Annotated in this window: 57 protein-coding genes and 1 other annotated feature (1 of these 58 only partly in view); of the genes, 22 read left to right on the top strand and 35 right to left on the bottom strand. The window is 55.3% G+C overall.

The features are described 5' to 3' along the window. Window positions 1-69 precede the first annotated feature (69 nt). From KI379_RS03865 to KI379_RS03845, 5 genes are all read left to right on the top strand, one after another. Window positions 70-540, top strand: a complete 471-nt coding sequence (locus KI379_RS03865) for a VanZ family protein (RefSeq protein WP_076170382.1) — start codon at window positions 70-72, stop codon at window positions 538-540. Window positions 541-680: 140 nt separating this feature from the next. Continuing rightward, window positions 681-2,630 carry an asparagine synthase-related protein gene (locus tag KI379_RS03860; protein ID WP_212982825.1) on the top strand — a complete coding sequence of 650 codons (1,950 nt, stop codon included), beginning with the start codon at window positions 681-683 and terminating at the stop codon, window positions 2,628-2,630. 15 nt (window positions 2,631-2,645) lie between these two features. Next, window positions 2,646-2,771 (top strand): paeninodin family lasso peptide, encoded by a 126-nt coding sequence (locus KI379_RS03855; protein ID WP_105441696.1) that lies wholly within the window; start codon window positions 2,646-2,648, stop codon window positions 2,769-2,771. 103 nt (window positions 2,772-2,874) lie between these two features. After that, the gene (locus tag KI379_RS03850; protein ID WP_212982824.1) at window positions 2,875-3,786 is read left to right on the top strand and encodes an aldolase; all 912 of its coding nucleotides are present in this window, start codon (window positions 2,875-2,877) and stop codon (window positions 3,784-3,786) included. A gap of 248 nt (window positions 3,787-4,034) precedes the next feature. After that, window positions 4,035-5,324 (top strand): phytoene desaturase family protein, encoded by a 1,290-nt coding sequence (locus KI379_RS03845; RefSeq protein WP_212982823.1) that lies wholly within the window; start codon window positions 4,035-4,037, stop codon window positions 5,322-5,324. Window positions 5,325-5,400: 76 nt separating this feature from the next. On the opposite strand, the gene KI379_RS03840 is transcribed toward KI379_RS03845, so the two are convergent. Beyond that, complete coding sequence (locus KI379_RS03840; RefSeq protein WP_212982822.1) at window positions 5,401-5,742, bottom strand: KGG domain-containing protein; 342 nt, start codon at window positions 5,740-5,742, stop codon at window positions 5,401-5,403. A gap of 143 nt (window positions 5,743-5,885) precedes the next feature. On the opposite strand from KI379_RS03840, the gene KI379_RS03835 reads away from it, so the two are divergent. After that, window positions 5,886-6,641, top strand: a complete 756-nt coding sequence (locus KI379_RS03835) for a YqjF family protein (RefSeq protein ID WP_212982821.1) — start codon at window positions 5,886-5,888, stop codon at window positions 6,639-6,641. Window positions 6,642-7,015: 374 nt separating this feature from the next. On the opposite strand, the gene ptsP is transcribed toward KI379_RS03835, so the two are convergent. The 10 genes from ptsP to KI379_RS03785 form a co-directional block, all read right to left on the bottom strand. Beyond that, window positions 7,016-8,770, bottom strand: coding sequence for a phosphoenolpyruvate--protein phosphotransferase (gene ptsP, locus KI379_RS03830; RefSeq protein ID WP_212982820.1), 1,755 nt, complete (start codon window positions 8,768-8,770; stop codon window positions 7,016-7,018). Then, a complete protein-coding gene (locus KI379_RS03825) occupies window positions 8,770-9,039 on the bottom strand; it encodes an HPr family phosphocarrier protein (RefSeq protein WP_076170389.1) in 270 nt (89 codons plus the stop codon). Before KI379_RS03825 ends, ptsP begins: the two co-directional genes overlap by 1 nt. Window positions 9,040-9,065: 26 nt before the next feature. After that, on the bottom strand, window positions 9,066-9,800 hold the full coding sequence (locus KI379_RS03820) for an SIS domain-containing protein (RefSeq protein WP_373309579.1): 735 nt from the start codon (window positions 9,798-9,800) through the stop codon (window positions 9,066-9,068). After that, window positions 9,797-10,555, bottom strand: coding sequence for a creatininase family protein (locus KI379_RS03815; RefSeq protein WP_212982818.1), 759 nt, complete (start codon window positions 10,553-10,555; stop codon window positions 9,797-9,799). The genes KI379_RS03820 and KI379_RS03815 overlap by 4 nt, the downstream gene beginning before the upstream one ends. A gap of 12 nt (window positions 10,556-10,567) precedes the next feature. Then, entirely contained in the window at window positions 10,568-11,560 is a 993-nt protein-coding gene (locus KI379_RS03810) for a phosphotriesterase family protein (RefSeq protein WP_212982817.1), read from the bottom strand. A gap of 137 nt (window positions 11,561-11,697) precedes the next feature. Further along, window positions 11,698-12,996, bottom strand: coding sequence for a PTS ascorbate transporter subunit IIC (locus KI379_RS03805; protein WP_089545874.1), 1,299 nt, complete (start codon window positions 12,994-12,996; stop codon window positions 11,698-11,700). 35 nt (window positions 12,997-13,031) lie between these two features. After that, window positions 13,032-13,295, bottom strand: coding sequence for a PTS sugar transporter subunit IIB (locus tag KI379_RS03800; protein ID WP_089545873.1), 264 nt, complete (start codon window positions 13,293-13,295; stop codon window positions 13,032-13,034). Further along, window positions 13,292-13,735, bottom strand: coding sequence for a PTS sugar transporter subunit IIA (locus KI379_RS03795; RefSeq protein WP_076170394.1), 444 nt, complete (start codon window positions 13,733-13,735; stop codon window positions 13,292-13,294). Before KI379_RS03795 ends, KI379_RS03800 begins: the two co-directional genes overlap by 4 nt. Window positions 13,736-13,759: 24 nt before the next feature. Then, the gene (locus KI379_RS03790) at window positions 13,760-15,895 is read right to left on the bottom strand and encodes a BglG family transcription antiterminator (protein WP_244879182.1); all 2,136 of its coding nucleotides are present in this window, start codon (window positions 15,893-15,895) and stop codon (window positions 13,760-13,762) included. Window positions 15,896-16,242: 347 nt separating this feature from the next. Beyond that, window positions 16,243-16,596 (bottom strand): DUF2512 family protein, encoded by a 354-nt coding sequence (locus KI379_RS03785; RefSeq protein ID WP_076170396.1) that lies wholly within the window; start codon window positions 16,594-16,596, stop codon window positions 16,243-16,245. 225 nt (window positions 16,597-16,821) lie between these two features. Here KI379_RS03785 and KI379_RS03780 point away from each other — a divergent pair, with 225 nt between their 5' ends. Together KI379_RS03780 and KI379_RS03775 are read left to right on the top strand one after the other, a co-directional pair. Further along, complete coding sequence (locus KI379_RS03780; protein WP_212982816.1) at window positions 16,822-17,403, top strand: TetR/AcrR family transcriptional regulator; 582 nt, start codon at window positions 16,822-16,824, stop codon at window positions 17,401-17,403. A gap of 35 nt (window positions 17,404-17,438) precedes the next feature. Next, entirely contained in the window at window positions 17,439-18,407 is a 969-nt protein-coding gene (locus tag KI379_RS03775) for a glycerophosphodiester phosphodiesterase family protein (RefSeq protein WP_373309578.1), read from the top strand. Between the two features lie 7 nt (window positions 18,408-18,414). Here KI379_RS03775 and KI379_RS03770 read toward each other — a convergent pair whose 3' ends face one another. After that, a complete protein-coding gene (locus tag KI379_RS03770) occupies window positions 18,415-19,194 on the bottom strand; it encodes a DeoR/GlpR family DNA-binding transcription regulator (RefSeq protein ID WP_089545869.1) in 780 nt (259 codons plus the stop codon). Window positions 19,195-19,443: 249 nt separating this feature from the next. On the opposite strand from KI379_RS03770, the gene KI379_RS03765 reads away from it, so the two are divergent. Both KI379_RS03765 and KI379_RS03760 read left to right on the top strand, forming a co-directional pair. Next, entirely contained in the window at window positions 19,444-20,406 is a 963-nt protein-coding gene (locus tag KI379_RS03765; protein ID WP_076170400.1) for a metallophosphoesterase family protein, read from the top strand. A gap of 22 nt (window positions 20,407-20,428) precedes the next feature. Beyond that, window positions 20,429-21,286 carry a DMT family transporter gene (locus KI379_RS03760; RefSeq protein WP_306433631.1) on the top strand — a complete coding sequence of 286 codons (858 nt, stop codon included), beginning with the start codon at window positions 20,429-20,431 and terminating at the stop codon, window positions 21,284-21,286. An 84-nt stretch (window positions 21,287-21,370) separates the two neighbouring features. On the opposite strand, the gene KI379_RS03755 is transcribed toward KI379_RS03760, so the two are convergent. Further along, window positions 21,371-21,814 (bottom strand): MerR family transcriptional regulator, encoded by a 444-nt coding sequence (locus tag KI379_RS03755; protein WP_240913246.1) that lies wholly within the window; start codon window positions 21,812-21,814, stop codon window positions 21,371-21,373. A 94-nt stretch (window positions 21,815-21,908) separates the two neighbouring features. On the opposite strand from KI379_RS03755, the gene KI379_RS03750 reads away from it, so the two are divergent. Continuing rightward, window positions 21,909-22,769, top strand: a complete 861-nt coding sequence (locus KI379_RS03750) for an SDR family oxidoreductase (RefSeq protein WP_212982814.1) — start codon at window positions 21,909-21,911, stop codon at window positions 22,767-22,769. A 156-nt stretch (window positions 22,770-22,925) separates the two neighbouring features. Here the strand turns inward: KI379_RS03750 and KI379_RS03745 are convergent, their stop codons facing one another. After that, window positions 22,926-24,062 (bottom strand): NADH-dependent flavin oxidoreductase, encoded by a 1,137-nt coding sequence (locus KI379_RS03745; protein ID WP_212982813.1) that lies wholly within the window; start codon window positions 24,060-24,062, stop codon window positions 22,926-22,928. Window positions 24,063-24,257: 195 nt separating this feature from the next. Here KI379_RS03745 and KI379_RS03740 point away from each other — a divergent pair, with 195 nt between their 5' ends. Next, window positions 24,258-24,728: a MerR family transcriptional regulator gene (locus KI379_RS03740; RefSeq protein ID WP_212982812.1), complete on the top strand. Its 471-nt coding sequence runs from the start codon at window positions 24,258-24,260 to the stop codon at window positions 24,726-24,728. A gap of 134 nt (window positions 24,729-24,862) precedes the next feature. On the opposite strand, the gene KI379_RS03735 is transcribed toward KI379_RS03740, so the two are convergent. Beyond that, window positions 24,863-25,984 (bottom strand): Gfo/Idh/MocA family protein, encoded by a 1,122-nt coding sequence (locus tag KI379_RS03735; RefSeq protein ID WP_212982811.1) that lies wholly within the window; start codon window positions 25,982-25,984, stop codon window positions 24,863-24,865. 119 nt (window positions 25,985-26,103) lie between these two features. Here KI379_RS03735 and KI379_RS03730 point away from each other — a divergent pair, with 119 nt between their 5' ends. Beyond that, window positions 26,104-26,949 (top strand): LysR family transcriptional regulator, encoded by an 846-nt coding sequence (locus KI379_RS03730; RefSeq protein ID WP_200631839.1) that lies wholly within the window; start codon window positions 26,104-26,106, stop codon window positions 26,947-26,949. A gap of 149 nt (window positions 26,950-27,098) precedes the next feature. Here the strand turns inward: KI379_RS03730 and KI379_RS03725 are convergent, their stop codons facing one another. Continuing rightward, window positions 27,099-28,169 (bottom strand): bifunctional 3-deoxy-7-phosphoheptulonate synthase/chorismate mutase, encoded by a 1,071-nt coding sequence (locus tag KI379_RS03725; RefSeq protein ID WP_089545861.1) that lies wholly within the window; start codon window positions 28,167-28,169, stop codon window positions 27,099-27,101. Window positions 28,170-28,751: 582 nt separating this feature from the next. Next, a complete protein-coding gene (locus tag KI379_RS03720) occupies window positions 28,752-29,624 on the bottom strand; it encodes a LysR family transcriptional regulator (protein ID WP_212982810.1) in 873 nt (290 codons plus the stop codon). A gap of 144 nt (window positions 29,625-29,768) precedes the next feature. Here KI379_RS03720 and KI379_RS03715 point away from each other — a divergent pair, with 144 nt between their 5' ends. Then, on the top strand, window positions 29,769-30,686 hold the full coding sequence (locus KI379_RS03715; protein ID WP_212982809.1) for an NADP-dependent oxidoreductase: 918 nt from the start codon (window positions 29,769-29,771) through the stop codon (window positions 30,684-30,686). Between the two features lie 122 nt (window positions 30,687-30,808). On the opposite strand, the gene KI379_RS03710 is transcribed toward KI379_RS03715, so the two are convergent. The 9 genes from KI379_RS03710 to KI379_RS03670 form a co-directional block, all read right to left on the bottom strand. Further along, complete coding sequence (locus KI379_RS03710) at window positions 30,809-32,014, bottom strand: acyltransferase (RefSeq protein ID WP_212982808.1); 1,206 nt, start codon at window positions 32,012-32,014, stop codon at window positions 30,809-30,811. Window positions 32,015-32,425: 411 nt separating this feature from the next. Then, on the bottom strand, window positions 32,426-32,887 hold the full coding sequence (locus tag KI379_RS03705) for a RidA family protein (RefSeq protein ID WP_076170412.1): 462 nt from the start codon (window positions 32,885-32,887) through the stop codon (window positions 32,426-32,428). Continuing rightward, window positions 32,887-34,098: a M20 family metallopeptidase gene (locus tag KI379_RS03700; RefSeq protein WP_212982807.1), complete on the bottom strand. Its 1,212-nt coding sequence runs from the start codon at window positions 34,096-34,098 to the stop codon at window positions 32,887-32,889. Before KI379_RS03700 ends, KI379_RS03705 begins: the two co-directional genes overlap by 1 nt. Before the next feature lie 26 nt (window positions 34,099-34,124). Next, the gene (locus KI379_RS03695) at window positions 34,125-35,216 is read right to left on the bottom strand and encodes an alanine racemase (RefSeq protein WP_212982806.1); all 1,092 of its coding nucleotides are present in this window, start codon (window positions 35,214-35,216) and stop codon (window positions 34,125-34,127) included. A gap of 348 nt (window positions 35,217-35,564) precedes the next feature. Further along, complete coding sequence (locus KI379_RS03690) at window positions 35,565-36,233, bottom strand: helix-turn-helix transcriptional regulator (RefSeq protein WP_076170415.1); 669 nt, start codon at window positions 36,231-36,233, stop codon at window positions 35,565-35,567. A gap of 269 nt (window positions 36,234-36,502) precedes the next feature. Next, on the bottom strand, window positions 36,503-36,976 hold the full coding sequence (locus tag KI379_RS03685; protein WP_212982805.1) for a YbaK/EbsC family protein: 474 nt from the start codon (window positions 36,974-36,976) through the stop codon (window positions 36,503-36,505). Between the two features lie 15 nt (window positions 36,977-36,991). Next, window positions 36,992-38,554 (bottom strand): 2-isopropylmalate synthase, encoded by a 1,563-nt coding sequence (locus KI379_RS03680; protein ID WP_076170417.1) that lies wholly within the window; start codon window positions 38,552-38,554, stop codon window positions 36,992-36,994. A 94-nt stretch (window positions 38,555-38,648) separates the two neighbouring features. After that, window positions 38,649-38,884, bottom strand: a binding site (T-box leader). Window positions 38,885-38,966: 82 nt separating this feature from the next. Beyond that, on the bottom strand, window positions 38,967-39,494 hold the full coding sequence (locus tag KI379_RS03675) for a PadR family transcriptional regulator (protein WP_212969985.1): 528 nt from the start codon (window positions 39,492-39,494) through the stop codon (window positions 38,967-38,969). 69 nt (window positions 39,495-39,563) lie between these two features. Continuing rightward, the gene (locus tag KI379_RS03670) at window positions 39,564-40,721 is read right to left on the bottom strand and encodes a YhgE/Pip domain-containing protein (protein WP_212982804.1); all 1,158 of its coding nucleotides are present in this window, start codon (window positions 40,719-40,721) and stop codon (window positions 39,564-39,566) included. 185 nt (window positions 40,722-40,906) lie between these two features. On the opposite strand from KI379_RS03670, the gene KI379_RS03665 reads away from it, so the two are divergent. Then, window positions 40,907-41,344 carry a GNAT family N-acetyltransferase gene (locus tag KI379_RS03665; protein WP_212982803.1) on the top strand — a complete coding sequence of 146 codons (438 nt, stop codon included), beginning with the start codon at window positions 40,907-40,909 and terminating at the stop codon, window positions 41,342-41,344. A gap of 74 nt (window positions 41,345-41,418) precedes the next feature. Here the strand turns inward: KI379_RS03665 and KI379_RS03660 are convergent, their stop codons facing one another. Beyond that, window positions 41,419-41,625: a zinc ribbon domain-containing protein gene (locus KI379_RS03660; protein WP_089545849.1), complete on the bottom strand. Its 207-nt coding sequence runs from the start codon at window positions 41,623-41,625 to the stop codon at window positions 41,419-41,421. Window positions 41,626-41,893: 268 nt separating this feature from the next. Here KI379_RS03660 and KI379_RS03655 point away from each other — a divergent pair, with 268 nt between their 5' ends. The 3 genes from KI379_RS03655 to KI379_RS03645 all read left to right on the top strand — a co-directional run bounded on the left by KI379_RS03655 (window position 41,894) and on the right by KI379_RS03645 (window position 44,732). Next, window positions 41,894-42,469 carry a sigma-70 family RNA polymerase sigma factor gene (locus KI379_RS03655; RefSeq protein ID WP_089545848.1) on the top strand — a complete coding sequence of 192 codons (576 nt, stop codon included), beginning with the start codon at window positions 41,894-41,896 and terminating at the stop codon, window positions 42,467-42,469. Continuing rightward, complete coding sequence (locus KI379_RS03650; RefSeq protein WP_212982802.1) at window positions 42,459-43,529, top strand: hypothetical protein; 1,071 nt, start codon at window positions 42,459-42,461, stop codon at window positions 43,527-43,529. Before KI379_RS03655 ends, KI379_RS03650 begins: the two co-directional genes overlap by 11 nt. 219 nt (window positions 43,530-43,748) lie before the next feature. Further along, window positions 43,749-44,732 (top strand): glycoside hydrolase family 43 protein, encoded by a 984-nt coding sequence (locus KI379_RS03645; protein ID WP_076170421.1) that lies wholly within the window; start codon window positions 43,749-43,751, stop codon window positions 44,730-44,732. Window positions 44,733-45,085: 353 nt separating this feature from the next. Here the strand turns inward: KI379_RS03645 and KI379_RS03640 are convergent, their stop codons facing one another. The 5 genes from KI379_RS03640 to KI379_RS03620 all read right to left on the bottom strand — a co-directional run bounded on the left by KI379_RS03640 (window position 45,086) and on the right by KI379_RS03620 (window position 49,523). Further along, entirely contained in the window at window positions 45,086-45,319 is a 234-nt protein-coding gene (locus KI379_RS03640) for a hypothetical protein (protein ID WP_076170422.1), read from the bottom strand. A 404-nt stretch (window positions 45,320-45,723) separates the two neighbouring features. Continuing rightward, complete coding sequence (locus KI379_RS03635) at window positions 45,724-46,179, bottom strand: SRPBCC domain-containing protein (protein ID WP_089545846.1); 456 nt, start codon at window positions 46,177-46,179, stop codon at window positions 45,724-45,726. A 121-nt stretch (window positions 46,180-46,300) separates the two neighbouring features. After that, window positions 46,301-47,293: a quinone oxidoreductase family protein gene (locus KI379_RS03630; protein WP_212982801.1), complete on the bottom strand. Its 993-nt coding sequence runs from the start codon at window positions 47,291-47,293 to the stop codon at window positions 46,301-46,303. A 17-nt stretch (window positions 47,294-47,310) separates the two neighbouring features. Then, window positions 47,311-48,540, bottom strand: coding sequence for an MFS transporter (locus tag KI379_RS03625; protein WP_212982800.1), 1,230 nt, complete (start codon window positions 48,538-48,540; stop codon window positions 47,311-47,313). A 131-nt stretch (window positions 48,541-48,671) separates the two neighbouring features. Next, window positions 48,672-49,523 (bottom strand): helix-turn-helix transcriptional regulator, encoded by an 852-nt coding sequence (locus KI379_RS03620; RefSeq protein WP_212982799.1) that lies wholly within the window; start codon window positions 49,521-49,523, stop codon window positions 48,672-48,674. 136 nt (window positions 49,524-49,659) lie between these two features. Between KI379_RS03620 and KI379_RS03615 the strand changes: the two genes are divergently transcribed. After that, window positions 49,660-50,571 carry an alpha/beta hydrolase gene (locus KI379_RS03615; RefSeq protein WP_212982798.1) on the top strand — a complete coding sequence of 304 codons (912 nt, stop codon included), beginning with the start codon at window positions 49,660-49,662 and terminating at the stop codon, window positions 50,569-50,571. Between the two features lie 77 nt (window positions 50,572-50,648). Next, window positions 50,649-52,577: a squalene--hopene cyclase gene (gene shc / locus KI379_RS03610; protein ID WP_212982797.1), complete on the top strand. Its 1,929-nt coding sequence runs from the start codon at window positions 50,649-50,651 to the stop codon at window positions 52,575-52,577. Between the two features lie 55 nt (window positions 52,578-52,632). Here shc and KI379_RS03605 read toward each other — a convergent pair whose 3' ends face one another. The 3 genes from KI379_RS03605 to KI379_RS03595 all read right to left on the bottom strand — a co-directional run bounded on the left by KI379_RS03605 (window position 52,633) and on the right by KI379_RS03595 (window position 55,557). Next, window positions 52,633-53,106 carry a PAS domain S-box protein gene (locus KI379_RS03605; protein WP_212982796.1) on the bottom strand — a complete coding sequence of 158 codons (474 nt, stop codon included), beginning with the start codon at window positions 53,104-53,106 and terminating at the stop codon, window positions 52,633-52,635. A gap of 1 nt (window position 53,107) precedes the next feature. Further along, window positions 53,108-53,947, bottom strand: a complete 840-nt coding sequence (locus KI379_RS03600) for an alpha/beta fold hydrolase (RefSeq protein WP_212982795.1) — start codon at window positions 53,945-53,947, stop codon at window positions 53,108-53,110. Window positions 53,948-54,108: 161 nt separating this feature from the next. Then, window positions 54,109-55,557 (bottom strand): aminotransferase-like domain-containing protein, encoded by a 1,449-nt coding sequence (locus KI379_RS03595; RefSeq protein WP_212982794.1) that lies wholly within the window; start codon window positions 55,555-55,557, stop codon window positions 54,109-54,111. 126 nt (window positions 55,558-55,683) lie between these two features. On the opposite strand from KI379_RS03595, the gene KI379_RS03590 reads away from it, so the two are divergent. Next, window positions 55,684-56,301, top strand: a complete 618-nt coding sequence (locus KI379_RS03590) for a LysE/ArgO family amino acid transporter (RefSeq protein WP_212982793.1) — start codon at window positions 55,684-55,686, stop codon at window positions 56,299-56,301. A gap of 180 nt (window positions 56,302-56,481) precedes the next feature. Then, window positions 56,482-56,511, top strand: the beginning of a protein-coding gene (locus KI379_RS03585; RefSeq protein ID WP_076170434.1) for an aldo/keto reductase. Its footprint extends 948 nt past the window's final position; 30 of the gene's 978 nt are visible here — the first part of the coding sequence; the start codon lies at window positions 56,482-56,484; the stop codon falls past the right edge of the window.

Below are 56,511 nucleotides of genomic sequence, written 5' to 3'. Positions count from 1 at the left end.
CAAACACGCCTTCTCTCACCTCAGAACGAACACATATATAATGGAAGCGCTTTAAATGAAGGAGGAATTATGCGCATTTTTCTCACCGTGACGTGGGCGGTCTGCCTGTTCGTCTTTACTTGTTCTTTCGATTTCAACGCCCTTCTCCACCATCACCAAGCGGATTTCCGGCTGAACCCCTCACCCGATTGGAGTGAGCTGCTCAAGCTTGATTTACAGTGGTCGAGCGAGGCCTGGATCAACCGAAAAATCGGGCATTTTATCGGTTTCTTTCTATTGGAACTGCTCTTGTCCAATTTGCGCGGCTCGAAGCTTGCCGTCATGACGGCGATCTTGTACGCAGCGTTAACTGAGGTTCTTCAGCTGTATTTTTTTCGAAGCGGACGGATTTACGACATCGTGAACGATACGTTCGGCATCCTCTGCGCCTACCTGTTCTGCCTTATGCTCCAGGCTTATATCAAGCGGACAAACCGTGCCAGAACGGCAGCACGGCCTCCGCGTTCAGCTCTCCCATCCGACAAAAAGCAAACCAGGTAAACTTTCCTCATCCAAATTCACTAAATTTCGCACGTTGAAAAAATATGTTGATACAATATGTATACATGTAGTATGATACAGAAGAACTAGATACATATTGTCGCAAATTGTTTGGACGGTACATAACGGAGGAAGATGTCATGAGCGCAATTGCGGGGATTTACCGGTTTAGCCAAGACCCCTTAGACGTCAGCGCCGGAGCGCCCATTATGGAGTCACTGAAACGGTATCCGGCAGACCGGAGTTCGGTATGGCAGCTGGGCCATGTGTGGTTCGGTTGTCACGCCCAGTGGATCACGCAGCAGTCTGCCCACGAATTGTTGCCCTTCTATTGCGCAGAACGCAGGCTGGCCATTACCGCCGACGCCATCATCGATAACCGGCATGAGCTGATGGATGGGCTGCAGGTCCCTCCCCGTGCAAGACAAGCCATGACGGACGGGGAAATTCTGCTGCTCGCTTACGAAAAATGGGGAGAGTCGATGCCGGAGCGTTTAGTCGGCGACTTTGCTTTTATGATCTGGGACGGGAACAAGCAGATGCTGTTCGGAGCCCGGGATTTCTCCGGCGCGCGAACGCTCTATTATCACCGGAACGGGGAACAACTGGCCTTCTGTACGGCCATTCGCCCGCTGTTATCCCTGCCGTATGTTCACCAGGAGCTGAACGAACCTTGGCTGGCCGAGTTTCTGGCCATCAGCGGGGTTTTTGAGCCGCCGGACTTATCTACAACGGTTTACCGGCATATCGAGCAGCTGCCGCCTTCGCATACGCTCACGGTCCGCAGCCGCCAGGTGTCCGTCTCCAGATACTACAGCTTGACGGAGACCTCCCCCCTGCAGCTTAAGACTTCCGAAGAATATCAGGAAGCTTTCCGCGACGTGTTTAACCGGGCCGTTACCTCAAGGCTGCAGCGGACAAGCCGGATGGTGGGGGCTCATTTAAGCGGGGGACTGGATTCCGGATCGGTTGCCGGTTTTGCGGCCAAAGCGCTGGAGCGTGATCACAGGAAACTGCATACGTTCAGCTACGTTCCCGAAGACGGCTTCGAGGATTGGACGCCCAAGCGGAGACTGGCCGACGAAAGGCCGCTCATCCGTCAGACCGTCCAGCATGCGGGCAACATCGAGGACAGCTACCTCAGCTTTAACGGCCGCAGCCCGTTTACGGATATCGACCACTGGCTGGATATTATGGAGACACCCTACAAATTTTTCGAAAATTCATTCTGGCTTAGAGGAATTTACGAACAGGCGCATGAGCGCGGGGTGGGCATTCTGCTGAATGGTGCAAGAGGAAATTACAGCATCTCCTGGGGCAACGCCTTGGACTATTATGCCAAACTGATGAAGAAAATGGCGTGGGTCCGCCTGCGCGAGGAGATTAACCAATACAGTATGAACATTGGCGTAGGACGCAAACGCATCATAGCCGAGCTCTGCAAGCAGGCTTTTCCGCTTCTGAAACGCAGGCATGCCGCCTCATCCGCCAATGAATTTCCGCAGCTGGTTAACCCGGAATTCGCCAGACAGGCCGGCGTTTACGACAAGCTGACGGACAGGCAGTTCACCGAAATCGGATCGGGCGAAGACCTTCCCTCCGACCCGGTGGAGGCGAGAAAGTATCATTTTGACAGCTATAACGTATGGAGCACGACAGGAACGAGCGTCAGTAAGCTGTCGCTGCAGTATCCCCTCTGGGCGCATGATCCGACCAACGACCTACGCGTCATCCGGTTCTGCCTGTCGGTACCGATGGAGCAGTATGTGCAGAACGGACTCGACCGCGCGTTGATCAGACGCTCTGCCCAAGGCTACCTTCCCGACAACGTCCGGCTGAATCAGCGGCTCAAGGGGATCCAGGCGGCCGACATCCTCCACCGGATGGCTCCGCACTGGGAGCAAATGATCCGGGAGCTGGACCAACTGTGCCGGGATTCCCGCATGCAGCAGGTGCTGAACATTTCTGTCGTACGCGAAGCGCTTGACGAAGCCAGAAACGGGATGCACCCAAGCCAGGCCTACAGCCCGGCCATCAAGGTGCTGATGCGAAGCTTAATCGTGTACCGCTTTCTGGAGCGAAACTTTTGAAAGGAGGTGAAATCGATGAAAAAAGAATGGACTACACCTGAACTGGAAGTATTGGAAGTCAGCATGACGATGGCTGGCCCCGGAAAAGGCAAACCGGACTCTTTCCAACCGGACCCGGATGATCCTGTCTTCTACAGCTAATTCCAATTCATAACCGAGTGATCAGGAGCAGCCCTTGGTCCCAATGATATGGGGTAAGGGCTGTTCTTATATCCACATTCTTCTGACGAAGCGGAGAAAATATATGATCAAACCAGCGATATATACAGCCTTCGGGCTTAGGATAGAAAGTGAAATCCCGCTGCCCGAGCTCCGGCCGGCCTTGCATTTCGGCCAAGATATCCAAGTGCGGATCGGCTTCGCCGACCTTGACGATGCCTGGGCACAGCGGGAAACACCCGTCAACAAATTCGCCGTAAGCGAGCAGCAGGTGATGTTCCGGATTCCGAAGCTGGCCGTGTTCAGCGCAGAGAACGGAACCGACATTTACGTCTCGCCTGAGGCAGAAGCGGACGAGGATCAGATCCGGCTGTATGTCCTCGGTACCTGCATGGGTGCTATTCTGATGCAGAGAAGGATTTTGCCACTGCACGGAAGCGCCGTCGTCATGAACGGCAAGGCTTACGCCCTGGTCGGCCACTCCGGACACGGCAAGTCTACGCTGGCATCCGCCCTGCTGCAGCAGGGATGCCAGCTGCTGACCGACGATGTCATCGCCGTTACGATGGATTCGGAGCAGCTTCCGCTTGTTGCCCCTGCCTATCCACAGCAGAAGCTTTGGCAGGACAGCCTTGACACGTTTGGCATGGACGCGGGCGGTCTCCGTCCTCTGTTCGACCGGGAAACGAAGTATGCGGTCCCCGTTCTCTCCAAGTTTGCATCCGAACCGATTCCGCTGGCCGGCGTGTTCGAATTGGTCAAAACGGACTGCGAGCAGCCCGAGATCCGGGAAATCGGGGGCTTGGAGCGCCTGCCCCTTCTTTACCGCCATACGTACCGCAGCTCTCTCCTCGCGGAGAGCGGTCTAACCCCGTGGCATTTTGAATGCACAACCCGCCTGTCGGGATCCGTGAATATGTATCAGCTGCAGCGTCCCCTGGATCAGCCTACGATCGGCAGATTGACCGAGATGGTTCTGGATGTTATTCGAGGCTGAGCAATCCAAATTCATACCGGGTATCGCCATCGCCGATTCATGACCAAGCCCTTTTTCCCTACTCCCGGGAGCAGGGCTTTTTTGTTGCTGCAGGAATGCAATCATCCCCTCTTTCAACTGATTTGCTGTACCATCCCTGCTGAGGCTCTTCAAATAAATCCTCCATGACCCCATTGACACGTTACTATAAAGTAACATATATTATATGTGACTAATTGGTAACGCATTTGAAAGGAGTGTACTTTATAATGAAACTAAATATGAACATGACTATGGAACACCCATTTTATGATATTGCTGTAATCGGCGGCGGGCTGACCGGTCTGACCGCAGCGATTTATGCAGCTCGGTCCGGGCGATCCGTCATACTGCTTGAAAAAGACAGCCGCCTAGGCGGCCTGGCCCAAACCGCCAGAATCGGTGGAGCCTTGTTTAATTACGGCCCCCGCGCCATGTACGAAGGAAGCGCTGCGCTGCGGATTTTGGAAGAGCTCGGCTGCAAACCTTCCTTGGGCAGCGGGACGAAAAATGCCATGTACGGCATTCTGGACGGGAAACTCATCCATGCCGCCCAGGAGCTAAGTCCCGAGGAGCAGACGGAATGGAGTACGCTCATGGGAAGCCTGAACCGGATCGATCCGGAACCGATCCGCTCGATCAGCATGAAAGAATGGACACTGGGGAATGTCCGTTCCGACCGCGTCCGCCAGTTCTTTTACGCCATGTGCAGACAGTGGGCCTACGATGACGACATGGAGCGGTTAAGCGCAGGCTACGTTTTGGAACAAGGACAGCTCGCCAGCCAAGGCGTCCGGTATGTGCTTGGGGGCTGGCAGACGGTCATCGACAGCCTTCAGCGGGAAGCCGTCCGGGCCGGCGTTGTCATTGCCGCAGGTGCCGAAGCTGCCCAAGTTGTGCATGAGCAGGGAACAGTCACCGGTATCCTTCTGTCCGAAGGGACCCTCCTTAGAACAGGCAGCATCATCGCCGCGGCCGGACCGCATGCGGTCAGCAAATGGCTCAAGGGTTCCGGCTTGCACAGCCGTTCGCTGGAAGTCTGGAAGGAGCAGTCTCACCCGCTGTACGTTTCCTGCCTGGACGTCGCTTTGAAACAGGTGCCCCATCCGGATCGGGCGTTTGTTCTCGGACTGGATGAGCCGTTTTATTATTCGAACCATTCGGCAGCGATCCCACTTACAGACGACGGTTCCCAGGTGATCCATGTGATGACATACCACGGCTCCAGTCCTGCCGGTGATTCCGAGCTGGTCCTGCGGCGCCTGAAGGAAAGGCTTGAGGCCATTCAGCCGGGCTGGGAGCAGGCGACCGCCGCCGTCCGTTTCTCCCCGAATCTGCTTGCCGCTCATACTTCCCGGCCTGCGCTGCGAAGTGGGGATGCTCCCGCACCGGGACCGGCCGTTCCGGAAATTCGCGGGCTGTACGTCGCCGGCGACTGGGTGGGCCGCGAAGGGCGCCTTGCCGATACCGCGATGACGAGCGCCAAGCTCGCCGGTCTGACGGCCGCAGGCATAGATTGACGCGCCATGTAATAGTAAAAAGGACCTCCCCGAAGGAAGGTCCTTTTTATTGTGGTTCATCTATCGTATCGACTGATTAAGAGTTGTCTCTTTGACGGGCCCGGGCCTCTCCGCCCTTGCGGCCGGCTTCCTCACGGCTCATTTTGCCGTCCCTGCCATCGCTATCGCTTCTCGCTTCTCCGCCTTGCCGGCCGATTTCCTGATAAAATTCGCGGTCATGCGAGTCTGATGTCGCCTCGCCGCCCTTACGGCCGATTTCCTCATAGAACTCACGGCCATGGGAATCTGCCGTCGCTTCGCCGCCTTTTCTGCCGATTTCTTGATAAAATTCCTTGTCATGCGTTTTGGCGGTTTGCTCGCCACCCATACGTCCGGCTTCTTCGACGGTCATCTTACGGTTATCTTTGTTATTTGCCATTTCGAATCACTCCTTCTAGGGTTTTGAGTGTTGCGCTTGCATTCATTACTTACCCGTGCCCCTGGATATGAAACATCGTATTTGTGCATAGATGGGTAATAACGATATGTAGCCCCTGCCCAAACCGCCGAGAGGAGAGAACCATGAAAAACCGCAGCATACTGGAGCAAACGAGCCATCGTCCGATACCTATGCCAGACGGGCCTTGGGTCATGAAGCAGGGTTGGAACGACCTGCTTTTCGCCCATTGGCCGGTAGAAGAACACAGCCTGCTTCCCCATATTCCCCCCGGCCTTGAACTTGAGCGATGGGAAGGAAGGCCGTGGATCAGCGTCGCCCCGTTTCTGCTGGATCCGCTCCGCTTGCGGGGTATGCCGCCCGTACCGGGGACCCGGAAGTTCCTGGAGCTGAACGTTAGAACGTACGTGAACTGCAGCGGCAAACCCGGCATTTGGTTTTTGACGCTGGAAGCGTCGAATCCGATTGCGGTCGCGGGGGCCCACATGCTGGCCCGCCTGCCCTACCGCTACGCCCGAATGCAAAAGAGCCACCAAGAGGGATTCATCCATTATGTCAGCGAAAGGGATCGCGGGCATGGAGAGTCCCCGGCGGTATGGAAAAGCCGGTATCGCGCGGTAAACCCGAAGGTCTATCATGCCGAGCCCGGGACCCTCGTCCATTGGCTGACTGAGCGGTATTGTCTGTATTCTGCGGGATCCGACGGTGAGCTCCGAATCGGGGAGATTCACCACCTTCCCTGGCCGCTCCAGGAGGCCGGACTGTGGATCGAGGAAAACAGCCTGACGACCTCGTTCGGCTTGGTCCACGACCCGGAGCCGGCGCTGCTGACGTATACCCCGCGGCTGGAGGTGCTGCTGTGGCCCGTGCTGAAAATATAAATGGCCCTTAACAGTGAGTACGAGAATAGGAGCCAGTAAAAACAAAGAGGCACTCGGACTGACCGCAGCATTGCGATATGAAGAATATCGCAATGCTGTAATGCGCTGTGCCGTAATGCGGAAAACCGTATTGTGCATTACAGTACAGTACATTACTTTAATGTGCATTACCATATTGCGCATTACTATATTTCATATTACTATATTTTACATTACCGTATTGTGCACTATCGTTACCACAATTACTACAATTCAGAAATTACAGCAATATCGCAATCCACCTTGGCGCAAATCCAAAAGGCAGAGAATCCTCTCAGAGAGGACGCTCTGCCTTTTCCTGCAAACTCTAGCGGTCGGATGCTTAAACATTGTGCCTATAGCGTATGCCCGATGGCGCGTCGAAACTCTTCGAGTGCCTGTCGGACCGCATGGGGCGTATCCAGCGTCAGAACGCTGTCGGCCAGCGAGCGGCAGGCTTCCCGGTCGAGAGCCGACAGTTCTTTTTTGATAACGCCCAGCCTGCCAGCCTCCATGCTCCATTCGTCCAAGCCGAGCCCCAGCAGCAGCGGAGCGGCCAGCGGATCGCCGGCCATCCCGCCGCACATGCCGGTCCATTTGCCCGCCCGATGGGAAGCTTCGATGACCTGACGGATCAGCTGCAGCACCGCCGGGTGGAAATAATCGTACAAGTATGCGACCTTATCGTTCATCCGGTCCACAGCCAGCGTGTACTGAACCAGGTCGTTCGTACCGATGCTGAAGAAATCGACCTCACAGGCAAACGCCCCTGCCATGACGGCCGCCGACGGCACCTCGACCATGATTCCCGCCTCGATCCGCTCGTCGAATGCCGCCCCGCTGCGCCTCAGTTCTTCCTTCGCCTCCTCCAGCACGCCCTTGGCTTCCCGCCACTCCTGCAGCCCGGAAATCATCGGGAACATCACCTTGACGTTGCTGAAGGCGCTGGCCCGCAGCACCGCGCGCAGCTGAACCTTCAGGAGATCCTGCCTGCCCAGGCCGATCCGGATCGCCCGATAGCCGAGGAACGGATTGTCCTCCCGCGGCAGATCCAGATACGGCAGCGCCTTATCACCGCCGATGTCCATCGTGCGGATGATCACCGGGCGGCCATCCATGGCGGCCGCCGCCTCCCGGTACGCACGGAACTGCTCCTCCTCGCCCGGCATGGCCGGGGCGTTCATGAACAGAAACTCCGTGCGGAACAGCCCCACGCCGCCGGCGCCCTGCTCGGCGGCGGCTTTCGCTTCGGCGGCCGTCCCGATGTTGGCCGCCAGCTCCACGCGCGTCCCGTCAGCGGTCACCGCCGGACGCGCGGCGTAACGGGCGAGCGCGGCGCGCTCCCGCTCGCCCTCCTCCATCCGGAGGCGGCTCTGCTCCGCCTCCGCCTCGCTGGGCCGGACGATGCAGCGTCCGGCCGCCCCGTCGACGGCGATCAGATCGCCGTCCGCGATGCCGTCGATGGCGCTGCCGGCGCCGACGACGGCGGCAATGCCGAGCGAGCGCGCCAGGATCGCCGTGTGCGACGTCGCACCGCCGGCGCGGGTGATCAGCCCCACCACCCGCTCCGGGTCCAGCTGGATCGTGTCCGACGGCGCCAAGTCGTCCGCCACGAGGATGACCCGCTCCGTGATCGCGGATAACCCGCGGTCCTCTTTTGCCGCCAACGCATCCAGCAGGCGTCCGCCAATGTCGCGGATATCCGCGGCCCGCTCCTTCATATAGTCGCTGCTCATGGCCTCGAACACGCCGGCTACCTGTTCCACGATGCCGGCAACAGCCTGCTCCGCAGGCACGCGCTTCTCCTGCACCCAGGCCTCCATCTTCGGATAGAAGGCCGGGTCATCCAGCAGCCTGCGCTGACCCGTCACGATCCCGGCCTGGTCTTCGCCGAGCGTCTCCGCTGCCTTTGCCGCCAGCTCCTCCAGCTGCCGGGCACACCGGCGCTTCGCCTCTCCCAGCCTGGAGAGCTCAGCCCGAATCGCCTCCGGGCCGCCGGGAAGCTCCGTGGGAGCCGGTGCACCGCCTGCCTCTTTCCGCCGGTAGATGAAGGCCGGCGCGATCCGTACCCCTTCCGACACGCCAATGCCTTGAAGATACAGCGTGTCCATCAGTCCTCACCGAACTTGCCGTCCACGAGCTCCGCCAAAGCGCGGACCGCTTCTTCGTCTCCCGGTCCGGCGGCTTCGATCGTTACGACCGATCCTGCTTCGAGCCCAAGCGTCATCAGCTCCAGCATGCTTTTGCCGTCGGCCCGGCGTCCATCCTCCGTTACGACCGCCACCTGCGCTTCATATTGTCCCGCCCGGTCCGAGAACTGCTGAGCCGGCCGCACATGAAAGCCCTGTTTATTCCGTATGGTCACCGTTTGTGTAATCATGTTGCTCCTCCCCTTTATGAAGCCGGTCACGCCAGCAGCGCGATCCGGCCCTTATAAGCTTCGATCAATGCCTCGTTATGCGCGTCGGCCCCGTCGATGTTGCCGCTCAAAAATACCGGCGGCGTAAGCCCCTTGTCGAACATGATCCCGATCGCCTCCGCGAATACGGCGTTCAGAATCGCCGCGCCGATCACCGTTGAACTGGGCGCAAAGGCGACCTCCATGCCTGGATACCGAAGCACCGCATCCCCTTTAACGGAGAAGTTGTCGATGACCAGATCGACGGCGTCGACCAGATGCCGGCCGCTCTCATGGCGGGATGGTTGGCTCTTGGAATACGCCAGGGAAGTTATGCCGATGGTAAAGGCGCCTTTCTGCCCGGCCATTAACGCAACATCCACCGGTACCGGATTACGCCCGGAGGTAGACAGCACGAATACCACTTCGCCTTCACGGATATCCTGCTCATCCATGAAGTCTGCCGCAAGGCCGTTCTGCCGCTCCAGCTCGGATGAGCGCACTGCGCCTTCGTGCAGCATCAGCTTCTCCACGAAGATGGGGCGGATGGGGGCAAGCCCTCCGGCCCGATAGAACACTTCTTCGGTGAGGATATGCGAATGCCCGCAGCCGAATAAATGGATGATGCCACCCTGCTCTATGCAATCCGCGACCTTGACGGCAGCACTCCGGATCTCCTCTGCCTGCTTCGTCCGTACCTTATGCAGCAGCTCGCCGATAATGTTGAAATACGCGTTCATCAGCATAATTCCTCCCCCTTCGCTTCAAAATCCAGCTTCCTTCTGGCCTGCAGCACCATGTCCGCCATCGCGTCCAGGCTGCGTTCGATGATCTTTTCCCCTTTCGCCCGGCTTGCCCGGGTGGCGTCGCCCAGCACCGCCGAAGACGTCATCTCTTCCCAAGGCGTGGGGGTGCAGTCTGCGTCGGCAGGGATATGCGGTTTCCCGTCGATCGCACGGTCCATGTCCACATGCTCTTCAGCCAAATACAGCATGTAGGACGTTTCGATTTCGTCGGCATGCATGTAGGTGCCATGAGCCGCAGGCGTTTCCCGGACTTCTGCGGTCACTTCCTTCGTTCCGGGATAGAAGAAATAGAATACCTTCAGGTCCGGCACCCGTTCATACAGCACCCTTGCGGCCTCCTTCAGGGCGACGGCATTTCCCAAATGGCCGTTGACCATGGCCAGAATGCGGAAGCCTTGGTTGTGCAGGCTTTCCCCGATATCGGCAAGGAGCCCAATCAGCGCCTCGTTAGACACATTTATGCTCCCCGGAAAATGACGCAGGCTCCACACCTGCCCGTAAGGCAGCGTCGGCAGCACGAATCCGCCGGTGCGCGCAGCCAGTTTGTCCGCGAGCCGTTCGGCAAGCAGATTGTCCGTGCCGAGGGGAAGATGCGGGCCGTGCGCTTCCACGGCGCCAACCGGCAGTATGGCCGTACGGTGCCGGCGGATCTTGTCCATGACGTCAGCCGAGTTTTCATGCTCGAATTTCATGACCCTGCCCCCTTACTTTTTGAATGTAAAGCAGCGGGCCGGGTTGGTGACAAAAAACTTCTCGATCAGCTTTTTGCCGTCAAGCCCTGCATGATCCGCCTCGTCGATGAATCGGGGCACCCATTTGGCAATGATATATTCCAGCCCCAGTCCATGATCGTAATGCTTGTAGTAGGTTTTGCGGGCGGTGTCCCCGCTGATCAGGATTTGGTCTTCGTACCCTTTGCGGACGAGATTCAGAATCAGCGCGATCCGCGTGCTTTCAGGCGCGTATTTGATCTTGCCGATGCCGTCAAAGCTAAGGAATGCGCCGGTTGCGGCGATTTGCTCGTGGTAATACGGATCCGGATTCCGGTCCATGTGTCCAAGGCTCAAATAAGACAGGTTTACGCCTTCGCTTCTCAAGAGCTCAATCTGCTCCAGCGCCATCGTGCCGACTTCCGTATGGGAGTGGACGGGAGCTTTCGTTTCGTGATGCGCCCTTGCCACGGCCCGCAGCGTCTTTTCCTCCAAAGGCGTGATCCGGTTGTAGCCCGTTCCGAACTTGACCTGGCCTGCCTTGAACGGCGTCCCTTCCAGCCCTTCCTCGACCTCGCGAATGACGAAATCGGCCAGCTCGTTGATCGTCTTCGCCTCAATCCACTGGGCGTAAGTATCATAGGGCCCGATAAGGGGCTTCAGCTCTTCCTTGATGCCCGCGTCCCACAAAAAGCTTTTGTTGAATCCGGCCGTCCCGACGATCCGGATGCCCGTCTCGCGGGCAATCTCCTCTACGGCATGAACATCCCGGCCATAGTCGACCGCCGTCGCATCCACGATCGACTGCCCGCCGTACCGTTTGAAATCCAGCACGTCCAGCTTCGACTTCTCCTTGTCGTCCAGCAGCAGATCGTCTTCGCCCCGCTCCTGCCAATAGGCCGGGCGGCATACGATATGCTCATGGGAATACGTAAAACCGAGCTCCCTTGGATCAATATCCCCGTGAAGTGTGCGAATAAAGCCCATAATCGTTCCTCCTCCATTCTTGGTGAGTGGTTGGTGTCGTTGGTAAGATCCGCTGCATACAAGACCCGCTATGGCCCAGGAAAGACGGCGCTCCGACCGCTCGCCGTCTTCCGTTTGGCCGGTTTCAAATATCCATTCTAAAAGAGCAGCTTGGCGATAAAGTGCAAAATCGGACCGATGATGAACATATCCGAGTCAGCGGCCCACATGGCCGTGTCCGGCACGGTTGAAGAGATCAGGAAGCTTACCATGACAAACTGCCCCCAGGCGACAATCGTCGATGTTACGAAGCCCCCGATTACCGCCCCGCGCACGCCGCCCGTCGAGTTGCCGAATACGCCGGCCGTCGCCCCGTGGAAGAACAGCACGATCATCGTCGGTACAAAAATGTAGGACACCGTGCTGCCGAGCACGAGCAGCCAGATGATGGCTCCGGCGAAGGCGCCGAGGAAACCGAGCACAACGGCGTTCGGCGCGTAAGGATACACGACCGGGGCATCCAGCGCCGGTTTGGCTCCGGGCACCAGTTTGGTCGCAATCCCGTTAAAGGCCGGCACGAGCTCGCCGACAAACATCCGCACCCCCATCAGCACGATAGCAATGCCGCCGGCGAACGTAAATGACTGGATAATGGAATAAATGATAAAGTTCTGGTCTCCTGCCTTGGCGATCAGGGCAGCAGCCTCGGGAGTCCCCTTGGTCGACAGAATGATCGCTCCGATCAGGAAGAGCACGCCCATGCTGAGCGCCGTAATCACGTTGGAGTCGCGAAGAAATTCGAATCCCTTCGGCACTTTGATCTTTTCGGAATCGTTCTTTTTGTTACCGAGCACCTTGCCCAGCAGCGCGGCCAGCAGGGCGACGGAGGCTGAGGTATGGCCCAGAGCGATGTTGTCATTCCCGGTAACCTTTCTCAGGAACGGCTGAACCAGGGCCGGCTGGAAAGTCCAGTACAGGCCCAGAATGACGGCGATGACGATCACGAGTTTCCATACCGGAACGCCGGTGCCTGCCGCATGGACGATGACGCCCGCAAAGATCGTCGAGGTCCAGAACATCATGTGTCCGGTCAGGTAAATGTATTTGAACCGGGTAAACCGGGCCAGCGCCACGTTGATCAGGAAGCCGACCAGCATGGCCAGCGTGACGGCGCTGCCGAATTTGGCGTTGAAGGCTTCCTGGCCCATGAAGCTGCCGAGCGAGCTGGTCTTCAGGCCGAACACTTCCTTCCACATCGGTTCGAACACGTTCAGCGCATTCACGATGACGTCCGAACCCGCTCCGATGATGAGGAAGCCGATGATCGCCTTGAACGTCCCGCTCACCAGCTGGCTGGTCGATTTTTTCTGAAGCATAAGGCCGACCAGAACGATGAAGCCGAGCAGTATGGCAGGTGTTCCAAAAATATTGGTTGCGATCCAATAAAGCACGTCCATGGATGGACACCTCCTCGGTTAGGTCAAGATAGGGCTTACAAGGCTTCCTCCAGCTTTTGCTTGATTTCGTCATTGTCGAAGTAGTTATTGACGACGATGATCCGGGCGGAATGGCCCTCCAGGCTTTGCGCCAGCTCTTGGCTAGTGATAATATAGTCGGCCGCCGTACCCGAAGCCGTGGAGACATCCGTATGCTCCACGTCGGCGCTGACGCCCATCGCACTCAGCACATTTTCCACATTCATCCGAAGAATCAGACTCGTTCCTTGTCCCAAACCGCATACGCATAATACTTTCATTGCTCATTCCCCCTAATGATTTGTTGGATAGCTTCCACATCGGCCGCCTGTTTGAACTGTTCCAGATGCGCCGGACTGCTCAGCAGCGTCGTCAGCTGGCGCAGCAGGGCGATATGCTCGCCGCTGTCGGACCCGCCAAGGGCGAATACCAGCTGCACCGGATCGTTGGCGCTGTGGCCGAAGACGACCGGTTCCTTCAGCCGGACAAAAGACACCGCGGCCTCAATCACGCCGTCCTGCGCCCGGGCGTGCGGCAGGGCAATACTCGGGGCAAGGACGAAATACGGGCCCCTCTCCCGGTAGGAATCTACCATTGCGTCGGCGTAGCGTGCTTCCGCAGCACCCGCCTCCGTCAGCAGCGCACCTGCCAGCCGGATTGCCTCCTCGGCGGATGCCGCTTCCGCATCCAGCGCAATGAGCGGAGGTTCAAGAAATTTCATGTTCATCTCTCCCGTTCGGATAGTTTAGCCGGAACTTGAAGCCGTCCCGATCTGCTTCAGAATCTGCTCCTTCGTATGCGCCTCCTTCAGCCGGTTCAGGCCGGCTGCGTCCTTCAGCATGCCCGTCAGCTCGGACAATGCCTTTAGATGCGACTCTCCGTCGATGGCCGCCAGCACCAGAACGACCTTCACCTGGTGGCGCGCTTCCCCGGAAAAAGCCACGGGCCGCTCTAATTGCAGAAGGCTCATCCCCAGCCGCTTCACGCCATCCTCTGGCCGGCCGTGCGCGATGGCGATTCCGGGCGCGACCACAATGTATGGGCCGAGGGACTCCACTTTGCCGATCATGGCGTCGATGTAGCCTTCGTCGATGTATTCTTCCGCCAGCAGCGGCTGGGCTGCCTCCCGGATCGCTTCACGCCAGCTAGTACTCTCCCGCTGCAGGCGGATCATCGGCGCGGGCAGCAGCTCGGCCAGGGAAGGCTTGGGCCGCTCGCCCAGCCATACTTTGCTCCGGCCGCCGGACAGGTAGCGGCCGAGCTCGTCGGCGAGGCCCGCTTCGTCGGTCACGTCGGCGTGCTTACGGACGATATCGAGCAGTGCCTGCACCGAGCTCGCCTGTGTCCTTTGGCCTCTGCCGCCCGCCTTGTTCACCCTGCCGAGCAGATTCTCTTTGTCCTTGTCGCTGAGGATCGAACGGACGACATAAACGGGCACTTTGCTGTCCGGCAGCGGGACTGTTGAGAAAATTAAATCGACCCGCTCCTGGAACTGCTCGTATTCCCGCAGGGAAAGCATCGCGATAATGTCCAGAGTGGAGAAAAGCCCCTCCAGCTGGGCCTTCAGCATTCTCGATGCCGAGATCCCGTTCACGCAGACGATCGCCGCCCTCCGCCGGGCCGCCGGCTCCACTTCCTCCCGGCGCAGCCATCCGCCGAAATGCATGGCCAGATAGCTGATCTCGACGTCGCTCAGCTTCCTGCCGACCAACTCCTCGAAGGCATATGCCGAGCGCCGGGTGAGCTCAAATAAATCGCCGTATTTACTGCGGATGTCCTCCAGAAGAGGATTGACCAGCTCCAAACCGTATATGATCCGATAATACGCCGGCTTCAGGTGAACCAGCAGGTCCTCCTCCACGGCTTCCCTGCCGCCAAGCCAGACGCAGGCGCTGCGCTGGAACGCATCCGTCATCTCCCGGGCCGCATCCCGCAGGCGTCCGATAATTTCATCCGAGCCTGTCAGCTGCTCCATCCGGTTCGCCCTTGCCCCAAGCAGATGCATCGTAAGGTAAGCGTTTTCTTCTTCCGGTACCGGGCTGCCAAACAAGCGGCCAAGGCCGTCCGCAATTCGGGAAGCCGCGTCATATTCGGGCGTCTGCCGCAGCACTTCCCGCTCGTCCTCATCCACGCGGATCACCCGGCCGGACTGGATCCGGCGGATAAACAGCAAAAATCGGGTAGTCAAATGAAAGAGCATCTCGTCGGTGAGCTCGACGTTCAGCATCCGCTCGCTGGCCGCGATCAGCCGGTAGATCTGACGCCGGATGCCTTCGTCCGTATTCTCCGGCATGATGTCCCGCAGCGGATCCTGCTCTCCCCAGTAGCCCGTACGGCTGACCGCCTGCTCCCAGCTGACGCTGCCGGCAAGCTGATCGCAGCAGCGGGTCAGCTCTCTCCTGATCCTCGCCTCTTCGCCGTGCACTTCGTAACCCCGCTTCCGGTCATACACCACCTCGAGGCCGGTCGTCTCCAGCTGCGCGCGGACCGCATTCAAATCCTTCAGCACCGTCCCCCGGCTGACTTGGAGCAGCTCGGTTAGTCGGTGGATAAAGACGGGACTCTCTGCCGTGAGCAGCCGGATCGCGATCCAGGCAAGCCGCTCCCGCTGGGACAAATAATACTGCTGGGCCGCAGAACTCTCTGCCCCTGCCGTGTCCGGGATCCCCCGGCGGCTGGTCTCGGGCAGCGAATAACCGGCCGTGCGCACGTACTCGACAGGGGGCAGCTCCAAAGTCTCCAGCCAGTCATTGATTTTGTTCATATCGTAATACACGGTTCTTCGGGAGATGCCGAGCCTCAGCGTCAGTTCATCCAGCGTCACGTAATCGTCCGTCTGCACCAACAGTTTCAGTATTTCGGTACTGCGTTCATCAAGCATTCCGGCATCCCTCCTGTCATTGACGAAATATGTCGTTCCTTGTGACTCGATTATACCTATGGCCCTGCTGCGAATGACAGTTCAATTCCTGGAAGTCCGGTTTGTGCAAAAATGAATGCTATCGATTTCCAGCTCTGCATTTATCGGCTTTCTTTCGGATCCGTCCAAGACGATGTGGATTTTTCGGATGACATTCTATGTAAAGAATGGCGGCGTCCTCATGTTCCTGGTCGGGCTTACCGAGCTGAAGCAGAACCGCTAAAAGAAGACCCTCTGCCTGTTGGCAGAGGGTCTTAGTCATCTATTCATCAATTAAATTTCAAACAAAGGTAAAGCAGAAAAGCTCATTAGGCCCGCTGTCTTCTGGCCGAACGGTCGTCGCTCAGCAGCCACATGTGGTAGAAGTATTCGAAAATCCCCGCCACGATGGTGATAACCAGCATATCCGTATACGACAAGGACCACAGATTCGATGCACGCACCGCCCAAAGCATGAGAAAAACCAGAACAGCATCGCACAGCGTGGAAACGATATTGTTCTGGGAAGCGCGGAGAATCAGCAGGTCGCCGACCAAATAGGAAATGACGCCGATCGCCAGCGCCGTGGCCAATGCCCCCCAGATCGTTGCCGTTGAGAGTACCAACAGCATCGCCGTGATCACAACCAAATGAGCCACCAATTTAACGGCAAATTTCCCCATATCCCTGACCTCCTTTCCTCATTTGGAATGTTTTTCATGTAAGTAATAAACGGGTTCGGGTGCTTTAAAACGATCAACTGCCTTGCAGAAAATCGTCCTTTTTTATTACCATGCGCCAAAAGTGCAGTTTATATGCGCATGGACTTGCGCATAAGCCGGTTTATGCCATATAATGACCACAGTCATTTATGACCAGGGTCATTTTTTAAAAGTGAGGTGAACGGTTTGCTGAGAGACCAGAAGAAGAAGAGCACCCGGGAAAACATTACCCGCAATGCCATTCAAATGTTTAAGGAAAAGGGCTACGACAACGTCACCGTGGAGGAGATTGCCGCCGCGTGCGGAATCGCGAAAGGAACCTTTTTTAACTATTTCCCCAAAAAAGAGCATGTGCTTCTGTATGTAGCCGATTCGTACGCCGGCCTGATGGACGACATCGTCGCGCGTCATCAGGATGGTCCCTTGAAGCAGCGCATTTTGCGAATCCTGCGCGACCTGCTGCACATCTATATGCAGCACGAGGAGCTTCTGCGGCTGACTTTGATGGAAACGATCAAAGCTGAAATCGTATCAGGCAGCGAATTAACCAACATTTCGAATTTCAAAAATGCACTTCGCCGGGTGATGGTGGATGCCGGAGAACAAGATCCGCAGCAGCGGCTGTCAGACCCCGAGTTAAGCGCAGGAGTGGTGGTCGGACTGTTCTTCCAAACGCTGATAACGCTGTCCTCAAAGATGAATGAAGACGGGATATACGGATCGATTGAACGGCAGCTGGATGCCGTGTGGGAGGGAATCGGAAGGTGAAACGGCTGAAGCGGATCGTACGAAGCAAAACCTTTATGGTTGTGGCACTATTGCTTGTTTTTATTTATCTGAATAACACCTCCCTGCTGGCGAAGCCCCGGGATGGTTCCCCTTTTCTGCTCGCCCATCGCGGATTGGCCCAAACCTTTACGATGGAGGGAATCACGAACGACACCTGTACCGCGGAACGGATTTATCCCCCCGAGCATCCCTATCTGGAAAATACGCTTCCGTCCATGGAAGCCGCATTTCAGGCAGGTGCCGATATGGTGGAACTCGATATCAAGCTGACGAAAGACGATCAGATCGCCGTGTTCCATGACTGGACACTGGACTGCCGCACCAATGTGAAAGGCATGACGACGGATTACACGATGGCAGAGCTGAAAAAGGTTGATATCGGCTACGGTTATACCGCCGACGGCGGACAAACGTATCCGTTCCGTGGAAAGGGCGTCGGGCTTATGCCGACGCTGGATGAGGTGCTGAAGCAATTTCCGGACCGGTCTTTTCTGATTCATATGAAAAGCAGTGATCCAAAGGAAGGCACCCGGCTGGCGGATGCGATGTCGGCGCTGCCCGAACAGCGGCTGAAGCAGCTCGCCTTCTATGGCGGGGATGAGCCGGTTGCGGCTGTCCAAGCAAAGCTTCCCGAAGCCCGCGTCATGTCCATCGCCACGATGAAGCGCTGCCTGATTCCTTATCTGGCCGCGGAATGGACGGGGTATATGCCTTCAGCCTGCAAGCATACGGAGCTGCATATTCCCGAGAAAATCGCCCCGCTCCTGTGGGGATGGCCAAACCGCTTCCTGAACCGGATGGACAAGGCTGACACGCGGGTCATCGTCGTCGGCGGCGACGGCAGCGATTTCTCATCGGGCTTTGACAGCCCCGAAGACATAAAGCGGCTGCCGGCCCACTACAGCGGCGGCATCTGGACGAACCGCATCGACCGGATCGCTCCTTTATTTAAAGGCAGTTCCGCGGAGGAACCCGCCACTTAGAGTCCTCTTAGAGCCGGGCCTCTCCCGAAATGATTTCAATGTCCAGCTGCTTCAGGGCGTCGATCCATTCCCTGGAGCAGCCTGCATCGGTGACGACCATCGAGATCTGCGTAAGCGGTGCGATCTGGGCGAAGGTGGTGACCCCGAACTTGGAATGGTCCGCGACGAGAATGGCCTCTTCCGTACGCTCGATCATTTTGCGGGACAGCAGCGCTTCTTCAAGATGATAATCGGTGATCCCGTCGGTCAGCGATATGCCCCCTGCGGAAATAAACGCCTTATTCACCTTGAAGCGATCGAGCAGCTCATGGCTGATCATCCCCGTAGCCGCCTGATGCTCCGGATTGATCTCGCCCCCAGCAAACACGATTTTCCCCCGGAACCCCTCAAGGGCAAGGTTTAATATCGGCACGGAGTTGGTGATGACCGTGACCTGGGGGCGCTCCATCACATTCCGCATAATTTCCAGTGTCGTGGTGCCGTTGTCCAGAAGCACTGTCTCCCCGTCTTCAATCAGGGACGCCGCCAGTTTGCCGATCTCCTGCTTTTCGCTGCGGTGCATCAGGGAACGGTTCGTAAACGTCGGCTCCGTGAAGCCGGAACGGACCCGGACCGCGCCGCCGTAAACTTTCCGAAGCTTGCCTTCCTTCTCCAGGCGGTCGAGGTCCCTGCGGATCGTCTCTGTCGAAACGCCAAACATCTCCGCCAGCACGTGCACGCGGACTTTCCCTTCCATCCCCAATTGGCCGAGAATGGTCTCCCGCCGCTCCTCATAGGTTAAGGACATATCGAAACCCTCCTTTATACCAAAGGCTTAGTATTGGACACATGTGGTTTTTCATCGCTTACATGTGTTTTGTTGTTGTTTCTTATAAGTGTAGTTGGCGATGGAGAGGAATGTCAAACTTCGAAAAAATCAATTGACAGCAGCCTTCACCAGGACTAAAATCAACTAAAACCACATAAACACACACAATGCAACATCGATATGTGTGGTTTGTTAAATCAACGTAAAATGACGAGGGGGACACGTGAGATGAGCAAGAGCTTGTCTTTTCGAAAGGACGGCACCTTTACGATTGTACAGTTTACCGATTTGCATTGGATGGACGGCAGACCTGAGGACCAGCGCACACGCGAGATCATGGAACGGGTCATGGATGCTGAGAAACCGGATTTGGTCGTTATCACCGGAGACGTCATTTATACCGGACCCGTGTCCCCGGGAAAAAAAGAATGCGAGCATCCCCGGGAAGCCTTCCGGGATGCGGTCGCTGCCTTGGAAGAACGCGGCATCCCGTGGGCGGTCGTCTTCGGCAATCATGATACGGAAAACCGGATCAGCCGGGACGAACTGATGCAGACTGTGCTGGAGCACCGGCACACGGTAACAGAGCCCGGTCCGGCGGACTTGAGCGGGTCGGGCAATTACACACTGGAGTTGGTTGACGCGGAAGGGCGTCCGGCCGCCAACCTGTATTTCCTCGATTCCGGGGATTATTCGAGCCTCGAGCAGGTTCCCGGCTACAACTGGATCCAGCGGGACCAAATCAACTGGCTCGCTGCTGAATCCGCCAGGCTGAACCCGAGCGGGCAGGCGGAGAAGCTGCCTGCGCTGGCATTCTTCCATATCCCGATTCCCGAATATCAGGAAGTATGGGACACCCAAGTCTGCTATGGCCATAAATACGAACGGGTCTGCAGCCCTCCGGTCAACTCCGGACTGTTTGCGGCACTGGTCGAAATGGGCGACGTCATCGGCACGTTCTGCGGACACGATCATATCAACGATTACAGCGGAACGCTGCACGGCATCCGCCTAAGTTACGGGCGGGCCACCGGCTGCAACACGTACGGCAAAGAAGGATTTATGCGGGGTGCCCGCGTCATCCGCCTGTCCCTTGGCGAGAAGGACTTCGATACCTGGCTCCGGCTGGAGGACGGGTCCGCCGCTCTGGAACAGCCGATTCATGAACCCGATACCCAAGAAACCAACTAAACAATCAAGGGGCTGACTCATTTTGTTATTACCGATAGTTCTTGTGATTGCTTCCGGCATGGCCCATGCCGTGTGGAGCATGTTCACCAAGCGGAGCCGCAGCAAAAGCGTCTTTCTGTGGTCAATCATGATGGTCGCGACGATTCTGCTGCTTCCGGTGCTGATCACCGAGCTCTGGAAAAATCCGATGAACGCCGCTTCCTACGGCCTGCTCCTGCTGTCGATGCTTCTTCAGGCCGTCTATTCCTGGCTCTTGTCGAAAACCTATGAGCTGGGCGACCTGTCGCAAATCTATCCGATCATGCGGGGCACCAGCACGCTGCTCGTCCCTGTGATCGGCGTCCTTTTTCTGAACGAATCGCTGTCCGTCTTCGGCTGGCTCGGCATCCTCTGCATGCTCGGCGGATTCGCCGTGCTGAGCGGCATCGGCTCCAACAGCCGCAGCGGCGGGCAGCAGGCCCAAGGCTTGAAGCCCGTGCTTATGGCTTTGTGCGTCGGGCTGTGTACCACCTGCTACGTTTTCGTCGACAAGCTGAATCTGGAGCATGTCTCTCCGATCGCGCTGCTGGAGGTGACCAACATCGGATTTGTGCTCGGTCTGACCCCGGCCGTGATCGCCTCCGGAAAAATTGTCGAGGAGTGGAAGGCCAACAAAACTACGCTGCTGCTTGGGGCGATTTTAAATCCGGGATCTTATCTGCTATTCCTGTTCGCCATGTCCCAGGCGCCGATGGCCCATATCAGCCCGCTGCGTGAAATCGGCACCATCTTCGCCACTTTCCTCGGCGTCCTCCTTCTAAAGGAGCAGCAGGGATTGCGGCGGATGCTGTGCTCCGTCGTTATTTTTGGCGGCATTGTTCTGATCGGCATGCTGGGCTGACTGTATTACTCTGACATGACTCAGCGTCTCAACAAAATAGCAAGCACCAACATGGTTGCGAATCGGTTGGTTTCCAGAGAAACATCAGAAAAGTGCGCCCGGGGCGCGCTTTTTATTTACGGATGAGCCGGTATACCAAGTCCTCTGAATCTCTTGAGCTTTTTGCGGATCGTCCATGAGTAGAGTCTTGTACTCCAGCATCTTGTTAAGGGTGTCCAGCATTTGATCGTATTCTTCCCTCTTACTTTCGATCTCCTTTTTCTTACCGCGAATCCAATCTATAATCTCCAGATTGGTACTCATATTGGTGTCGCATTCCTGCAAAGCTTCCTTCAGTTCGGCCAGCGAACAGCCGATGGACTGGAACTTCTTGATGAGCCCCAACCGCTCGACAGCCTCTTCAGAATAGTTTCGGTAATTGTTGCTTTCTCTCCGGACATGCCGATCATCCAACAAGCCTTCCTTTTCATAAAAGCGGATCGTATGGATCGTTAATCCCATCTTGTCCGCCAGTTCCTGAATTCTCATCATCATTTCTCCTTTGGACCGCTTGCCCTAGAGTTCGCTTCATAGTTTATGCTTAACACGATCAAACAGTCAACCTATGAAGGAGGATATCATCATGCATGTTTTTGTTACAGGAGCAACAGGGTTTGTCGGTTCTGCGGTCGTCCGGGAACTGATCGGCGCGGGGCATACCGTAACGGGTCTTTGTCGTTCTGAGGAGAAAGCTGCAGGATTAAAGGCGGCGGGAGCTGAAGCGCTGTACGGCACGCTGGACGATCTCGATACGCTAAGCAGCGCCGCCGCGGCAGCGGACGGTGTGATTCATCTGGCGTTCAGTTCACCCACCAACGATTTTTCCAACTTTGAAGGTGCGCTGGCTCTGGATTTGCGGGCTGTCCAAGCCATTGGAGCGGCGCTCGAAGGCTCCGGGAAGCCGTTCATTACCACAGGTCACCCTCATGAAAATGGGCATACCGTGGACGATGCAGTGCTCGCCATGGCAGAGCGGGGTATTCGGGCATCCATCGTCACGCTTGCACCGACCGTGCACGGCGAAGGAGATAGGGCATTCGTGCCGAAGCTGATCAACATCGCCCGGGAGAAGGGGTTCTCCGCCTACATCGGCGATGGAACGAACCGCTGGCCGGCGGTTCACCGCCTGGATGCGGCGGTTCTGTACCGACTGGCGCTGGAATCCGCCCCGACGGGCTCACAGATGGTTGCAGTCGGCGATGTAGGCATTCCGTTCCGCGAGATCGCCGAGGTCATCGGGCAGCAATTAAACGTGCCGACGGTCAGCATTACACCTGAAGAAGCTGCCGCCCATTTCGGCTTTCTTGGCCCCATTGCGGCATTCGACATCGCAGGCGTGTTCAACACTGCGCAGGCGAGTCAGGCAACACGGGAGCTTCTGGGCTGGAAACCGGTGCAGCCCGGACTAATCGCCAATCTCGAAGAAGGGCATTATTTTGCATAAAAAAGGAGGGTGTACCCAAAGTTAAGCTTATGAATTGGCTTCTCGGGGTCCCCTATAATGACTTCGACTTCACCGAAATGTTCTGTGGCTGGATGATTAGCGTCATAGCAGAAAAGCGCGCCTTGGGCGCGCTTTTCGCATAACCATAATCCCGTTTTAGCCGGTTACACCCTGGCCTGCGATCGGGAACCATCCTGGCGTATGGACGATTTTGTGCCATAACGGATCGGCAATTCCCAGTTTTTCTTGATCGTGTAACGTGATCTCGGTTCGGATTTCGTCTTCCCTGCCTTGCGTTACCTTTTCAACCCAATCGGGGTCGATAATCAGCTCACGTCCCAGGGCTATAAGCGGGACTCCCGATTGCAGCGCTCTTAGCGCCTCATCAGGTGTGCGGATCGATCCTACACCGATGACGGGAACTCTTTGCCCGGCGAGCTCATCAATCATCTCCATTCTGGAGCGATTGTCCTCTACTCCACGTCTAGGCTTAGACCAGAAGTCCATTAAAGAAACATGCAAATAATCCAGGTTTTTATTGGCGAGGGCATCCACCAGTTTTAGTGTATCCGCCATCGTAATGCCAGGCGTCATTTCTTCTTCCGGCGAAAACCGGTATCCTACGAGGAACGGCCGTTTAGCATGTTCAGCCACTGCTCTGTTCACTTCATCCACTACAGCAAGCGGAAACGCCATACGCTTGTCTAGATTTCCTCCCCAACGATCATCGCGCCGGTTGGTGTATGGCGAAAAAAATTGTTGGATCAAAAACCGGTTGGCCCCGTGAATCTCTACCCCGTCGAAACCCGCCTCGATTGCCCTCCGGGTGCTGGCGCCAAATGCCCGGATGATCTCTAAAATTTCCTGCTCTTCAAGCGCCCGGGGGATCACGCTCTGCCCTTCTTTTGCAATCGCGCTTGCGCTTACGATCTCACCGTTTGATAACGCCTCCGGCAGAGCTTCGCGTCCCCCATGAAAGATTTGCAAAATGGCTTTGGCCCCGCGTTTCTTCATCGCTGCAGCCAGACGCTGCAAGCTTGGGATCCGATCGTCATGGTCCGCCGCGATCTCCCCTCCGAATACCTTTCCGCTCGATGTGACGATCGCGCTTCCCGTGACCGCCATTCCAACACCGTTCGAACGGCTTTCATAATACGCGATGACATCATCCGATATCGTACCGTCTTGCCGGGAATAAGAAATCGTCATGGGCGCAAGAACGACTCTGTTCTTGACTTCGACGCCATTTTTGAAACGATAAGGTTCCATTATAGGCTGATATTTAGGGTTCATGTGCGTCTCCTCCTTCATATGTCAGGGATAGGTCTCCCTGTTAGAGCACATTGTAAAAGTTGGAGTCGAATCGAAGTCAAGGCCCCTTATGAAGAGCCGCCGTATGAATAAAAAGTAAGCTGACCCCGTTTGACTTGGAGCCGGCTCCAAGATATATAATGCAATTAAGTTTCCATTACAGGAGGTGCAGGATAGATGACCGAGCAAACGTTCACGATCAAGCAAACCGCGGAGCTAACTGGACTTTCCGAGGACACGATCCGTTATTATGAAAAAATCAAGCTGCTCCCTCCGCCGGACAGAAAGGACAACGGGCATCGCGTTTACCGCCGGAAGGATATCCATACGATCAAATTAATATCCTGCCTGAAAAAAACAGGAATTTCCCTGGAGGCCATGAGGCCGTTCCTGAAGGCATCCGGCAACCCTGATCCCGCCGAATATATTGAGCTGACCCAGACTTTAAAAAGCCACCGTGAACAGATCGTCGAGCAAATCTCCTCACTTCAGCAGCTCGTTGATTTCATTGACGTTAGACTGAAAGATGGGTACCCGAGCGGGGAATATTCGGATCAAAACCCGGAGGACGGTGCAAAGCCCATTTCCGTTGAGGAGATGAGCTATTTTCCACAGCTGCGAAAACGGGCAAACCGCCGAATCCGATGAAACAAGCAGCGCTGCTTCATGAAGTGCCGCAAACACGCTTGGTTCAAAAAACGGCAGCAGCCCAGGACCTTTTTCTGTCCTAGCTGCCGCCGTTTTTCGGTCTAAGTCCTGCCACACCGCCATGCTTGTTCCGATTAGCTTACGCTTAGCCGTTTGCCGGTTAAGGCAGACTGCCGGATCGTTTCCAGCAGCCGGTGCAGGCGGGCGGCTTCGTAAAAATCAGGGGCCTGAAACGTCCCTAGACGAATATCATCTGCCATGACCTGATGTGCCTTCATCACGTGATTCACGATGACTGAAGATTCTTCGGTCTCGTCGTACACCTTTTGAAACGCCTCCTGATCTCCGTAACCCTCAATATGTCCTGACGGATACAGCGCCTGCTCGACCACCAGTCCACCAAACTGGACATGACCTTGGGACTGAGGCTGGGAAATGCGGATGACCCCTTTCTCCCCTTGAACCTCCAATTCAAATTTCGGATAGGTTCCGCCTTGAATATGGATTGATACCGACGCGCCGTTTTCGAGCGTGCCATGAACCATAATCTGGTCGGCTGTATCTTTGGGTACCGTCTCCCCGGTTCCCAGTACCTTGGCCTCCGAATAATTGCTGTTCATGGTTGCGTATACTTCTTTCAGATCCCCCAGCACAAATCCAAACGCGTCGAGCGAGTGTCCCCCGTTAATCGCCAGCAGGGTCGCTCCATACTTCTCCTGAAGCAGATAAATGTTGTTCCGTTCCGTGTACCCTCCCTTACCCGGCGTAGACACCGACATGCTGGCGGATAACACCCGGCCGATGTCTCCTCGAGTGATGCGGTTTTTCGCATCCAGCAGCGCAGGCGACTGTCTGGCCTGGAGGCCAACGGCATGATGAATCCCCTGTTCCGAAGCAAGCTCCGCCAATTCCTCCGCCTCTTCTGGCGTGACGGTAAGCGGCCACTCGCTGTACACGTGTTTCCCCGCGGCGATGGCTTCCTTGATCATTTCGTAATGATGGGGAACCTTCACACTGACGACTACTAAATCCACATTCCCGGACTGCACCAGTTCACGATAGTCGTCGAAAGCATGGGCGACGCCCAGTGCATCCGCGCTTTCCCGGGCGGATGCCATATTCGAGGTGGCAATGGCTGTAATTTCATGACTTGCGCTCCGGGTCAAAGCCGGAATGTGAGTTTTGCTGGCCCACTGATTGTTTAACGAGCCTCCGATGATCCCGGTGCGTATTTTTTCATAACCCTTTATCTCCATTTCTCTTCTCCTCCTGGCTTTATGATTCTTTACGGTTCCAGTATACTGGGATTGGGATATCATGAATAATGCATGTTATCAATAGAGTCATCATCATTTTTGATACCTTGGAGGCCGATATGGATATCGATAATATGAAAGCCTTTGTCAGCGTTGCCGAGCTTAAAAGCCTGTCGGCCGCAGCCGTCAAACTGAACCATCTCCAGTCCAACATGACGGCCAAGATCAAAAAAATCGAAGCCCATTACGGACAGCAGCTTTTCATCCGGAGTGCCAAAGGCATGGAGCTGACGTCGGAGGGGCGGAAGCTCTACCGCCAATATAAAAAAATGCTTGTTTTATGGGAAGAAACCGAGCTGGATATGAGCTATAGGGAGATGAAGCTGCGGATCGGCACCATGCAGTCCGTCTTTGGCAAAGAGCTCACGGATGCACTGACCCGTTTATATGAAAATCACGCCGATCTGTCCGTCACGCTAAAGACCGGGACGACGCAGTCGATGGAGCACGAATTGCTCCAAGGAAACATCGATTTGGCCTTTACGATCGGCAGGACCGATTCGCCGCAGCTGAGTTACAAAAAACTGGGTACGGAGGAGATGGTGCTCATCGGCAAAAAGTTCGCCGGCGGACAAAGCCTGGAATGCGCCCTCCACGGGGAGAACTGGATCATTTTGACCCGGGACTGCCTGTACGCTGCGATTCTGGAGCGGCTTTACGCCGAGCTTGGCCTGGAAAAAGGAGAGAGCACCGAAGTGGGGATTCTGGACACCCTCCTTCAGCTGACCTCCCTTGGGATGGGCATCTCCTTGATTTCCAAAAACATCGTGATGCAGCACGGATTTTCGGCGTTTGCCCAGCTGCCCGAGCCGTTCCGCTATGTGGACAAATATTTGGTGACCCGAGCGGGATATGAGATGTCCCCGTTGGAAAAAAGCTTTGTGGAAACGAGCCATTTTTTATAAAGAAAGGCCTAATCGGTCTAAACTCATCGCAGACAGACTGCATTATCTAAAAAACCGGATCCCCTCTCATGCAGCTCTAGAGGAGACCCGGCTTTTGTTGTGCTTGCTAACGTCATTTATTCAGGCAAAGTAATAATGGAATCCGGTGCTTACAGCAGTCCCGAACCTTTAACCTGGTTGTAGAATTCCTGGAACTGCGGAATGTTGAACTGCTGGGCCGCGTCGGACAACGCCGTAGCCGGATCCGGATGAACCTCGACCATCACGCCGTCCGCGCCGGCGGCCAGAGCCGCTTTAGCACAAGGAGCCATGATGTCTTTGCGGCCGGTGGAATGGGTCACGTCGACCAGTACCGGCAGATGCGTTTCCTGCTTCAGAATCGGTACGGCCGAAATGTCGAGCGTGTTGCGGGTCGCTTTTTCGTACGTGCGGATGCCCCGCTCAATCAGCATGATCTGCGTGTTGCCCCGGGATAAAATGTACTCGGCCGCGTGCACGAATTCGTCGATGGTCGCTGCCAGCCCGCGCTTGAGCAGTATCGGTGTCCGGACGTCGCCAGCCGCCTTCAGCAGCTCGAAGTTCTGCATGTTTCTCGCCCCGATCTGGATGACGTCGATGTAATCGCACGCCAGCTCGATATGAGCCGGATCCACGATTTCGCTGATCGTCTTCAGCCCGAATTCGCTCGCCACTTCCTTCAGAATTTTCAGGCCTTCGATGCCAAGCCCCTGGAAATCATAAGGCGAAGTTCTCGGCTTGAAGGCGCCGCCGCGCATCACCGTGATGCCCGCTTCCTTCAAAGCGGCCGCCACGGTGCGGACCTGCTCATAGCTCTCAACCGAGCATGGCCCCGCGATCATGACCGGCTTGCCGCCGCCGATCGTCACATCGCCCAGCTGAATGACGGTATCCTCCGCCTTTTTCTTGCGGCTGACGAGCAGGTGCTTCTTATGATCGACCTGCTGCAGTGTCAGCGTCGCTTGAAAAACTTGCTTGAACAGATGCCGAACCGTCTCATGGTCGAACGGTCCTTCGTTGCTGGCCACGAGCTTCTCTAGCATTTCCTTTTCACGGACCGGATCAAACTTCGGCACGCCCTGTTTTTCCTTCTCTACACCAAGCTCCTGTGCGATCCGTGCCCGTTCGGACAGCAGCGACAGCAGCTGAAGATTCACCTCATCCAATTGATTGCGCAGTTCTTCCAAGCGCCCTTGACTCATCTCTCATCTCTCCTCACCTAGTGTTAAAAAAATATAAAATCAAACAAAAAAGACCCCTGTCCGCCAAGGGACGAGGAGTCGTGGTACCACCCTTATTAGACATGCACACGTGTTGGCTGCACATCTCACTTGAACCTTTTAACGCAAGGGAAACGGGTATTCCTACGTCCTGCATTCCTCATGCAGGGAATCAAAATACCGGCTCAGGAATGAACTTCGGCGGGCAGTGTCCCTCGGATGCTTCCAGTCTATCGGCATACCGTCCCTGGCAGGAGCTTTCTCCGCTTACTCTTTCCTTCACAGCTTGTGTCCTATGAATTAGCTCGAACTAAAATTTAAAAGCATTGTATTACATTCGGTGGAAGGGATGCAAGATCACAAGGTAACGCGTTAATGCAGTGAATTATTAGACTCACTCGAATCCATAAGTCCCCTTCCTTCGTATTTCCTTGTCCAAATCAAAGGAGAGGCAGCCGAATATCGGCGGTGCCTCCCCTGTCTTTACAGCCATAATAAAAGTCCAGGCTCGAGTTCAGCCGCACCGCAGCGGATGCCACCGGGTCATTTCTCGTCTGACGTGAATCACTCCGCAAAATATGCGGCCACGTGGTCCCTAAATTCGCACGCGGCGGCCGACAAATAGCGCTGCTCGCTCCATACGAGGTAATATTGGCGCCGGCACGCTTGATCGGACACGGGCACTAGAGTGACACCGGGTATTTCTTTATCTCCTTTTTTGCAGCCGGACAGCGCTACCCCGACGCCCGCGCGTACGAGGCTTAGGATCGCCGGCGGTTCGTCGACCCGGCAAATGTACCGGGGAGCCGCTCCGGCCTGCTCAAAGAAGCTGTCATTGATTTGCTGGAAGACAAAGTCCTCCCGATATCCGATAAAGGGCTCCGCCGCCGCTTCTTTCAAAGTAACCTGACGGCGGTCGGCAAGCGGATGCGCCGAGGGCACGGCCAAGTACAATTCCTCGCTCAGCACCGCCTTATAGGCATATCCCGCTTGATCCAGCGGCAGCGGCGTAAAGCCGAGATCGGCCTCACCCGAGGTAAGAAATTCGCTCATCTGCTCAATGGGAGCCTGGGAAATTTGAAAGTTCACTTCCGGATGAGCCGATATAAATTCGGTGATCGGCCCCGTCATCCGCTCCAGCGTCGCCGTGACCAGACGGATGCTGCCGCGCTCCAGCCCGGCAAGATCTGCCACCTCCCGCTTTCCTTCCTCCAGCAGGCGGAGCGCTTCCTCAGCTTTTGTCAGAAACGCCTTCCCATAGGAATTCAGCCGAATTCTACCCGCTTGCCTATCGAAAAGCGGAACGCCAATATCCTCCTCCAGCCGGGAAATCGTCTTGCTGAGCGCCGGCTGGGCGATCCGCAGCTCCTGCGACGCCTTCGTCATATGTTCCAGCCTGGCGACCGTCCTGAAATATTGAAGCTGCAGCAGCTCCATAGCTTTCCCTCCTTTTCCTATATACTTGAATATATAGAGTCATAATTAAATATATATTTCCGTTTATCGCAGCCTGATTATAAAATAACGTGAAAAGGAAATCAATGGGATCTACAATTCTGAATACGTCAAGGAGTGAGTCCAATGAAAGCCATAACGTTTAACCGCCTGGGGTCGCCCGATGTACTGCAGCTGACCGAGCTGCCCGTTCCGTCCGCCGGGCCGGGAACCGTCCTGGTACGCGTTCAAACGGCCGGCGTCATGCCAATCGACGCCAAGGTCCGCAGCGGAAGCGTTCCATACGCGCAGTCCCACCCGTTTCCGATCATCCCGGGCAATGAATTTGCCGGGATCATCGACGAGGTGGGGGACGGCGTCAGCGAATTCGCGCGCGGGGACGAAGTGATCGGCTTTACGATGTTTGGCGGATATGCCGAATATGTCGTCGTCAGCAGCGACCAATTGATCCGCAAACCGGCGGGCATGCCTTGGGAGACCGCCGGAGGTTTTACCGGCAACGGACAGGGCGCCCATATGGGACTGGAAGCGATCCGGATTCAGCCCGGGGATACCGTGCTGATCCATGGGGCGGCCGGCGGGCTGGGCACCTTTGCCGTGCAGCTCGCGCTGGCCTGGGGCGCCGGCAGGGTGATCGGCACGGCCAGCGAGGCCAATCACGATCATCTCCAGCGTTTGGGCGCCATCCCGCTCGGCTACGGGGATGGGCTTGCCGCCCGCGTACGCGCCATCGCTCCCGCTGGAGTGGACGCCGCCTTGCATGCCGGCGGCGGGGATGACCTCGCCCTGCAGGCATCCGTGGACCTGGTCCAGGACCTCAGCCGAATTGTAGCGATGGTCCCCAGTGTTCGGGCCCAAACACTCAGCATCCGGCAGCTGACCGGCACGCGCAGCAAAGAACGCCTTGCCGAGCTTGTCCGCATCTACAACGAAGGAAAGGTCGACATCCATATCCGCAAAGTGCTGCCGCTGAATCAGGCCCGGGAAGCCCACCGGGAGATCGAATCCGGCCATGGCCGCGGAAAGATCGTCCTCTCGGTCTAATTTACCTTCGAAATCAAAAAGGGTGCCATCAATCATTGGATTGATGGCACCCTTTTTCGCTGCGGAATGTTTGGAAGCATAATAGGTTTGTTCCAATGGGCTTTCATCAAGACATCACGGCATCAAGACACCGTCGGCGACTCCTTGCGGAAGCCGGTCTCGTCCGGCTTGCCCTGCTTCACGTCACGGCGCTTTGCACCAATGATCCAGCGCGAGCCCGGCAGATGCGACAGCGTGTAGCTGATGCCAAGCGAAGCGAGCACAGTCAGGCTGAAGGTCAGGAGCGTAAAAGACACGTGGCTGCCGGCCAGATCCATCGGACGCGTAAAAAAGGCAATCACGTAAATGATCAGGGCGTGCACAAGATAGCCGCCGAATGAATATCGGCCGATCCAGGTCAGCAGCCGCAGGAAAGCCTGGCTCCGCCCCTGCATCATGATGAGCAGCCCGTACAGCAGGAGCATCTGCGCGACGATGATGACAAAGGTCGATGGCCGCAGGTAAGTGGATATATTTAAATTCACGACCTCGCCCGACCCCTGCAGCACGTCATAGCCCAGCTTGATGTACATCGCCAGGAACAGGAGTCCGGTCCAAGGCAGCAGCCGGGTGCACCACTTCCGCCAGTTGGAGACGGATGCCGCGCATACCGCACCGGCCACAAAATAAAAACCGTACATCACAAACGAATAGCTGCGGTACTGCAGCAAAACCGACCAGGGTCCGCCAAGCCCTTCGGCCCAGCTCCCCATCTGGTAATAGGAGAGATACAGCAGAGCGGCGTAGATCATAAAAGAACCGCCCAGGATCGCGGACAGCACCCCTGCCCGCTTCTTCGCCTCCATAGGACCGATCACGCGCCGCGCCGCCCGGAACGCCCAGGCAAACAGCGGAAACAGCAGGTAGAACTGAAAGATCATCAGGATAAACCACAGCTGGTATCCCGTCTGAGGAACGAACATCTCTTTCAGCAGCGCTCCCCAGTCCTGTCCTCCTTTTTGCCAGAAGGATGGGGTAAATACGTGGACATACAGCCAATAAATCACCGTCCAGCACAGGAAAGGGACATACACATCCCCGAACCGTTTGCGGATAAACGGACCGTACCGAAACCGTTCACCATAGTTGTAGAACAGCAGCACGGCGGACAAAAATACAAAGGTCGGCGTTCCGAAACGGGTCAGGTGGTAGATCATCGTCAGCATGGTGGAATCCGCGGCCACAATGTCGGGCCTGTAGATGTACTCGGCAATGGAATGCTGCATCACGATCGCCAGAAAGGCGAGGCCACGCAGCTGCGTCCATTCTTCGATTCGCGGTTTGCCCATGAGCATGAGGTCCTCCTTCTTCTTGGTCAGGGCCAGTATACCCGGTCAATATTAAATGAACCTTAAAGCAGGCGGACTTAACAGATTTTAATTCATCCAAAAGTTCATTCTTTTTGCCCCGTACAGGTTCATGATTCTCCAGGTTCTAATAACCTCCCAATACATACAAAAAAACCGGGAAGTCCATCTTCTGGACGTTCCCGGCACGAAGCGCCGTGTATAACGAAAAATGCCTGTCAAATGGCAAAGAAAGGATCCGCCGCCTGTTCGAAGCACCGATCAGGCTCCCTTGATGGCTGCACGCTCGGCAGCGGCGCTGCCGCGGCTGGCGGACAAGGATCGGGTCGCTGCGCTAACGATCAGGGAAACCACGATGTTGGCGAGCAGCGCCACGATCCGGTTCTACCGCCGTTATTCGATCTCGACGATGATCTCCACCTCGACCGGCGTATCAAACGGCAGCTCGTTTGTCCCGATCGCGGAGCGCGCATGTTTACCCTTCTCCCCGAACACTTCGATCAGCAGATCCGACGCCCCGTTCAGCACGTAAGGCTGATCTTTAAATCCCGGAGCGCTTTGTATGAAGCCGAGCATCTTCACTACTTTCTTCACCCGGTCCAAGCTGCCCAGATGGGCCTGCAGCGACGATAAAATGTTCACGATGCACCGGCGCGCCGCCTCTTGCCCCTGTTCGATCGTCAGCTCTTCTCCAAGCTTGCCTTTTAGAATCAGCTCCCCGTTCTTGCGGCAATCATGGCCCGAAGTGTACAGCAGATTTCCTACCTGGTTTACGGGAACGTACGAGAATTTCGGCTCGCCAACCGGCTCCAGCTCGATGTTCAGTTCTTTCAATCTCTCTTGAATGCTCATCATCATTCCTCCTGTAATGGTTGTTGTTGAAGCAGCCGCATGGCGAGCTGCATGTATACCTTGGCTGCGTCCGTGATCTGACGGACAGGAACCCGCTCATCCTTAACATGGGCTTGGTCCAGCGATCCTGGTCCGAATATAACCGTCGGTATGCCCAAGTCAACGGACAGAAACGGCGCCTCGCAGGTCGCTTCGAAAATGCCGATGGCGGACGGGTTCCCGAGAACATGACCCGTGACCTCCACCAGCGCCTGCACAAGCTGATGGTCCTGCGGAATGGTCGACGCCGGTATAAACAAGTAGTCGTCCACTTCGTAGGCGACTTCACCAGTTCCGGCACTTAAGCCTTCGCCTGAGCTTGTGCCTGCAGCTGCATTTAGCGCCTCCTTCAGCTGCTCCAGCACCTGCGCCGCCGTCTCGCCGGGGATAACCCGGCGGTCGACCTCGATCTCGCAGTGCTGCGGCACGATGTTCGGCGCCGTCCCGCCCTTGATCTGCGTGACGTTCAGCGTCGCGTATCCGAGGAGCGGATCGGCGCTCTCTTTGAGGCGGCTTCGAAGCGGCTCCAGCGCCGAGATGAGCGCCGCCATCTTCGGAATGGCGTTGTCGGGCTTCAGCACCTTTGCCGCATGGCCAGCGACGCCCGCCGTGCGGATCCGGTAGCGGCCGACGCCTTTATGGGCGGTGCAGATACCGAGATCGGTCGGCTCGCCGATGACGGCGTAATCGGCGTGCACGCCGCTGCGCAAAAAGTGGCGCATGCCGACATTCTCCCGCTCTTCGTCCACGTTGAAGAGCAGGATCAGCTCCCCGGCGAACGGGCAGCCGCGCCGGTGCAGCAGGATGGCCGCGTACAGCATGGCCGCGACGCCCGACTTCATATCGGCCGCACCCCGGCCGATCAACTCACCGCCCCGGACGACGGCGGCAAACGGGTCCTCGCTCCAGCCTTCCCCGGCCGGGACAACGTCGAGATGGCCGTTGTACAGGAGCGCCGGCCCTTCGGCCGTGCCCTTCAACCGGGCGACCACATTCGGCCGCTGCGGCGCGGCCCACTGCAGCTCGGCTTCGATCCCCTCGTCCCGGAGGAGCTGCAAGACGTACCGGGCGGCCTCCTCTTCGCGTCCCGGCGGATTTTCGCTCGGGATGCGGATCAGTCCGCAGACGATATCCAGCAGCTCCTGCTCGTGAAATGAATCAAGGTCCTTCCCCATGAATCCCAGCCTCCTCCCTGTAGCGCTTAGCTGTTCTTGCCCCTTGCGTCGATCCGGATCTTCTCGACCGGAACTCCTCTGCGGAAGCCGACGATGTCATCGCACAGATTCGGAAGGACGCAGGCATGGTTCGGGATAATCGTCAGGTGCTGGCCGATGTGAAGCGATACGGAAGCCGGATCATAGCTGAGGAACCCATGCTCTTCATTCAGCTTGAAAATTTCGATGTCGGGATGCTCCACAATGTATCCGAAACCTTTAGAGAACGGCATCGTATCCGTGGTGAGCGTTTTGGATCCCGCGTCGATGATCGCCCGGCCCGGAGCCGGTACGCTGACGACCGTCGTGATCACTCGCAGCGCGCAATCGTCCACCGTGATCATGCCCATCGACAATTGGCCCACGTCGTGGAATATGTAATTTCCGGCGCGGATCTCGGTTACCCCCTCCAGCTCCCCTGCGAACTTGGACGACAGCGACGAACCGCCGCTGACGACCGGAACGTCGATCCCCGCTTCCCTCAGCAGATCGGCGGTATTCTTCAGGGTAGCCGCCTCTTGTCGTGCCGTGCTGCGGATCTCTTCCCGGCTCTCTTCACCGTAAATCTGCCCCGCGTAGGACAGCAGTCCGGTGATTTCGATTCCCGGCAGGCTTTGGATCCGCTGCGCAAATTGCAGCGTGTCCTCCCCCGGCTGCCGGCCGCAGCGCCCGATGCCTCCGTCAACCTCGATGTAGAGCGGTATGCGGCGGCCGAGACGCTCACCCACCTCCGACACGGCCGTGGCGCCTTCCACGCTGTCGGCGACTGTCGTTACTTTCACCTTCTGCGCCAGCTGATACAGCCGCTCCTTCTTGTCTTCGCCAATGATGGGAAACGCGATCAAAATATCGTCGATCCCCGCTTCAGCCATCACTTCCGCTTCCCCCAGCTTGGCGCAGGTGATGCCGGTGCTTCCGGCCTCCAGCTGCTTGCGGGCAAAATAAACCGACTTGTGGGATTTGATGTGGGGACGGTGCCGGATTCCGGCCTTTCTCGCTTCCTCCGCCATGCTGTGGATGTTGCGTTCGGCAATGTCCAAATCGACGATGACGGCAGGCGTTGATACGGTTTGAACCATCTTGCTCCCTCCTTAAATGACACAGATCTGGGTCATGGGTATGCCCTTGTGATAGGCTCGCTGAGACAATCAAACTCCAAACCAACAAAAAAATAATTAGGTCAAAAAAATATTTTTTTTGATTGTTCACATTATGAATCCCTTCGCTGCGCATTGTCAATATAATTTCTATGATTCAGCACAAGTTTGAATACGCTTTCAACTCATGACAAAGAAAAGCCCGAAATAAAGGCCTACTCTTATGCAGCAGCGTTTCCACTTATGTTCACGCGATTGCGCGGACTCCTTCTGCCCTTGTCTGTCGCTTTGCTGTTCCATCCGGGCCTTGGCCCGGGCAACGCTTCCTTGTTATACCCTGTTTTTCGGCATGCCTTTGTCCTGGTTTGCCCGAATTTCGTCGAGATAGTTATACAGCGTAAACTTGGAAATATCGAGGAACTGGCATACTTTATCTCCCGCCTTTTTCACGAGAAAAGCGCCGCGCATATCCAGAAACTGCACCGCCTTCACCTTGTCATCCTTGCTCATATGCGAGACCGGCTTGCCGATTTCCTTCTGGCATTCCTGCAGCAGGTAATCAAGCAGATCGTTCACGTCGTTGACGAATACCTCTTTCACTTCCTGATCGAGGCTGTGCATCGTCAGCGAGCGGATCGTATTCTCCGCCACGAGCAGATCGGATATATCCAGGTTCATGCAGAGCGCTCCGATCGTCTCACCCTTGCTGTTCTTGAAGTAGGTTGAGGAGGAACGCAATATTTTGCCGTCCTTCGTCTGGGTGATGTAGTTGTAGCGGTCTCCCTCCGTCACGGTTCCGCGCAGCACCTCCAGCCCGAGATTGCTGCCGCAGTCCCCGACCTTCCGCCCGGTAATGTGGCCGTTCTCGATCGCCACGATCGTGCTTTCGTACCCTTGCGTCAAATCGTGAAGCACCACTTCGCATTTCTCCCCAAACTGGGCGGCGATGGCCCGGATAACAGGCAGCAGCACATTCAGCTCTTCCTTGATATGTTCCATAGATCCCACTCTCTTTAATCTGTCATCTAAAAATATTTTTGAATATCAAAAAAACTTTCATATACGTCTAGTTTCTTCAAAATCGTTCCTTTTGTCAAGGCATGACGGCAGATCCGCGGCAGGACTATACGAAAAATGATAAAAACAGAAGAAGCAGCACCTATTGCTGCTTCTTCTGGATTCGGATCTTAAATGCGGAGCCCGAACTGGTTCCCAACCGCATAAAATACGTTCGTCTCCGGCTGTACTCATAACCTCGGCCCCATACCTTATTGAATGGTCATTACCTGTCCGGCTGTCATTGCAGTTAGCTCCTCCGGGGTGCAAGAAAATACCGCCTTCGGATGACCGGCCGCCGCCCAAATCGTGCCGAATTTCAACAAGTCTTCATCAATAATCGTCGTGATTCTCTCCTGGTGACCAATCGGCGCTACACCACCGATGACAAAGCCGGTGTGTTCCCGCACGAAATCTGCGTCCGCCTTCTTCAGCTTGACGTTAAGCGAGGAGGAAACAAGCTTTTCATTGACACGGTTTACGCCGCTTGCTACAACAAGTACAGGTTCATTGGAACCGCTCAGACGGAAAATAATGGACTTCGCAATTTGTGCCACTTCGCAGCCAATCGCCGCCGCGGCTTCTTCCGCCGTGCGAGTGCTGTCCGGCAGTTCCACCACCCGATGGTCGTAGCCCATGTCACGGAGACGGCTCTGCACCCGCTCGGCACTCTCTTTTAATGCCATGATATATGCCTCCTTTTACTCGCTTGCACCCTGCACAGCCGCCTGCGGCTCGCCCGGTGCGTCCAGTACGGCGGCGTTGATGCCGTTGAGGAACGCCAGCGCGCTCGCCTTGATAATGTCGGTATCCATCGCCCGTCCCGAATAAGTTTTGCCCTGATATTCCAGCCGGATGTTGACGCGGCCGATCGCCTCTTTGCCCCGGGACAGGCTGTTGATTTTATAATCCCTCAGCTGCACGTCAAGTCCGACCAAGGCCTTGATCGCGCTGTACAGCGCATCGATCGGTCCGTCCCCGACTTTGCTGTCGGTATAGCTTTCGCCGCCTTTTTTCAGCTGGACGGTCGCCGTCGGCACGAGGTCGTTGGTCACGACCTGGAAGGATTCCAGCTCATACAGATGGCTGGTGCCCTGATCGATCTTGCGGTGCTCGGTCACCAGGTAGAATACGTCATGATCGTACACTTCCTTTTTGGCGTCGGCCAGCTGCAGAAATTTCGCAAACAGCTCCTCAAAATCGTTTGGATTGCTCGTGTCGAAGCCGATCTTTTCTACCGCATTTCTGAACGCATGCCGTCCGGAACGCGCGGTCAGGATCAATTCCATGCTCTCAGCTCCGACTTCCTCCGGCGACATGATTTCGTACACGTTTTTATCTTTCAGCAGTCCATCCTGATGAATGCCGGACGAGTGGGCAAACGCGTTTTCGCCCGTAATCGCCTTGTTGACCTGCACATCCAGGCCTGTCAAATGCGTCAGCAGCCGGGAGGTGCGCAGTATTTCCTTCAGCTGGATCTGGGTATGGCAGTTAAAATAGTTCTCCCGCACCTTCAGCCCCATCACCACTTCCTCGAGCGAGGTGTTGCCGGCGCGTTCACCAAGCCCGTTGATGGTGCACTCCACCTTCTCGGCCCCGTTCTTGATGGCGGCCAGTGTGTTTGCCGTGGCCAGCCCCAGGTCGTTATGGCAGTGCACGCTCAGGACGACCTTGTCGTTCAGGTTTTTCAGCCGGTCGTTGATTTTGCGGATCAGCTCGCCGAACTCTTCCGGAACGGCATAGCCTACCGTGTCTGGAACGTTGATGATCGTCGCGCCGGCTTTGACCACCGCTTCGATCGTCTGCCACAGGTACTCGAATTCCGACCGGGACGCATCCTCCGTGGAATATTGCACTTCTGGCAGCAGCGTCTTCGCAAATTTGACCGCATCCACACCCATCTGCATGACGGCGTCCTTCGAGCGGCTGAACTTTTTCTCCACATGGATGTTGGACGTGCCCAGCACGATATGGATAAACGGATTTTGTGCCAGCTTGATGCTTTCATACACGCTTTCGATGTCGCTCTTCACTGCGCGGGCGAGCGCGGTTACAGAGACGCTGTCCCCCACGGTTCTGACGATTTCCTGCACGGCTTGAAAATCCCCCGCCGACGACGCAGGGAAGCCCGCCTCGATGATATCTACATTGAGGCGCTTCAGCTGCTGCGCGAATTCAACCTTCTGCTGCGTGTTGAGCTTGGCGCCAGGCACCTGCTCTCCGTCGCGTAACGTCGTGTCCAATACGATAATTTTGCGGTTCATCTGCTATTCCTCCCAAATGAGTGTAGTTCATATATATTTAAAAGGGGTGCCGGCCAAACCCGGAATTTGGCCAACAAAAAAACCCCGTCTCTACGCTAGAGACGAGGTTTAACCCGCGGTACCACTCTAATTCATTTTCAGCAATGCAAAAATGATCTTCTTCGATGGCAATCACCATCTATCCCTGTAACGGTGGAACTCCGGCAGACCCTACATTGTCAGGTGGCGGTTCATAGACGAGTTCGAAATGATCGACCATACCGCTTCGCACCACCCAGCGGCTCTCTGAAAAGTCACTTCACTTCTACTATTTCTAATCGAAACCTTTATGATGTATGAAATTGTTAATTATATTATGGCATCCATTTGCTTTTGTCAACCCTGGATTTTCCATAAAGTTGAAGCCGGGAGGTCAAGCAGAACGGAGATGTTCCATCAGCTTCCGGAGCCAGTTGGCGTCATTCGACAGGGCGTGGTAGGCATGCTCGCTAATAAAAAGGGCCGAATCCCGGTACCTGTCCGGAACCTCGGAAAAGCCGGGCCGCTCCTCGATCAGCCGGATTTTTTTCTCCAGCCGGGCGATGGACTCTTCGATGATGTAAGCCAGCTTATGCTTATCCACTTTATCCAGAAACAACAGGGATGAATACAGGCTCGTGATGCTCGTGAAATTTTGAAATACCGCGTAAATTTCCTCTTCCAGCGCCTTGCGGCCCTCGTCGGTAATGCCATATGTCGTTTTCTCCGGACGGTTTTCGGATTGGACGACTTTGATTTTGCGGATGTAGCCCTTTTTCAGCAGGACCTCAAAATTGTAATACAGCGTCCCGTCGTTAATTGTGATCGTATTTTCCAGAGGTTTGAACACCTGTTTCTTGATGTCGTACGGATGGTGCTCCCCCTCGCTGAGCAAGCCGAGAATAAAGATCTGAAGCGACATTGCGATCCTCCTCATCATATGAAAAAAGGGCCGACAGGACCTTTTCCTGTCAGCCCATCCGATCTTATTTTACATGAATTGCGGTTCCGCTGCAGGCTCCTTTCCCGCCTTGGCCGATTTGACCGGCTTAAACTGGTGAATGAACAGGTTGATGACGAGCGCACCCGCACCTACCAGGGCCAAACCGAGGACGTATTCCGCCGTTTTCCCGCCTCCAAAAAGCAGGTTGTAATCCAGATGAATGGTGTAGAACATCGGCGAAATGTGGCTGAATGCTTTGAAGAATCCCGGCATCATCTCCGGCGGCAGCACAGCTCCGCCCGCAATCGTCTGCGACAGCAGCAGCGGCAGATTCAGCATCATGCCGGCCTGGCCGAGCAGCAGCACGCAAATGCTGGTGAACTCGATGGCGACGAGCATTTCCAGGGAGTGCACCATCCACATCTTCAGGAACGTCTCCACCCCGTAGTTGTGGAAGCCGAAGTAGATAGCCAAACCGACCAGCGGTGCGATGACGGACAGCACCACATGGACGCCCTGCAGAGACAGGAACGCTCTCCATTTGCCAATTTTGGCTTTCAGCTGGTTCAGCGCGCCCGAGCTGATCATCGAATAAATCATCGCACCTACGTAGGACGCCATCGTCAGGAACATCGGTGCCATCTGATTATGCATGCCGGCAGGCGGTGTGTTCGTGGACACGATATTCGGCGTCACCTTTGACATCACGCCTTCAACCATCTGCTTGGATTGATCCGCGGGCACCTTCATGCCCTGCAGCATGGCCTCAAAGCTCTGCGTCTGAATCTGCGTGCTCATCTTGGAGGAAACCTGTGTCGCAATGCTCTGCATCGTGCTGTTGACCGACGCCGGATTCGATTCGTTGATGAAAAAGTCCAGCTTCACCTGTTCGCCCTGGGCGGCCAGCTTCTGCGTAAAATCCTGCGGGATATGCATGATGAACTGAATGTCGCGATTATCCAAGTCCTTCTGCGCCTGCTCAAGCGATTCGTCCGTGACGACATGCAGCGGCAGCTGCTTCTGCAGCTGCTCTACAAATTGTGCGCCCGACTGCTGGTCTTCATTCACGATCGCCATCGTCAAGCGGTCCACGTTTTTCGGAAGCGCGCTGTAACCGGACATGAAGATTCCGATCATGATGATTTGATAAAAAATCATCATGAAAATGCCGCCGAGGACGGCTTTATTTTTAAAATATGCTTTCAAACTCCACTCCACCTTTTTTTACTTTGTTTTATATACTTTAATTAGAGTAATAAATTTAAAGGTGGTTGTCAAATCGAGGCGCGGGTGACTGGAGCTAAGGGGCTAAACGCCTGTTATCTTCACCCTTGAACCGCATCCGTATGGTAGAATATGTAATCATATTACTTGTGGGTCAGGTGAAAAGAATGAATGCGGATATTAAGGTAAGGTTGGCATCAGAATCCGATGCAGAGGAACTCTCGAGGTTAAATCAAGCATTTAACGGAGGTGACAAGCGGCCTCCCCAACAAATCATGGAGAGCTTGAAGATCAACAACGAATTGATTGCCGTGGCGGAAATAAGGGGCAGACTCGTTGGTTTTGGTTGTGCCCAAAGTTTTCATTCATTTTGTTACGAAGAGCCGCAGGGAGAAATTACGGAACTGTATGTTGAAGAAGCCGCACGAAGGAGAGGAATTGCGGGTGCAATCATTTCATGTCTGGAAGACAATCTTAGGAAAAGCGGCGTAAAAAGCGTAAAATTGTTGACTGGCAAGAGGAATGACGCTGCCATTAAAACGTATGAACACTGCAATTATGTTAGAGACGATGAGCTGCTGTTGACGAAAAAAATAGGAGACTGACGATGTATTCAACAAAGACCGCCGTGGAAAAGGCGATCTTTTATCTAAGCCTGTGGAGGACGCCCCTCCACGGCTTAGCCAAAGAACAGGTCGAGAATATTCGATCCCGTCGACGACTGCTTATTGTAAAATTCGGAATAGCCGCAATTTTCGCAATAGACGACGACAAATTGGTTGTGCTGGATATCAAACATTTTGGACAGGCCTGTGCCGGTCATGGCCACCTCTTTCGTTTTGGCGTTGCGGCTGCCGCATTTCACGCATCCCTGTTGTTCATTCATCTCTTATTACCTCCATATTCGCGTTCGCGTTTTGTATCCTAATACGGTTCGTGTATCGCATGGTTGCAAACCGTTACTCTTCCGAATACTTCCCCAGCCCTTATATTGGTATAATTCCTCCAAGGCGACGTTGTAATTCAGCGCTTTGTAAAAGCACCACCTCCTATACTGCCCAAATATTTTTTTATAGGATGATATAAAAACCGAACCTTTTTTCCATCGAGCGACAATATAGGGTGTAAGCTGCTTACCCAGGAGGGCCCTCTGAATGCAAAACGAATCCATGTACCACGTGCTCACAAAAATGATCGAAGGAGATCAGCAGGCGTTTCATACCTTGTATGATGCCACCTATCGGGACGTCTACCGGACCGTCTCTTTTCTGGTGGATCATCCGCAGGATCGCGAAGATATCATGAATGAGATTTACATGCAAATGTGGACCTCGCTTCCCAATTATGATCCGGATCGTCCTTTCCACTTCTGGCTGCACGGCTTGGTCATCCGCCAAGTGCAGAGATTCCGGATGAAAAGCTGGAGGAGATTCCGAATATTCGAACGCGTCCGCGTCTTTTCCCGGGAAGAGCATCACTGGGATCAGCCCGCGGTGACGACGGATGGGACAGACCCCGAGATATCAAAAGCCATGCACAAGCTGACCGATAAACAGCGAACGGTGATCATTCTCCGCTTTTACCACGACTATACGCTGGAGGAGATTGCAACATTACTCGATATTCCGCTGGGAACCGTCAAGTCCAGATATCATGCGGGCCTGCAGTCGCTTCGAAAACACTTGGGAAACCTCCCCCTGGAAAGGATGGAAAAGAACAATGCCTATTGAAAGCCAAATCCGCGAATACCTGACCCGAGAGGCAGAGACCATGGAATGCCCCCCGGCTGTTTCCAAACGAATCGAGCAATCCTATTCTCAATACGTACAACGACAAAGGAGCAAAAAAACGATGAAAAAAAGATGGATCGGCGGCATCGTTGCTGCCGCAATTATGATTCCAACCGCGGCATTCGCGGCCCCTCCCCTGATTGAAATGGCGACGAGAACACCGATGACGGCTGAACAAGTCAAGGTGGATGTGGTTGGCCAGGCAGCGCTTGACAAGCTGTATCGCTCTTACCCGGAAACCAAGTCGTTTGAAATTGTCGACGCCAGCCAGCTTGGAGGAAATCCCGCGAATGCAAGTCAGGGGAAAGCTATCCAAACCAGTATCGAGCTGCAGGAAAAGGGAGATCACGGCAAAAAGATCCGGCTTGATCTGAACGGGATTACGGGTGAAATCGAACATGTAAACCAAGAAAACTGGCAGCCTCAAGACAAGCCGGTCATCTCCTTAACCGATCAAGAAATCAAGTCGAAGGTCGATGATCTCATTAACAAACTGTACGGCAGCACCGGTAAGTACGAATACAGTATGGAGCCGATGCAGAATTCGGACTCAAAAACGTTGATATTGAACTATACGGAAAAGGGATCGACAACGCCGTTCTATCAGGCATTGGTTCAAGGGAATACGATCAGCGTTTCGCTGATCGGAGGCGGCCCTGCCGCAACCGTGGAAGGCTTCTTCACTACAAACGGCAAGCCTGACTATACTGCGGATGCCTTTTTAAACGATGAAAAGCTCTTTGCTTTACTTCACATGAGCCCAGCAGAATTGAAACAAGAATTGGCAAAAGGTGCATCTGTCGCCGAGATCGCAGCATCCAAAAAGATCTCCAAGCAACAAGTCATAGACGTCATCGCAAGTACTCAGGCTAAAAAACAATTCCAGGCCGATTCGCATGGAGGAGCTTCCGATGACAAGCGTGCGCTGGAACAATTGAAACAAATGGTTGAACCCAAAGTATCGCAAGTGATTGAACATAAAACGGAAACGCCTTGGTAGAAAGATCAGTACAGGCGCCAGAAATGGCGCCTGTTTTTATTTAGGGTACCCCCATAGAACTGATCGTCTCAAAAAGAGAACCATCCATTTTCTTAAAAACCTAAAATTTTGAGGAAAAGACCTATAAATCTTGTAGGTTTTTGACCCGGTTTGTTTGTTAAAATGGAAAGGAGCACCTATTGCAGCATCCATCCAACCACTGATTAAGGAGGAAACGAGATGACTCAGCCTGTGACGCAGCGCGAGCCTTTGGTCACCCACATTTATACCGCTGACCCTTCGGCTCACGTGTTTGAAGGCAAATTGTATATTTACCCTTCCCACGACCTGGACCATGAGCACACGTCCAACGATAACGGGGACCAGTACGACATGGAGGACTACCACATCCTGTCTATGGACGATGCGAACTCCCCATGCCAGGACCACGGCGAGGCGCTGCATCTCCGCGATATCCCTTGGGCCAAGCAGCAGCTCTGGGCTCCGGATGCGGCTTATAAGAACAACACGTACTACCTCTTCTTTCCGGCACGGGATCACGACAACATTTTCCGGATCGGCGTAGCTACCAGCTCCTCTCCCGCGGGACCGTTCACTCCGCAGCCGGAATATATTCCGGGCAGCTTCAGCATTGACCCGGCCGTTCTTATGGATGATGACGGAAGCGCTTTTATATACTTCGGCGGGTTGTGGGGCGGCCAGCTGGAAAAATGGCAGACGGGCACCTTTGATCCGAATGCAGAAGGCCCGGCGGCCGACGAACCGGCGCTGGGGCCAAGAGTGGCTGAGCTGAGCGACGACCTGCTCACCTTCAAGGACGCGCCACGCGAAATCTCCATTCTTGATGAGAACGGCCAGCCGATTTTGGCAGGGGACGAGGAACGGAGATATTTTGAAGGACCGTGGGTACATAAGCATAACGGACTGTATTATCTGTCCTACTCGACCGGCACGACCCATAACATCGTATACGCTGTGAGCGAGAACCCGCAGGGACCTTTTACGTACAAAGGAAAAATCCTGACGCCGGTCATCGGCTGGACGACTCACCACTCGATCGTGCAGTTCCAGGATAAATGGTACTTGTTCTATCACGACAGCTCCCTCTCGGGCGGCGCGGACAACAAACGCTGCGTCAAATTCACCGAGCTGACGATCCACGAGGACGGTACGATCGAAACGATCGATCCGTACGGGAAGTAATTGCATGTGACACGCTCGAGGCAAAATGAAAAGGCTTACCTCCACCAAATGGAGATAAGCCTTTTTGGGTTTGCAGTGCCGTACAGGGCAGCTCCACATATGGCGCTCCCAAAAGGTTAGCAAAGGTCCAAGTAACGTGAAAGCAGACATTTCAATCCCTTCAATTCCTCATAGAATGCGGAAGGGCGATGCTTAAGTTTGTGGGCACAAAAAAACCGACTCCCTTGGGAATCGGTCATCATTCTTATTTACGCTTCATTGCACTATGCTTGAATGAAGTAATCACATAACGAATGCTCACTCTTAATTTGCCGTAGCCGATTAGCTGCCGTTTCCGTCCATTGGACAATCAACTACAGCTCACCACGCTTCACCGATTCGATTAATTCTTCTGTGGAGTACAATTTGCCCTCCACCAGATCCGTCTCCGATGCTTCGATCATATGGCGGATTTCAGGATCAGAATCCAGCTCATCTACAGGACTGTGGACCTCATATTCCAGGCCATCTATACGAATAAATTCTTTGTGATCTTTCAAATACGATTCAATGACCGTACCGTCAGGAGCTTTTAGACTAAAATTCATCCTTCCAACCTCCTTTTGCCTTTCCTGATCTGAAACAACCTTACCCTGAAATTATAACATATCTCCTATCCCTGACTCATTAACAAAAAAATAACCTAAACTTACTTTCTTGGTAGTTTACTAGCAGTAGCTTCTGCTTCTTATTCGAATACAGCAAATAACAGATTATGATGATCGATAAGCTGAACAAAATGGTCATTTAGCTTAGCTTCACTTCTTTAGCAACCATCATTGCCAATCATTATGCGTTTCAATCTGCAGACTCTTGCCCTTGGCTAACGGTAGGCCCACCATTTCCGTTCGGGACTTACACCCTATATATAACGCCTTTGTTTGGCACTCATTGAAAAGGCTTACCTCCACCAATTGGAGATAAGCCTTTTGGTCTGCTGTACCGTCAGGGTTTAAGCTGTCCCTTCGGCAAAATTCCGAATCGCGTCCATATAGGACGAGGCCGGGTATTCTTGTTTCGCGTGTTCGTATCCCGGGTTGCCTTCGGACCACGCACAAGTGAGCTCCAGCTTGGTCTGGTCCCCCACCGGCGTCAATTGATAAGTCATATCACAAAATACAGATTCATGCTGTTCATTGTATGCCGGAGCGGGATGCTGTTCATACGAAAATACGCGGTTCGGCTCGTACTGCTTCACGAATCCGTACACATGAAGTGTCCGGTCCCCATCCGGCCCCGGTCCCCGGAATTCGACACGGGCTCCCGGCTCAAAGGTCGATTCGATGCTGGACCCGAACAACGTGGCGCGTGTACCTTCCGATGTGGCAATGGCCGCCCACACCCGCTCGGGCGGAGCTGCGATCAAGACTTCGTACGTCAAGCTGCTGCTTGATGGATTGACTGCCATTTCATTCACCTTCCATTGCTTGATAGGAACTGGTGTTGCTGGATCGTTTCATCCATTTTTTCACTTTAGCATGCAGGCTGGTTGAAGCCAATCTATTTTTTTGCTTAAACGAAACGCATGTTCACTCATCCATCTTAAGCAGCAGCTTCCCGCGCGTGGATCCGGTCTCCAGAAGACGAAGCGCTTCATTGGCTTCATGTGCCGGGTAAATCCCGAAGATGTCGGCATGGACTTCTCCTTTGGCCAGCATTTGCAGCGCTTCATTGGCCCTTTGGCCTGCCCTCTCGGGGTTAGCATCGCTGTATGTACCAAGCTGAAATCCGGCGACGGACAGATTTTTAAACCACAGCTCTTGGGTCGATTGCAGTGTATCCGGCTCCCCGCCGGCGTTGCCAAGCACAACGAGCTGACCAAATGGCTTCATCACGTCAAGACTCGCCCTTCTCATGGCTCCACCTACAGGATCCAGTACGGCATCAACGCCTTGGCCGCCGGTAGCCCTCATCGTCTCTTCGACGAATCCGGAGCGGATACATAATTCATCGTACCCAAGGGAGGAGGCAAGGCTCTTTTTACTTTCCGATCCAACCGTGCCCAACACCAAGCCGGCACCCAGCCGGCGGGCGACCTGGCCAAGGAAACATCCCAGCCCTCCGGCGGCGGCATGGACCAGCAGGCTTCCGCCTGTCTGCAGGCGAATCACGTCTTTCATCACGATCAGAGCCGTAGTCAAATTGACGATGGAAGCGGCAGCCACTGCCAGATCCAGAGTGGAATCGAGCTCTGCAATCCGTACGGTCAGTTCGGGTCTGACGGATACCACCGTAGCAAATCCCCCAATCTCAGACAGCGTCATCGCCGCAACCGGCTCGCCTACACGGAAGCCCTTGACGCCTTCGCCTATCTCCCGCACATAGCCGGCAACCTCTAAACCGGGAACATAAGGCGGCTGAACGTGGTCAAATTCCCCTCTGGCCAGCATCACATCCACGAAGCCTACACCGGCATACGCGACGTCGATGGTCAATCTGCCCGGTGCTGCAGACAGAGTCTTTACTTCTTTCAGGCGAAGGGCTTGCGCCTCCCCCGGTTGTTCTACGATTAGAGCTTTCATCAGAATTACTCTCCTTTCTAATTTTCTACTGGAATCGCCTGCTGCTGTTTTCGATGAATCTTTCTGCGCCTCGTTTCCAGCAGGATCATGAAGACGATCAGCGTCAATCCCAATAGCGTAACCCCTCCGGAAAAAAGCGGTACTGCTCGAAGCCCAAACCGGCTGTCGATGACCATTCCTCCCAGCCAGGCCCCCACTGCGTTGCTGATATGCAGCGCAGATACGTTCATGGTGGTGGCCAGATTTGGCGCTTCCTTTGCCTTGCTCATTACGAGGACCGTAAGACAGGGAAGAATGCCGAAGCTGAACACCCCCAGAAGAAAAATATCCGCCACGGCAAAAATCTTGCTTTCGAGTGTCACGGTAAAGGTAAAGAGGCATACTGCGAGCCCCGCGGTGATTCCGATCAGCGCAGGTCTCAAGCGCCAATCGGCCAACCTCCCTCCCGCTATATTGCCAAGGGTTACGCCAATGCCGAACAAAACCAGAATCCACGAAACGGAGCGGCCGTCAAACATGGCCAGCTGCTCCAGCAGCGGAGCTACGTACGTAAAGGTCATAAACACGCCGCCAAAACATAAAGCGCTCACCAGCAGCGCGAGTAGTACTTCCGGTTTGCCCAGAACGCCGATCTCCCGTTTCAGCGGTTCAGTCCGGGTGCTCAGATGGCCGGGAAGCAGCCGGAAGAGTCCCGCCACCGCCGCGGCCCCGATGACGGCAATCGCCGCAAACGTATAACGCCAGCCAAGGGCATGGCCAACCCACGTACCAAAGGGAACGCCGGCGATGTTCGCTATGGAAGAGCCGCTGACGAGAACGGATATCGCCCAGGCCCTCTTATCGGCGGTCACCATCTCAGCCGCCATGACCGTGGCCACGCCGAAAAACGAGCCGTGCGTCAAGGACATCAAGATCCTCGCTGTCATCAGCACGGAGAAGTCTTGAGCAGATACGGCCAAAGCGTTGCTGAGGACAAACAGCAGCATAAGGAGGAGAAGCAGCGTTTTCCGGGGCAAACGTCCCGTCAATATCATGATGAGCGGAGCAGTAACGGCAACGCCAAGCGAATAGCCTGAAATGAGCAGCCCGGCATCCGATATCGTGACCTGCAGGTCCGAAACGATGTCGGGCAGTATGCCCATGATGACGAATTCAGCCATGCCGATGGCAAATGCGCACAAGGAAAGCACCAATAGAGGGCGTAACGGAGCAGATAAAGGCCGGGGAACTTCAGGTGATGGTTTCATACAGACGCCTCCTTTCGGTAAATCACATTACGTTAAGGAGGCAGAGGGAACCAGATCAAATTTTTAACTAGTATAAAAACTAACAGGAACATTCAAGGCAAAAAAAACCGCACTTCGGCGAAAAAATTCGCTTACATGCGGGCAGCGGGGCGAGTCTTCAACCATGCCTCCAGCTTTTCTGGCGTACGTGTCTCCGGCAGGGGCATATAGATGCAGCACATCAGATTTTCCAGATCATTGATTTGGGTAAACGTAATGATTTCAAAGTGCAGGTGTCCCATTGCCGGGTGCTTCACTTCGATTCGCAGGCCGTTCTTTTCGGCTACTTCATGAAGAGGCCACCATTCGGCAAATTCTTTGCTGCTAATGGTCAGTTCCTCAATGAGCCGGGTATACCAAGGCTGACTTGCCGAGCGGTCGTACAGCTTCCTGTAGAAGGAAAGCGCGATTTTGGTCGAGTGCTCCCAATTAATAATTTTGGTCCGAAATGCAGGATGCATAAAAGTAAGGCGAAGCATCTGCATGTCCTCGGGAGGTATCGCTGAAAAATCCGTCAAAATTTCGCAGGCGAGCTCGTTCCAGGCGATGAGGCGATTTTCCGATCCGATAACGAAAAAGGGATACGGCGTGCTCGTCACCAAATTCATAAAGGCGGGCGACAGCTTGTATGCCGACATATCCCTGGATGGTACCGGATACCTCCCGGCAAGAAGATACAAATATTCACGCTCCGTAGGGCTCAGCTGGAGCGCAGAGGACAGGCGATCCAGTACCTCGGGCGATGCGGATACTTCCCGGCCCTGCTCTAACCACGTGTACCAAGTAATGCTTAAGTCGGCCAGCTGCGCCACTTCCTCCCTGCGGAGTCCTGGCGTTCTGCGGCGCGTATGTCCCTGCGGCAGTCCAAACTGCTCTGGTGTCAGCTGCGCTCGTCTAGCTTTCAGGAAATCTCCGATCGCTTTTCGGTTCAAACCGGCTTCCATCGGTCGAGTCCACTCCTATCCAGGTAGTTTTTATGCTAGTTACGTTTGCTACTGCCTTCAGTATAAACGGCATGTTAATCTCGCTTCAAGCCATGATGTCCCCTAACCAAATATCAGGAAAGAAGGAACGAATTCTATGACACTGCATGCACAAGCCCAAAAATTCATACAGGATACGGCATCCCTGCCGCCCTCCCACACACTGGATCCTGTGGAGCTGCGCAACATAGCCGCAGGAACCGTCATTTCAGATACGTTCGAGCTCGCATCGGTTCAAGATAGGAGCATCGAGGGGCCTTACGGTGATCTGCCGCTGCGGATCTACCGGCCAGAGCGGGAAGGCGCGCTGCCCGTTATCGTATTCTATCACGGTGGAGGCTTCGTCATCTGCGATGTGCAGAAGTATGACCCGATGTGCCGCATGCTGGCGGCAGTAACCCGTTGTGCCGTCGTATCGGTGGACTACAGGCTTGCTCCCGAACATCCTTTTCCCGCCGCTCCGACAGAGGCCGTCTTAGCCGCCAAATGGGTGGCGGAACATGCCGGGGAACTCGGATTTGACCCCTCCAAGCTGACCCTAGCGGGGGACAGCGCCGGTGGTAATCTGGCAGCCGTAGTTGCCCAACAGCTGGGCGATTTGGGACAAGTCGATGTTGCTGGGCAAATATTAATTTGCCCCCTCACGGATTATTCGCAATGCTATGAATCGGAAGATCGATTTGCCGAAGGTTATTTTCTAAACCGTAACGTGCTGGATTACTTCAGGAAGCATTACTTAAAGAACGGCACCGACTTTTCGAACCCACTCGCATCTCCGATGCTCGGCCGCCTTGACGGCCTGCCGCAGACACTAATCATCACGGCCGAGTATGATCCGGTCCGCGACGAAGGGGAAGCGTATGGCAGACGGCTTGCGGAGGCGGGGGTCTTAGTCACATTCAGGCGTTATCCCGGCATGATCCACGGCTTTTACGCCATGACCGACTTGTTCGACGACGGCCGCCTCGTTTACGAGGATATCCGCAGATTTCTGCAAACCCTGGTATAATCAGCGGCTTTCTCATTTCTCCTTCCCTGCCGACATATATTGCTATCAATGGTCAACAAACGGAGGGAAGCGGCAAAATGAGCAATAGGCTAAGTACGGTAGATGAGGAGATCGGGCGTTTGACGGCCTATCTCCTGAAGACGCAGCAGTCGGACGGCTCCTGGCGTTTTTGCTTTGAAAACGGAATCGGCATCGACGCCTTCGTGATCATCCTCTTTCGTATTTTGGAGGCGGATCCGGAAGCTATCATTCGGCAGCTTCACGACCGAATCTGCAAAGAGCAGCAGCCTGACGGATGCTGGAGACTGTATCCCGATGAGGAAGAGGGCAGCTTATCGGCTTCGGTGGAGGCTTACTATGCCCTGCTTTGCTCCGGTTACAGCCGGCCGGAGGAGGAGCATATGCAGCGCGCCAAGCGGTATATCCTTTCGCGTGGAGGAATCGGTAAGGTCGACAGCATTTTGACCAAGGCGATCCTGGCAGCGACGGGCCAGCGCCCCTGGCCCCGGTCGATCTCCATGATCCCGCTGGAGGTGCTGCTGTTCCCCTCGTATTTTCCGATCAACTTTTTCGAATTTTCGGGCTATTCCAGAGTCCATCTCACGCCGCTGCTGATCATGGCGGACCGGAAATTTTCGGTTTCTCCGCCGGACGCTCCCGACCTCTCCGACCTTGCCTCTCCGCGCCTGGATGCCGACGAAGATGATCCGCTGCCGCGGGAGTACGAGAACCTGCAGGCGGAACTCCGCCGGGGGATGAACAGGCTGATCGGGACGCCGCGTTTCATCCATGAAGCCGCCGTGGAACGGGCCGAGCGGTTTATGCTGGATCGAATTGAGCCGGACGGCACCCTGTACAGCTACGCAAGCAGCACGATTCTGATGGTTCTGGCGCTGCTTGCCTTGGGCTATGAGCGGGAGCATCCCGTCATTAGCGATGCCGTCAAAGGGCTGACTGCCATGCAGTGTCAGGCGGACGGGACGACTACGATCCAGAATTCGCCCTCCACCGTCTGGGACACCGCCCTGATCGCCGATGCCCTCCAGGAGGCCGGGGTTGCGGAGAATCATCCGGCCATCCGTCAGGCCGCCTCCTACCTGCTGTCCCGGCAGCAGGACAAACCGGCCGATTGGAGCCTCCATAACCCGGATACGGCTCCCGGCGGCTGGGGATTCTCTGAGTCGAACACGATCAACCCGGATGTGGATGACACAACGGCGGCGCTGCGTGCGATATCCCGTCTAACGGAAACAGACGCGCAGTACCGGGAAGCATGGAACCGCGGGCTGAATTGGGTGCTGTCGATGCAGAATCGGGACGGAGGCTGGCCGGCGTTCGAAAAGGATACCGACAAGCACATCCTGACCTGGCTTGCAATCGAAGGGGCCAAGTCCGCGGCCATCGATCCCTCCGAGGCGGATCTGACAGGCCGGACGCTGGAGTACCTCGGCCATTTTGCGGGTTTGACGCAGCGGCATGAGTTCATCAGGCGGGGCGCAAACTGGCTGATCCGGCACCAGGAAAAGGACGGCTCGTGGTACGGGCGCTGGGGAGTATGCTACATTTACGGCACCTGGGCGGCATTAACTGGACTGGCGGCAGCCGGTGTACCGGCCAGTCATGATGCGATCCAAAAAGGCGTCCGTTGGCTTGAGCAGATCCAAAACCCGGACGGCGGATGGGGCGAATCCTGCCGGAGCGACCGAATCATGCGCTATGTCCCCCTCGGAGCGAGCACGCCGTCGCAAACGGCCTGGGCTTTGGACGCGCTCATCGCAGTGCAGGAGCAGCCGTCGCCTGCCGTGGACCGGGGCGTCCAAAGGCTGACTTCCCTGCTGCAGCAGGACGGCGGCATGACGGCCTATCCGACGGGGGCTGGCCTTCCCGGCACCTTCTACTCCCGGTACCACAGCTACCGGTACATTTGGCCGCTTCTGGCGCTGAGCCATTACAAGCGCAAATACGGCCATGCCGCCCCGGAAACACCAAAGCCGCCGGATCTCTGACAAGAGTCCGGCGGCTTTTTTCAAACCGTTTTTACTGAAATATGAAGTATTGTTCTTATTCCATGGAAGACGATCCCTGTATCCGCTCCAGCTCATCGCGTTTCTGCCGGAGAAGGTTCTCGATCCGCTCAAGCTCTTCCCGCGCCCGGTTTGAAGCGCTCTCGGCTTGCTGGATCTGCTGTTCATATTCCATCCGCCGGCGCATGGGCATCAGCATGCAATCGTAGACCCATTCGCCATCCCGTTCCACGGCCGAAGCGTTAAGTAGCACGGGAAGGGGTTCGCCGCTGCTCGTTTTAAACGTCAAATACATCTCCTCGACGCCCCGGTTCAGCTTTATGAGCGGAAGAAAATAGATTTGAAAAAAAATCCGGCTGGAACGGGTCAACAGCGATTCGAAGCTGCTTCCGCACATTCCCCGTTTCTCATATCCCAGCATGCGGCACAGCGTGGCGTTGACGTCCTGGATAACGCGATTATCGGCCATGGACACATATCCGCAAGGCGCCTGATCCAATCGTTCGTCCATACTACCGTGTGGACTCGCTTGACTGACCGGCTCTGGCAGACGCCAAGTAGGCTTGAATCAGCTGAATCGTTTCATCGGGATGGCTCATGTGCGGACAATGGCCGGTAGCATCCATGAGCTGAAATTCGCTATCCGGCATGTGGGTATGGATATAAGCCCCTGCTTCCAGAGGCGCGATCACGTCCTCGGCGCATTGGAGTATCAAGGAAGGCACGGTTACCTTTCCAAGCGCATCCCGGTAATCCGAGAGAAACGTCGCTTCGGCAAACCGCCGGGCGACCTTCGGATCGGTTGCGCAGAAGCTCTGCTCGAGCTCGCCGGACAACTCGGGACGACCCGGATTGCCCATGATGACAGGGGCCAGATAACTGGCCCAACCCCGATAGTTTTTGTCCATCATATCCATTAGAGCGAGCAAATCCTCGCGTTCAAAGCCTCCGATATAATCGGGAAGATCGTTTAAATACCGTGCGGAAGGGCCTATCAGAATCAGCCGTTCAAAATATTCGGGTCTGCGGATGGAAGCGAGAATGCCGATCATGGCACCTACGGAATGACCTACGAAAATCGCGTCCCTTATCCCCAGAGCCTCGCATATATCCAGCACATCCTGGGCATAGCCGTCCAGATCGCTGTAGCGGACCGGATTATACGCCCGAATGTCAGACCTGCCGGATCCGACAAAATCAAACAAGACCACTTTGTAATGATCTTCGAAAGCAGGTGCGACAAAACGCCACATGTTTTGGTCGCAGCCGAACCCATGGGCAAAAATCAAATACTGCGTGCCGCTCCCGGTGACTTGAACGTTGTTACGGACGAGAATCTGTTGATGGTCCATGTTGCTTCCTCCCGTATACACAGAGTTATTTTCAATTAAATTTGAAAGATGATCGTTCGACACTAAACTTCATTATACTACTAAACTCATCCTTCGGAACAAGAGATTAACCATTCCTTTTGAGAGATGGAATCAAATTCCAGGACCACAAGGGTGAACCCTCACCTATACGCTCGAATCATTCCGGCCAGTCGGAACAATCCCCGCTCCAGGTCGTGAAGGGATGCATACGCATACGATAAGCGCAGATGCTGCCGGTCATGCCGGTCATAAATTTGCCCCGGGTTTAAGAGGATCCCCTCTTTCAGGGCCTGTTCGAACAGCTGGTGAACCGGGATGAGAACATGCAGCCGCAGCCAAATGTAAAACCCGCCTCCGGGTATCTCCCACGTTGCCATATCTTGAAAATATTGCTGAAGGATCGAGAGGGCAAAATCTCTGCGCAGCTTCAGCTTCTGCCGGATATCGGCAAGATGCGGCTCGTACCGGCCTGTGCTCAGCCACTCCGCTACGGCATATTGGGACAGCGAACTGGCGCCGTAGTCAGTTTGCATTTTGATGTCGGCCAGCCGGTCGATGACCGGTTCCGGTCCTGCCACCCAGCCGATCCGCAGTCCCGGGCCAAGCGTTTTGGACATGCTCCCCATATAGAGGACAAGTCCCTGCGGATCGGCCGACTTGAGCGGCGGGGGCGGCGGCGCGTCCAGCCACAAATCTCCGTATACGTCATCTTCGATTACCGGCAGCCGCTCCAAAGCCGCAGCCTTCATCAGCTCTTCCCGGCGCTTCTCTGACATGACCCGTCCGGTTGGGTTATGGAAGCTCGGGATCGTATACAGCAGCCCCGCCTGATGCTGACGTTTGGCCGGTCCCACCGCATCCGGACGAATCCCTTCCAGGTCCATCGGAACGCCGGCGAGCCGGATCCCTGCCGACTGAAACACGTGGATCGAGTTCAGATAGGACGGAGTTTCCGTCAGAACGGTCGAACCGGGCTGGAGCAGACCGACCGATATCAGCTGCAATCCTTGAAGCGCACCCGACACGATCAGAATCGACGACGGGGAAGCGGAGATTCCCTTGGACCGCAAATATTCGCTGAGCATCTCCCGGAGAAACCGGCTTCCTTTCGGCTCGGAATATCCCAGCGACAAATGCCCGCCGCTCCCCTTCCCGATGATTTCCTGCATACTAGCTGAAGGGAGAAGCTCAGGCGACAGCTCCCCCGTTCCAAGCCGGATGATGTCCGCCCTGGCCTCGGCCTGGTTAATTCGCTGAATCAGCTGAATGTTGGGCGGATAAGCCCCCGCCCGGACGTAGCGGTTCCAGTCGGGAGCGGGATCAGCCGCAAGCAGATTCCACGTGTTGTTGACCACCACGGTTCCTTGTCCAACCTTGGATTCGATGAGCCCATTGGCCGCAAGTTCTCCGAGCGCATAGACCACCGTGCTGCGGTTCACTTGAAACCGGGCGGCCAGTTCCCGCTGCGGAGGGATTCTCGTGCCGACGGGCCATTCCCCGTTCATGATTTTCCCCTGAATATAATCGTAAATCTGCCGGTGCAGCGGCACCGGAGATGACTTGTCCAGCTGCCATTCCTCGTAACGCATAGACCCTCTTCCTATCATGGTTGATTTCGTTTATTCTAACAGATTGGTTGGGTCCTTAACCAACCAATTGGTTGGAGACCTGCAGGGGCGCCTTCGATAAAATAGGGACATTACAGGAGGAATGATATGATACACGCCTTATTTCACGGATTTATATTGGCCCTTGGGCTGATTTTGCCGCTCGGCGTTCAAAACCTGTTTGTGTTCGGTCAAGGCGCCGCCCATACCCGCTTGAGCCGGGCACTGCCGGCTGTCATTGCCGCCTCCCTTTGCGATACGCTGCTGATATCCCTGGCGATCATGGGCGTTTCCGTCGTCGTGCTTGAATATGCCTGGATCAGAACGGTCCTATTGGGGCTGGGGATTCCTTTCCTGCTGTACATGGGCTACGTCACGTTAACCAGCAAACCGCTCGCCCATAACGGGGAAGACACCCGGTCTTTATCGACTCGAAAGCAAATCGCTTTTGCCGTATCGGTATCCCTGCTCAATCCCCATGCGATTCTGGACACCGTCGGCGTGGTAGGCACAAGCTCCTTAAACTATGCCGGCTGGGAAAAGCTGGCGTTCGGCGCGGCATGCGTCCTCGTCTCCTGGGTATGGTTCGCCGGGCTCGCCGCGGCGGGACGGGCCGCCAGAAACCTCGATTCGACAGGCAGGCTCAGATCGTGGCTGAACCTGCTGTCCGCCATCATTATGTGGGTTACGGCCGCTTATTTGGCTTACAGCCTGTTTAGGGGATGATGACGAGGAGTGAAGGATCCGGAGGGTCCAATGAGGTCAACGCAGGTTAGTTCAAAACAGGTCCAAACAAGCTCAAGTAACACGAGATTCACTTAGTATACTTTTTTTCAGTGCTTACCAGAAACCGAAAGAAGAATTATAATGTTACCGAATCCACCAGGAAAAGGAGGAAATTGAAACGTGAAGTATACCTATTTGGGAAAAACAGGA

Origin of the sequence: Paenibacillus cineris (assembly GCF_018333335.1) — a bacterium.
GTDB classification, from domain to species: Bacteria; Bacillota; Bacilli; order Paenibacillales; family Paenibacillaceae; genus Paenibacillus_AQ; species Paenibacillus_AQ favisporus.
The sequence above is the reverse complement of the archived record's forward strand: the minus strand, read 5'-3'. Positions and strand labels throughout refer to the sequence as shown.

Coding starts and splice junctions, on each gene's coding strand:
- KI379_RS03865 (WP_076170382.1), top strand. CDS start 70: ATGCGCATTTTTCTCACCGTGACGTGGGCGGTCTGCCTGTTCGTCTTT.
- KI379_RS03860 (WP_212982825.1), top strand. CDS start 681: ATGAGCGCAATTGCGGGGATTTACCGGTTTAGCCAAGACCCCTTAGAC.
- KI379_RS03855 (WP_105441696.1), top strand. CDS start 2,646: ATGAAAAAAGAATGGACTACACCTGAACTGGAAGTATTGGAAGTCAGC.
- KI379_RS03850 (WP_212982824.1), top strand. CDS start 2,875: ATGATCAAACCAGCGATATATACAGCCTTCGGGCTTAGGATAGAAAGT.
- KI379_RS03845 (WP_212982823.1), top strand. CDS start 4,035: ATGAAACTAAATATGAACATGACTATGGAACACCCATTTTATGATATT.
- KI379_RS03840 (WP_212982822.1), bottom strand. CDS start 5,742: ATGGCAAATAACAAAGATAACCGTAAGATGACCGTCGAAGAAGCCGGA.
- KI379_RS03835 (WP_212982821.1), top strand. CDS start 5,886: ATGAAAAACCGCAGCATACTGGAGCAAACGAGCCATCGTCCGATACCT.
- ptsP (WP_212982820.1), bottom strand. CDS start 8,770: ATGGACACGCTGTATCTTCAAGGCATTGGCGTGTCGGAAGGGGTACGG.
- KI379_RS03825 (WP_076170389.1), bottom strand. CDS start 9,039: ATGATTACACAAACGGTGACCATACGGAATAAACAGGGCTTTCATGTG.
- KI379_RS03815 (WP_212982818.1), bottom strand. CDS start 10,555: ATGAAATTCGAGCATGAAAACTCGGCTGACGTCATGGACAAGATCCGC.
- KI379_RS03810 (WP_212982817.1), bottom strand. CDS start 11,560: ATGGGCTTTATTCGCACACTTCACGGGGATATTGATCCAAGGGAGCTC.
- KI379_RS03805 (WP_089545874.1), bottom strand. CDS start 12,996: ATGGACGTGCTTTATTGGATCGCAACCAATATTTTTGGAACACCTGCC.
- KI379_RS03800 (WP_089545873.1), bottom strand. CDS start 13,295: ATGAAAGTATTATGCGTATGCGGTTTGGGACAAGGAACGAGTCTGATT.
- KI379_RS03795 (WP_076170394.1), bottom strand. CDS start 13,735: ATGAAATTTCTTGAACCTCCGCTCATTGCGCTGGATGCGGAAGCGGCA.
- KI379_RS03790 (WP_244879182.1), bottom strand. CDS start 15,895: ATGCTTGATGAACGCAGTACCGAAATACTGAAACTGTTGGTGCAGACG.
- KI379_RS03785 (WP_076170396.1), bottom strand. CDS start 16,596: ATGGGGAAATTTGCCGTTAAATTGGTGGCTCATTTGGTTGTGATCACG.
- KI379_RS03775 (WP_373309578.1), top strand. CDS start 17,439: ATGGTTGTGGCACTATTGCTTGTTTTTATTTATCTGAATAACACCTCC.
- KI379_RS03770 (WP_089545869.1), bottom strand. CDS start 19,194: ATGTCCTTAACCTATGAGGAGCGGCGGGAGACCATTCTCGGCCAATTG.
- KI379_RS03765 (WP_076170400.1), top strand. CDS start 19,444: ATGAGCAAGAGCTTGTCTTTTCGAAAGGACGGCACCTTTACGATTGTA.
- KI379_RS03755 (WP_240913246.1), bottom strand. CDS start 21,814: ATGAGAATTCAGGAACTGGCGGACAAGATGGGATTAACGATCCATACG.
- KI379_RS03750 (WP_212982814.1), top strand. CDS start 21,909: ATGCATGTTTTTGTTACAGGAGCAACAGGGTTTGTCGGTTCTGCGGTC.
- KI379_RS03745 (WP_212982813.1), bottom strand. CDS start 24,062: ATGAACCCTAAATATCAGCCTATAATGGAACCTTATCGTTTCAAAAAT.
- KI379_RS03740 (WP_212982812.1), top strand. CDS start 24,258: ATGACCGAGCAAACGTTCACGATCAAGCAAACCGCGGAGCTAACTGGA.
- KI379_RS03735 (WP_212982811.1), bottom strand. CDS start 25,984: ATGGAGATAAAGGGTTATGAAAAAATACGCACCGGGATCATCGGAGGC.
- KI379_RS03730 (WP_200631839.1), top strand. CDS start 26,104: ATGGATATCGATAATATGAAAGCCTTTGTCAGCGTTGCCGAGCTTAAA.
- KI379_RS03725 (WP_089545861.1), bottom strand. CDS start 28,169: ATGAGTCAAGGGCGCTTGGAAGAACTGCGCAATCAATTGGATGAGGTG.
- KI379_RS03720 (WP_212982810.1), bottom strand. CDS start 29,624: ATGGAGCTGCTGCAGCTTCAATATTTCAGGACGGTCGCCAGGCTGGAA.
- KI379_RS03715 (WP_212982809.1), top strand. CDS start 29,769: ATGAAAGCCATAACGTTTAACCGCCTGGGGTCGCCCGATGTACTGCAG.
- KI379_RS03710 (WP_212982808.1), bottom strand. CDS start 32,014: ATGGGCAAACCGCGAATCGAAGAATGGACGCAGCTGCGTGGCCTCGCC.
- KI379_RS03705 (WP_076170412.1), bottom strand. CDS start 32,887: ATGATGAGCATTCAAGAGAGATTGAAAGAACTGAACATCGAGCTGGAG.
- KI379_RS03700 (WP_212982807.1), bottom strand. CDS start 34,098: ATGGGGAAGGACCTTGATTCATTTCACGAGCAGGAGCTGCTGGATATC.
- KI379_RS03695 (WP_212982806.1), bottom strand. CDS start 35,216: ATGGTTCAAACCGTATCAACGCCTGCCGTCATCGTCGATTTGGACATT.
- KI379_RS03690 (WP_076170415.1), bottom strand. CDS start 36,233: ATGGAACATATCAAGGAAGAGCTGAATGTGCTGCTGCCTGTTATCCGG.
- KI379_RS03685 (WP_212982805.1), bottom strand. CDS start 36,976: ATGGCATTAAAAGAGAGTGCCGAGCGGGTGCAGAGCCGTCTCCGTGAC.
- KI379_RS03680 (WP_076170417.1), bottom strand. CDS start 38,554: ATGAACCGCAAAATTATCGTATTGGACACGACGTTACGCGACGGAGAG.
- KI379_RS03675 (WP_212969985.1), bottom strand. CDS start 39,494: ATGTCGCTTCAGATCTTTATTCTCGGCTTGCTCAGCGAGGGGGAGCAC.
- KI379_RS03665 (WP_212982803.1), top strand. CDS start 40,907: ATGAATGCGGATATTAAGGTAAGGTTGGCATCAGAATCCGATGCAGAG.
- KI379_RS03660 (WP_089545849.1), bottom strand. CDS start 41,625: ATGAATGAACAACAGGGATGCGTGAAATGCGGCAGCCGCAACGCCAAA.
- KI379_RS03655 (WP_089545848.1), top strand. CDS start 41,894: ATGCAAAACGAATCCATGTACCACGTGCTCACAAAAATGATCGAAGGA.
- KI379_RS03650 (WP_212982802.1), top strand. CDS start 42,459: ATGCCTATTGAAAGCCAAATCCGCGAATACCTGACCCGAGAGGCAGAG.
- KI379_RS03645 (WP_076170421.1), top strand. CDS start 43,749: ATGACTCAGCCTGTGACGCAGCGCGAGCCTTTGGTCACCCACATTTAT.
- KI379_RS03640 (WP_076170422.1), bottom strand. CDS start 45,319: ATGAATTTTAGTCTAAAAGCTCCTGACGGTACGGTCATTGAATCGTAT.
- KI379_RS03635 (WP_089545846.1), bottom strand. CDS start 46,179: ATGGCAGTCAATCCATCAAGCAGCAGCTTGACGTACGAAGTCTTGATC.
- KI379_RS03630 (WP_212982801.1), bottom strand. CDS start 47,293: ATGAAAGCTCTAATCGTAGAACAACCGGGGGAGGCGCAAGCCCTTCGC.
- KI379_RS03625 (WP_212982800.1), bottom strand. CDS start 48,540: ATGAAACCATCACCTGAAGTTCCCCGGCCTTTATCTGCTCCGTTACGC.
- KI379_RS03620 (WP_212982799.1), bottom strand. CDS start 49,523: ATGGAAGCCGGTTTGAACCGAAAAGCGATCGGAGATTTCCTGAAAGCT.
- KI379_RS03615 (WP_212982798.1), top strand. CDS start 49,660: ATGACACTGCATGCACAAGCCCAAAAATTCATACAGGATACGGCATCC.
- shc (WP_212982797.1), top strand. CDS start 50,649: ATGAGCAATAGGCTAAGTACGGTAGATGAGGAGATCGGGCGTTTGACG.
- KI379_RS03605 (WP_212982796.1), bottom strand. CDS start 53,106: ATGGACGAACGATTGGATCAGGCGCCTTGCGGATATGTGTCCATGGCC.
- KI379_RS03600 (WP_212982795.1), bottom strand. CDS start 53,947: ATGGACCATCAACAGATTCTCGTCCGTAACAACGTTCAAGTCACCGGG.
- KI379_RS03595 (WP_212982794.1), bottom strand. CDS start 55,557: ATGCGTTACGAGGAATGGCAGCTGGACAAGTCATCTCCGGTGCCGCTG.
- KI379_RS03590 (WP_212982793.1), top strand. CDS start 55,684: ATGATACACGCCTTATTTCACGGATTTATATTGGCCCTTGGGCTGATT.